The organism is [Clostridium] symbiosum ATCC 14940, from assembly GCF_000466485.1.
Lineage (GTDB): Bacteria > Bacillota > Clostridia > Lachnospirales > Lachnospiraceae > Otoolea > Otoolea symbiosa.
Genome location: NZ_KE992817.1, coordinates 1 through 50,453 on the forward strand (window position 1 = coordinate 1; position 50,453 = coordinate 50,453).

General features: G+C 48.3%; 43 protein-coding genes, 4 pseudogenes and 1 other annotated feature. Of the genes and pseudogenes, 29 read left to right on the forward strand and 18 right to left on the reverse strand.

All coding sequences use genetic code 11. The features are described from left to right. The 14 genes and pseudogenes from CLOSYM_RS02830 to CLOSYM_RS02895 form a co-directional block, all read right to left on the reverse strand. Positions 1 to 935 (reverse strand): annotated as a pseudogene (locus CLOSYM_RS02830) (VirB4-like conjugal transfer ATPase, CD1110 family); the annotation flags it as partial. Beyond that, the gene (locus CLOSYM_RS02835; RefSeq protein WP_009296698.1) at positions 889 to 1,278 is read right to left on the reverse strand and encodes a PrgI family protein; all 390 of its coding nucleotides are present in this window, start codon (positions 1,276 to 1,278) and stop codon (positions 889 to 891) included. The pseudogene CLOSYM_RS02830 and the gene CLOSYM_RS02835, both read right to left, overlap by 47 nt. Positions 1,279 to 1,323: 45 nt before the next feature. Beyond that, positions 1,324 to 1,944 carry a DUF7007 domain-containing protein gene (locus CLOSYM_RS02840; RefSeq protein WP_170321164.1) on the reverse strand — a complete coding sequence of 207 codons (621 nt, stop codon included), beginning with the start codon at positions 1,942 to 1,944 and terminating at the stop codon, positions 1,324 to 1,326. A gap of 45 nt (positions 1,945 to 1,989) precedes the next feature. Continuing rightward, a complete protein-coding gene (locus tag CLOSYM_RS02845; RefSeq protein ID WP_009296696.1) occupies positions 1,990 to 2,655 on the reverse strand; it encodes a septation protein SpoVG family protein in 666 nt (221 codons plus the stop codon). A 51-nt stretch (positions 2,656 to 2,706) separates the two neighbouring features. Then, positions 2,707 to 3,573: a VirB6/TrbL-like conjugal transfer protein, CD1112 family gene (locus CLOSYM_RS02850; protein ID WP_009296695.1), complete on the reverse strand. Its 867-nt coding sequence runs from the start codon at positions 3,571 to 3,573 to the stop codon at positions 2,707 to 2,709. 26 nt (positions 3,574 to 3,599) lie between these two features. Then, complete coding sequence (locus tag CLOSYM_RS02855; protein ID WP_002571582.1) at positions 3,600 to 3,812, reverse strand: Maff2 family mobile element protein; 213 nt, start codon at positions 3,810 to 3,812, stop codon at positions 3,600 to 3,602. A gap of 92 nt (positions 3,813 to 3,904) precedes the next feature. Then, positions 3,905 to 5,728, reverse strand: coding sequence for a VirD4-like conjugal transfer protein, CD1115 family (locus CLOSYM_RS02860; RefSeq protein WP_021638948.1), 1,824 nt, complete (start codon positions 5,726 to 5,728; stop codon positions 3,905 to 3,907). Then, positions 5,725 to 6,195 (reverse strand): PcfB family protein, encoded by a 471-nt coding sequence (locus tag CLOSYM_RS02865; RefSeq protein WP_009299176.1) that lies wholly within the window; start codon positions 6,193 to 6,195, stop codon positions 5,725 to 5,727. The genes CLOSYM_RS02860 and CLOSYM_RS02865 overlap by 4 nt, the downstream gene beginning before the upstream one ends. A 91-nt stretch (positions 6,196 to 6,286) precedes the next feature. Continuing rightward, on the reverse strand, positions 6,287 to 7,063 hold the full coding sequence (locus tag CLOSYM_RS02870) for a DUF6674 family protein (RefSeq protein WP_021638947.1): 777 nt from the start codon (positions 7,061 to 7,063) through the stop codon (positions 6,287 to 6,289). 39 nt (positions 7,064 to 7,102) lie between these two features. Next, positions 7,103 to 8,149, reverse strand: coding sequence for a hypothetical protein (locus tag CLOSYM_RS02875; RefSeq protein WP_021640872.1), 1,047 nt, complete (start codon positions 8,147 to 8,149; stop codon positions 7,103 to 7,105). Between the two features lie 14 nt (positions 8,150 to 8,163). Continuing rightward, positions 8,164 to 8,874, reverse strand: coding sequence for an antirestriction protein ArdA (locus CLOSYM_RS02880; protein WP_021637823.1), 711 nt, complete (start codon positions 8,872 to 8,874; stop codon positions 8,164 to 8,166). Beyond that, complete coding sequence (locus CLOSYM_RS02885; RefSeq protein WP_021637824.1) at positions 8,864 to 9,217, reverse strand: DUF7768 domain-containing protein; 354 nt, start codon at positions 9,215 to 9,217, stop codon at positions 8,864 to 8,866. The genes CLOSYM_RS02880 and CLOSYM_RS02885 overlap by 11 nt, the downstream gene beginning before the upstream one ends. Before the next feature lie 307 nt (positions 9,218 to 9,524). Then, on the reverse strand, positions 9,525 to 10,895 hold the full coding sequence (locus tag CLOSYM_RS02890) for a ParB/RepB/Spo0J family partition protein (RefSeq protein ID WP_035322783.1): 1,371 nt from the start codon (positions 10,893 to 10,895) through the stop codon (positions 9,525 to 9,527). A 252-nt stretch (positions 10,896 to 11,147) separates the two neighbouring features. After that, positions 11,148 to 11,615, reverse strand: a pseudogene (locus tag CLOSYM_RS02895) (ABC transporter substrate-binding protein); the annotation flags it as partial. Positions 11,616 to 11,817: 202 nt separating this feature from the next. Between CLOSYM_RS02895 and CLOSYM_RS02900 the strand changes: the two are divergent. Both CLOSYM_RS02900 and CLOSYM_RS02905 read left to right on the forward strand, forming a co-directional pair. Continuing rightward, the gene (locus tag CLOSYM_RS02900; RefSeq protein ID WP_242827606.1) at positions 11,818 to 12,630 is read left to right on the forward strand and encodes a Cof-type HAD-IIB family hydrolase; all 813 of its coding nucleotides are present in this window, start codon (positions 11,818 to 11,820) and stop codon (positions 12,628 to 12,630) included. 116 nt (positions 12,631 to 12,746) lie between these two features. Further along, complete coding sequence (locus CLOSYM_RS02905; RefSeq protein ID WP_003500026.1) at positions 12,747 to 13,058, forward strand: YerC/YecD family TrpR-related protein; 312 nt, start codon at positions 12,747 to 12,749, stop codon at positions 13,056 to 13,058. A 208-nt stretch (positions 13,059 to 13,266) separates the two neighbouring features. On the opposite strand, the gene CLOSYM_RS02915 is transcribed toward CLOSYM_RS02905, so the two are convergent. Both CLOSYM_RS02915 and CLOSYM_RS02920 read right to left on the reverse strand, forming a co-directional pair. Then, positions 13,267 to 14,226, reverse strand: a complete 960-nt coding sequence (locus CLOSYM_RS02915) for a bile acid:sodium symporter family protein (RefSeq protein WP_021640875.1) — start codon at positions 14,224 to 14,226, stop codon at positions 13,267 to 13,269. A gap of 101 nt (positions 14,227 to 14,327) precedes the next feature. Beyond that, positions 14,328 to 14,567 (reverse strand) — a binding site (T-box leader). 168 nt (positions 14,568 to 14,735) lie between these two features. Further along, complete coding sequence (locus CLOSYM_RS02920) at positions 14,736 to 15,344, reverse strand: DUF1836 domain-containing protein (RefSeq protein ID WP_003500031.1); 609 nt, start codon at positions 15,342 to 15,344, stop codon at positions 14,736 to 14,738. Positions 15,345 to 15,703: 359 nt separating this feature from the next. Between CLOSYM_RS02920 and CLOSYM_RS02925 the strand changes: the two genes are divergently transcribed. The 5 genes from CLOSYM_RS02925 to CLOSYM_RS02945 all read left to right on the forward strand — a co-directional run bounded on the left by CLOSYM_RS02925 (position 15,704) and on the right by CLOSYM_RS02945 (position 21,618). Further along, positions 15,704 to 16,135, forward strand: coding sequence for a MarR family winged helix-turn-helix transcriptional regulator (locus CLOSYM_RS02925; RefSeq protein ID WP_003500033.1), 432 nt, complete (start codon positions 15,704 to 15,706; stop codon positions 16,133 to 16,135). A 73-nt stretch (positions 16,136 to 16,208) separates the two neighbouring features. Next, positions 16,209 to 17,567 carry an MATE family efflux transporter gene (locus CLOSYM_RS02930; protein WP_021640877.1) on the forward strand — a complete coding sequence of 453 codons (1,359 nt, stop codon included), beginning with the start codon at positions 16,209 to 16,211 and terminating at the stop codon, positions 17,565 to 17,567. Between the two features lies 1 nt (position 17,568). Beyond that, a complete protein-coding gene (locus CLOSYM_RS02935) occupies positions 17,569 to 18,564 on the forward strand; it encodes an MBL fold metallo-hydrolase (protein ID WP_009299167.1) in 996 nt (331 codons plus the stop codon). A gap of 142 nt (positions 18,565 to 18,706) precedes the next feature. After that, positions 18,707 to 21,148, forward strand: coding sequence for an ATP-dependent helicase (locus CLOSYM_RS02940; protein ID WP_021640878.1), 2,442 nt, complete (start codon positions 18,707 to 18,709; stop codon positions 21,146 to 21,148). A gap of 182 nt (positions 21,149 to 21,330) precedes the next feature. Beyond that, a complete protein-coding gene (locus CLOSYM_RS02945) occupies positions 21,331 to 21,618 on the forward strand; it encodes a hypothetical protein (protein ID WP_003500041.1) in 288 nt (95 codons plus the stop codon). Between the two features lie 186 nt (positions 21,619 to 21,804). Here CLOSYM_RS02945 and CLOSYM_RS02950 read toward each other — a convergent pair whose 3' ends face one another. After that, positions 21,805 to 22,902, reverse strand: coding sequence for a slipin family protein (locus CLOSYM_RS02950; protein WP_021640881.1), 1,098 nt, complete (start codon positions 22,900 to 22,902; stop codon positions 21,805 to 21,807). Between the two features lie 866 nt (positions 22,903 to 23,768). On the opposite strand from CLOSYM_RS02950, the gene CLOSYM_RS02955 reads away from it, so the two are divergent. The 12 genes from CLOSYM_RS02955 to CLOSYM_RS03010 all read left to right on the forward strand — a co-directional run bounded on the left by CLOSYM_RS02955 (position 23,769) and on the right by CLOSYM_RS03010 (position 39,212). After that, positions 23,769 to 25,013: a helix-turn-helix transcriptional regulator gene (locus CLOSYM_RS02955; protein ID WP_003500044.1), complete on the forward strand. Its 1,245-nt coding sequence runs from the start codon at positions 23,769 to 23,771 to the stop codon at positions 25,011 to 25,013. After that, a complete protein-coding gene (locus CLOSYM_RS02960; protein WP_044902080.1) occupies positions 25,000 to 25,980 on the forward strand; it encodes a WYL domain-containing protein in 981 nt (326 codons plus the stop codon). The genes CLOSYM_RS02955 and CLOSYM_RS02960 overlap by 14 nt, the downstream gene beginning before the upstream one ends. Before the next feature lie 391 nt (positions 25,981 to 26,371). Next, entirely contained in the window at positions 26,372 to 27,748 is a 1,377-nt protein-coding gene (gene rlmD, locus CLOSYM_RS02965; protein ID WP_009299164.1) for a 23S rRNA (uracil(1939)-C(5))-methyltransferase RlmD, read from the forward strand. Between the two features lie 256 nt (positions 27,749 to 28,004). Continuing rightward, positions 28,005 to 29,048, forward strand: coding sequence for a virulence RhuM family protein (locus tag CLOSYM_RS02970; protein WP_021640885.1), 1,044 nt, complete (start codon positions 28,005 to 28,007; stop codon positions 29,046 to 29,048). Positions 29,049 to 29,188: 140 nt separating this feature from the next. Next, entirely contained in the window at positions 29,189 to 29,449 is a 261-nt protein-coding gene (locus tag CLOSYM_RS02975) for a DUF7695 domain-containing protein (RefSeq protein WP_021640886.1), read from the forward strand. Between the two features lie 894 nt (positions 29,450 to 30,343). Continuing rightward, positions 30,344 to 31,030: a CRISPR system precrRNA processing endoribonuclease RAMP protein Cas6 gene (gene cas6, locus CLOSYM_RS02980; protein WP_242827607.1), complete on the forward strand. Its 687-nt coding sequence runs from the start codon at positions 30,344 to 30,346 to the stop codon at positions 31,028 to 31,030. A 29-nt stretch (positions 31,031 to 31,059) separates the two neighbouring features. Then, a complete protein-coding gene (locus tag CLOSYM_RS02985) occupies positions 31,060 to 32,007 on the forward strand; it encodes a DUF6602 domain-containing protein (RefSeq protein WP_044902081.1) in 948 nt (315 codons plus the stop codon). Continuing rightward, positions 31,997 to 33,556, forward strand: coding sequence for an HD domain-containing protein (locus tag CLOSYM_RS02990; RefSeq protein ID WP_044902082.1), 1,560 nt, complete (start codon positions 31,997 to 31,999; stop codon positions 33,554 to 33,556). The genes CLOSYM_RS02985 and CLOSYM_RS02990 overlap by 11 nt, the downstream gene beginning before the upstream one ends. 10 nt (positions 33,557 to 33,566) lie before the next feature. Then, a complete protein-coding gene (locus CLOSYM_RS02995) occupies positions 33,567 to 35,693 on the forward strand; it encodes an RAMP superfamily CRISPR-associated protein (protein ID WP_021640890.1) in 2,127 nt (708 codons plus the stop codon). After that, a complete protein-coding gene (locus CLOSYM_RS03000) occupies positions 35,686 to 37,155 on the forward strand; it encodes an RAMP superfamily CRISPR-associated protein (RefSeq protein ID WP_021640891.1) in 1,470 nt (489 codons plus the stop codon). Before CLOSYM_RS02995 ends, CLOSYM_RS03000 begins: the two co-directional genes overlap by 8 nt. Positions 37,156 to 37,162: 7 nt before the next feature. Continuing rightward, on the forward strand, positions 37,163 to 37,732 hold the full coding sequence (csx19, locus tag CLOSYM_RS03005; protein ID WP_021640892.1) for a type III-D CRISPR-associated protein Csx19: 570 nt from the start codon (positions 37,163 to 37,165) through the stop codon (positions 37,730 to 37,732). A gap of 1 nt (position 37,733) precedes the next feature. Beyond that, entirely contained in the window at positions 37,734 to 39,212 is a 1,479-nt protein-coding gene (locus CLOSYM_RS03010; RefSeq protein ID WP_044902083.1) for an RAMP superfamily CRISPR-associated protein, read from the forward strand. Between the two features lie 329 nt (positions 39,213 to 39,541). Here CLOSYM_RS03010 and CLOSYM_RS23960 read toward each other — a convergent pair. Beyond that, a pseudogene (locus CLOSYM_RS23960) lies at positions 39,542 to 39,682 on the reverse strand (ISL3 family transposase); the annotation flags it as partial. Positions 39,683 to 40,107: 425 nt separating this feature from the next. On the opposite strand from CLOSYM_RS23960, the pseudogene CLOSYM_RS03020 reads away from it, so the two are divergent. The 10 genes and pseudogenes from CLOSYM_RS03020 to cas2 form a co-directional block, all read left to right on the forward strand. Continuing rightward, positions 40,108 to 40,480: pseudogene (locus CLOSYM_RS03020) on the forward strand (GNAT family N-acetyltransferase); the annotation flags it as partial. A gap of 183 nt (positions 40,481 to 40,663) precedes the next feature. After that, positions 40,664 to 40,954 (forward strand): phosphorylase family protein, encoded by a 291-nt coding sequence (locus CLOSYM_RS03025; RefSeq protein WP_416390659.1) that lies wholly within the window; start codon positions 40,664 to 40,666, stop codon positions 40,952 to 40,954. Between the two features lie 206 nt (positions 40,955 to 41,160). Continuing rightward, positions 41,161 to 41,331: a hypothetical protein gene (locus CLOSYM_RS22690; protein ID WP_003500203.1), complete on the forward strand. Its 171-nt coding sequence runs from the start codon at positions 41,161 to 41,163 to the stop codon at positions 41,329 to 41,331. Positions 41,332 to 41,568: 237 nt separating this feature from the next. Continuing rightward, a complete protein-coding gene (locus tag CLOSYM_RS03030; protein ID WP_272164529.1) occupies positions 41,569 to 43,956 on the forward strand; it encodes a CRISPR-associated endonuclease Cas3'' in 2,388 nt (795 codons plus the stop codon). Positions 43,957 to 43,971: 15 nt separating this feature from the next. Next, on the forward strand, positions 43,972 to 44,757 hold the full coding sequence (gene cas5c / locus CLOSYM_RS03035) for a type I-C CRISPR-associated protein Cas5c (protein WP_009299151.1): 786 nt from the start codon (positions 43,972 to 43,974) through the stop codon (positions 44,755 to 44,757). Further along, complete coding sequence (gene cas8c, locus CLOSYM_RS03040) at positions 44,723 to 47,326, forward strand: type I-C CRISPR-associated protein Cas8c/Csd1 (RefSeq protein WP_044902085.1); 2,604 nt, start codon at positions 44,723 to 44,725, stop codon at positions 47,324 to 47,326. The genes cas5c and cas8c overlap by 35 nt, the downstream gene beginning before the upstream one ends. A gap of 32 nt (positions 47,327 to 47,358) precedes the next feature. Next, complete coding sequence (cas7c, locus tag CLOSYM_RS03045; RefSeq protein ID WP_044902086.1) at positions 47,359 to 48,243, forward strand: type I-C CRISPR-associated protein Cas7/Csd2; 885 nt, start codon at positions 47,359 to 47,361, stop codon at positions 48,241 to 48,243. Beyond that, positions 48,233 to 48,901 carry a CRISPR-associated protein Cas4 gene (cas4, locus tag CLOSYM_RS03050; protein ID WP_021640901.1) on the forward strand — a complete coding sequence of 223 codons (669 nt, stop codon included), beginning with the start codon at positions 48,233 to 48,235 and terminating at the stop codon, positions 48,899 to 48,901. Before cas7c ends, cas4 begins: the two co-directional genes overlap by 11 nt. Then, complete coding sequence (gene cas1c / locus CLOSYM_RS03055) at positions 48,898 to 49,929, forward strand: type I-C CRISPR-associated endonuclease Cas1c (RefSeq protein WP_021640902.1); 1,032 nt, start codon at positions 48,898 to 48,900, stop codon at positions 49,927 to 49,929. The genes cas4 and cas1c overlap by 4 nt, the downstream gene beginning before the upstream one ends. 10 nt (positions 49,930 to 49,939) lie before the next feature. Beyond that, positions 49,940 to 50,230, forward strand: a complete 291-nt coding sequence (gene cas2 / locus CLOSYM_RS03060; protein ID WP_024739681.1) for a CRISPR-associated endonuclease Cas2 — start codon at positions 49,940 to 49,942, stop codon at positions 50,228 to 50,230. Positions 50,231 to 50,453 lie beyond the last annotated feature (223 nt).

The following is a 50,453-nucleotide window of genomic DNA, read 5'->3' on the forward strand; positions in this document are numbered from 1 at the left end:
TCACACAATGCCCTATCTGGGCGCACTTCCTCCACCTTCATCTTGTCGATATCGGAGACTTTGGCCTTGATAGCTTTCACGGCGGCGGCCTGATCGACTGTCTGCACATGGAGGGTGATGGTCATTTCCGCGTCCAGCTCCAACAGCTCCGCCAGCAGTTTATCGGAAAGCTCCGAGGCAAGAATCTGCAAGTAGGAGGAGGCTCCCCATGTGGTGCCCACCCGGAACAGACGGCTGAACCGGAAGTCAAAGCTGGTGGGCGCGATAAAGTCCTTTGTGGAAAGCCCGGTTTTTGGTATCATATCCCATGAAAAACGGAAGGGGTCATTCCCGCCCGGGTGGAGCTGGCCGTGGAGCAGTTCCAGGCGTTCCAGCCCGGAGAGGGCGGCTGATTTTACGCCCAGCTTCTTAAAATTGTTCATGATATCGGCCTCCACCCGTTCCAGCCTCGCCCGGGCCGTGGATAAATCGTCCACGTTCACGCCGAAGGTCAACAGTTTCGTCCGCACGATTCCGTTGTTGCTTTTGGCTATCTGGTTTTCCAGCATTTCCACGTATTCCTGCCGCACCCCGTTATATTCGTCCTCCTGCATGGAGATGTTGACGCTGTAGCGGCTTTCCGGGCGGCTCCGGTGGTTGATGAATGAGAGCTGGAAGGGGAGGGTGCTGTCAAAGTAATTTAAGCAGGCGCTCCACCCGTCAAAAATGGCGGCCTGATCCTCGGCCTGTGCGAGCTGGTAGTTGATGTCCTCGTATTCTATGGTTTTCGTGTAATAATGGTCGGCCACCCGGCACACGCCGTCCCGGTACATTTCCCGGTAGGGAAGGGTCTGCTGGGCGGTGGCGGGAACCTTCCGCTTTCCGCCGGGAAACAGGCCGCCTTTCCGGTCAGGCTTTTTTCCTGCGGGGCTTTTTCTTTTTTTCTGGTTCTGCAATCGGCTTCGCCTCCTTCTTGAAACCGCTCAATAGAGCATAAAAATTTTCTGTCTGATAGGGCCGCACCCTCGGATATAGGAACCGGGTGCGCAGGATATTCCTCAGCACCTTTTCAAGTGGCAGGCCGTCACGCTCATACATGGCGAAAAAGAAAAACGGGAGCATGAGGCCAATCATCAGGAAAAGGGCCGGGCTGTTTCCGATGGTTCCACGGCTGGACAGGTAGGACGGAATCCCCACCGCCGCCGCAAGGGAGAAACAGATAAGCTGGCGCTTCGTCAAGTTTAAGGCCAGCTTCGTCTTGATTTTGTTTAGGTCTTTTGGTACGGGTACATATGCCATGGGCTGTTCACCTCCTTTGGCACTTCGGGCCATGGTGGCCCGAAGCTATCTGGCCGTCTGCTTTGCGGGCAGGGGCCGTTTCCCTTCCACGGCGGCCTCTCGTCCGGCCTGCCTTGCCCGCCAGTAGTCGGGGTTATACTGTCTGATGGACTGGTTGATGTTTTCCTCAAATTTTTCCTTATCCTTGATACGGTCAGGGATTTTCCACAGCTTTTTATCTAAGAGCTCCCGCAGTACCACGCTTTCCTGTGCGTCCTCCTCAAAACAGATGTAACCGTTCCTCTGGAAACCGCATTTTTTAGCCGCAGTAGACAGGACGGCGGCCACTTCCTTTGCTACCATTGTCCCGCCGTGGCTGGCCGTGCTCACAAGGAACACCCCGGGGCAGAGCGTGTCGCAGGTCTGAACCTTGCCCCACGGGGAGCTTTCCGGCTCATGGAACATGCCGCCTGTCCTCTGGCGGTCGGCCTGCATGAGCGCCGCTTTTTCCAGAATGGCTTTCAGCTCCGGGGACAGGTAGGGATATTCCCGCAGGACACGGACGGCCTCGCCGCCGCACTCCTTCATCAGAAGGGAATAGGCTTCACTGTCAGCCACGGTACAGCGGCCCAACAGCTTTCCATCGTAGTAGCAGGCGGCGTCATAGGCTTGTTTTATGTGTGTCATGGGCATACGCCTCCTTCCTTCACTTCGGGCCACCATGGCCCGAAGTTATCTGTCCTGCCCGCGGCTGGCCTTTGCCTTTGCGGGTTTCTCCGCCTGCGCCTGTTCCGCCTGTTTTGCCCCGGCGGTGAGCTGTTCCTTGATGGAGGGCCGTTCCTGGCCTCCCCGTGCGGCTGCTAATCTTGCCTGCAAATGGTCGAGCTCCGTCGTATAGGCTTCCACAACCGCTTCGTTAAGCTGACTGCGGAACTCCTTCGTGATGGGTTTTGCTACGTCACGGTAGCCCCCGTTTCTGTCCGGCTGGCTGGGCATACCTGCATAAATCCCTTTTTCGCCTTGCAGTATCTTGAAATTCTCCACCACAAAACAGTCGTTGAATTTCACACTGGCAAAGCCAATCAGGTTTTTTACGGGGTCAATGAGCCTCACGCTCACGTCCAGCTTCATGGGTTCCTGTGTAGCGGCGGGTGCGCCGCCTGTCTGTTCCTGCATAACTGTCTCCTTTTCTGAAATGGGGATAAGGCCCCCGTTTTTATACTCGTAGCCTTCTGCCCGGAGTGCGGCATGAGTGTCCGCCGACAGAAGCCTGTATAACTGGATATCCGTGTCTGCGAGGAAACGCAGGGTATCCTCTTTTGTAAATTCCTCGGGGAGCTTTCCAAAGTAGGCCGGGTGGGCCTGCCCGTCCGCCCCCAGCTTGTAGCGTCTCGGCATATGTCCTCCTTCCCGCCTCGGGCCAGGGTGGCCCGAAGTCCTTCTGCCGGTTTAACCGGTGCCGAAGATGGATTTTGACAGGCTCCCGGTCTTAAAGAGAGAAAAGCACAGGAGCACCGTATAGCCGACACAGCGCCAGATGGCTCCCATGGGGTCGCCGTCCGTTGCAATACTCTGAATCAGCACGGCGTAGATTGCCACGCATACCATAATCAGGAGCCCCTGAAAGCCGACCGCGCACAGTGACCGGAAATAGTTCTGCCCCATGTGCCCGGTTTCCCGGTTCGCCACGGTGGAGAAGGGGATAGGGGCAAGGCTGGTCAGCAGGTATATCTCAATCATGCGGCCATAGACAATGACAAATATCACGATATTCAGGGCGGTCATGGTGAACTGGACGAGGAATGACTGGAGGAACAGCCCGAACAGCGGGCCCAGCTCCATCGCCTCCAAGTCCGTGCGCAGGCTGTCCATAATGTCCGGCGTGATTTCCGTGCCGCTCTGGATAAGCCCCGCCGACTGTTGTATCACATGCTGGCTCACGTCAAAGACAGCCAGCACGATATTGAAGGTGTTCGTCAGGATCGTCACGGCCACGAAGGTTTTAAATATCCACTTGAAGAACATCCATGTGTCTATGTCATGGAGGTTGTTCCGGTCTATGAGCATCTGAATGAGCTCATAGGTCATGACGAACGTGAGGATAATCCCAGCGATTGGCAGAACGACCGTTTCCGATATCTGCCGTATCATGGAAAAGACCCCGGCGTTAAAATCCGCCGGGGTCGTCCCAACCTGCGAGGCAATCCCTCCGACCTGCTCATTCACGTTGTTGAAAAGGCCGTCCAGATTTCCCATGATACCATCTACAAGCACACCCTTGAGCCATTCCACGATTGCATTGATGATAGTATCCATATATCACTCCTTTAAATGGGAACGCTTTAGAACAGGCCGGATAAGAGGGGGATAAGCTGTGTGCCAATCAGGACAACACCGCCTCCGGCCATGAGCTGTTTAATTCCCTGTGATTTTGCCGCCGGGTTGTCCGAGCCGTATCCTTCTAACAGGTTGATGACTCCCCACACCGCAAGCCCGGCCCCCAGGGCGATAACGAGAACCTTTAATATGTCGATAGCAGAGTTGAAAAATTCCATGTGGTTTCCTCCATTTTCTTAGATTGAATCGGTTTTCGGGTAACAAAATAGCCGCCCATAACGGCGGCGCTTCGGGCCAATGTGGCCCGAGGTCACGCAAAGTCGTCACTGTCCATGTCGTCAAAGTTGAGAATGTCAGCTTCTTCCTCTGCGTCTGTTTCCTCTATCTCGTAGACCGTGTATTCGTCCTCCGGTTTTAGTCTCAATGGCCGGTGGCGGAACAGGGTTTCCGAGCGGAAGGCGTTTTTCTTTTTGTCGTACTCGGCTGTCTGATTATAGCTGGGGTGCTTTTTCAAGTCATACTTCGGGCTGTAAAAAGGCGGGAGGCCCCGGAGCTGGCAGATACACATATTTCCGGGCATGGTGGTGATTTCGCTTGTGGTGAGAAGCTCCCGGCCCAGACGTTGCATATTCTGCCCGTAGCTTTCGGACTGTCCCCGGGTGCGGCTTTCTGTCTGCATGGAGATGGTGGCCTTGCCCAGCCAATTTTCAGAAATTTCCTTGATTGTGGAGCTTTCCCGGCCTCCGAGGAAGACGATGGAATCCATATTCCCCATGATTGTCTCGGCGTTGTCCTTATAGAGCGCCTTGCACTGGCTCATGGCCTGATAGAACAGCGTCAGGCTGATTTCGCGGGAACGAATGACGGCCACGATTTTTTCCAGTCCCGGCACCTGTCCCGTGTTGGCTGCCTCGTCCCACAGCACCCGCACATGATGGGGGAGCCTCCCGCCGTACTTGTTGTCGGCCCGCTCACAGAGCATGTTGAACATAGTGGAGAAGGCAAGGGCAACGAGGAAGTTGTAGGTGGTATTTGTGTCGGATATCAGGAAAAACAGGGCTGTTTTTTCATCTCCCAGCATATCAAGCCCCAGCTCGTCATAGGTCATAATTTCCCGGAGCTCCCCAATATCGAAGGGCGCGAGACGTGCTCCACAGCTAATCAATATACTTTTTGCGGTCTTGCCGCTGGCTAATTTATACTTTTTATACTGCCTCACGGCAAAGTGGTTGGGGTTCCTCCGTTCCAACCCGTCAAACATATAGTCAACGGCATTTTTGAAGCTCTCATCATCTTCCCGGACTTCCATGCTGTTAATCATTTCCACAAGGGTATTCATGTTCCGTTCTTCCTCCGGCCCCTCAAAGACGATATAGGCAATCAACGCACAGTAAAGAAGGGTTTCCGCTTTTGTCCAGAACTCGTCCCCGTCTTTGCCGTCCCCTTTGGTGTTGGCAATCAGGGCGGTCACAAATTTCAGCACGTCACTTTCCGTCTTGATGTAGGCCAGTGGATTGTAATGCATGGATTTGGTAAAGTCGATAGTGTTGAACACCCGGAGCCGGTAGCCCTGTCGTTGCAGGAAACGCCCGCATTGTTCGAGGGTGCCGCCTTTTGGATCTACGACCACATAGGACGAATGGGCCTGAAGGAGCTGCGGGGTCAGCCAGAATCTTGTTTTTCCGGAGCCGGACGAGCCGATCACACAGGCGTTTAGGTTCCGGGCGTTGGCCGGGATTTTGGGCCGGGTGTTCAGTGTCAGGAACTCCGTACCTGTGAGAATGACGTTGTTTTTAAATACCGGGTCTACAAAGGGCTTGATATCCTTTGCCGTACCCCAGCGGGCCGAGCCATATTCTTCCTCACGGCGGAACTTTTTTCCCTTCCTGATTTTGGACTGCACAAGCAGGTACATTCCCACGGCCCCGGTAAGCCCCACCAGAAGGTCTAGCCCGCCAAGGCCCGGAAGGTAGTTTTCAAAGGCCGTAGGGAAAGTTTTCATCATGCCTACGAGCTTCGTGCCGAAATCGGCTCCGGCGGCCATGCGGTAAGCCGTCCCCACCTTTGAGAAGAACCAGAATACAAAGAGGTAGGGGAGGTTGGGAAGCACATATTTTCGGATTTTGTCACTCACCGTTCTTCCTTCACCGCCTCTCTGGTTTTCTGGCGCTCCTTCGGCCGGGACTTGATATGCTCTGAAAGGTTCCGTAGCTGGCCGAGGATAGAAGCCTTGTCTTTCCCCTTATTCAGCACCTTGTCACTGTATTTCTGGAACGCCGCCGTCATGGCGTCCGCCTGTCCCGCTTTGAAAAACAGCAGGTAGTGGCCGGGGCTGACCTTATGGAACGCATAGTCTACATGAAATTCCTTTGCTATGCGGTCAAACTGCCGGGGCGCTCCCACGAGGGGCATGGAGTTTTTGGCCCCGTAATGGTTCATCAGCTTTTTCACGCTTTGGCGGCCTTGCGGGGTCAGCGCTTTCTGGTGACGCTTTTTCCCTTCCTCTAAAATCTTCCATATTGCGGAGGCCAGCACCCGGCCTGTGAGCTTTGTTGCCCGGATTGAGAGGGCAACCGTTTTTTGGTTTACTTCGTCCTGCATAATACCTCCTTCCTGTCAGGCTCCCATAAACTCCGGGGGGCCTCTTATCTTTACGGGAGACGGAAAATCTCGGGCCAATGTGGCCCGAGGTCTACCGCTCGGCATATTTGGAGGGCGGGGCCTCTTTTGCCGGTTCCGCCCGTATCTTTTCATTCTGCGTCCGCATGGTGTCTAAGATGGACGGCTTTTTTTCTGCCGCCTGTTCCAGCCGTTCTATCCGGGCGAGGGCTTTTTCCACGCTTTTCTGCATGGAGAGCAGGCTGGAGCGTTCAGCCCGGTAAGGTGCCGCAACTGTTTTTGCCAGCTTGCCCGGGCCTTTTGCCTTTGATACGGCCTCCTTCCCCATCAGGGCCCGGCCTACATATTTCAAATGCCTGCCCGCCTCGTGGTATTCGGCTGAAACGGCTTCGATTTTCGCAAGGGCCTTTTCGTCTGTGGCAATCCCCGCCTGAATGGTTTCCTTTACCCCTTCCAGACCTTCCCGCAGATGGAAGAAGCGGGCCACGCCGTCTAAGGCCGCCGTTCCTCGCTGCTTAAAATCGGCAAGGGCCTGTTTACAGCCCTCTATGATGATTTCTTTCAGCGCGTCAATCTGCACCCTCAACTGGGAAACTTTCGCCTCCAAGGTCTGAACCGACCTTTGCAGGGCGGCCTTTAACGGCGATTGCTTCATTTCCTGCAATTCCTGCCGCATGGCGGTAAGCTCCTGAACCGCACTGGAAAGCTGTTCCTCCAAGTCTGACACATGGCCGATGGCGGCCATGAGATCCTTTGCGCTGGAAAAATTGTTTTCCTTCAGCACGGCCAGCAGTTCCTTTACTTCCTTCTGCTCCGCCAGCCGCTTTTGTCTGGTCTTACTGATAATCAATCACTCCCTTCATAACCTCGGGCCAGCATGGCCCGAAGCCTACCGTTCGGCCTCCTTCTTAGGCGTAAGCGGTTTTTCCTGTCCCGGCTCCTTTGGATATTCCTGCATGGTTTTCAGGATAGACGGCTTTTCCCGTGCCTTTTTTTGAAGCTGGGAAGGACGTTCACCGGAAAGCGGCCGGATACAAGCCAGACGGTCGGCGGCCCAGATCGCGTTATCGGTAAGCTGTCGCTGCCACGCGCCCACGCTGGGGGCCCACCGGAATCCGTTCCCTTTGAGCTCCGTGCGGGTATCGGCGTCCGGTTTCCCGTCAAAAAAGATTTGCAGACGGTTTTCCTGCCGGTTCATCTCCACATGGCCGCCCTCAAACTCCCAGCCGAAAAATTCCGTTTCGGCCCGTTTGCTTAAATCTTCGATTCGTTCCTTTATCCTGCGGATTTCCGCGCTGGTGTTCGTAAGGTCAAAGGGCTTTCTCAGCCAACTGCACCGGGCCATATCCGCCTTTAGCTTTTCTATCTGGTCAGGGGAGAGAAGGGCACAGCCGTCAAGCGTTCCGTGTTTGCGGTAATAGACGTTTACTTCCTTCATAATCAGTTGGGAGCGTTCCAGCCCTTCCAGTTTCTCTTTCAGCTTCGGGACAGCTTCCGGGTCGTCCGCACTGATTCCGCCCATGCCCGTACTGCGGATTTTATCAAGGAGGCCCTGAATATGCCGCCATTCCTCCATGTTGCTGTCACGGGCCCGGTTCTGGTTTTCCTTCTTCCTGATAGGGAAGTTGGCAGGCCCCGCTATCATGACGGACGGAACCCGCGCGTCAATCGCAAACTGCTGGTTCATGTTTTCCGCCAGTTTGCGGGAATAGGTATCAAGCAGATGGTCGATTTTTTCATGGAACATGGGGTCAACCCTTGCTTTCTGTTTTTCCGCCACAGCAGCGGCCTTATCTACAAGGTTGCGGTATTCTGTGGTTGCGCTCCCTTCCTGATAATCATAAAAGCTGTTCATCTCTTTGGCGCGGCGGGCCGCTGTCTCGTTGATTGGATAGTAGTTGATGTTGCCTGCACCTCCTTTGCGGCCTCGGGCCATGCTGGCCCGAAGTCTTACCGTTCCTCATGGGAAGGCCCCGTCTTTTCCTTTTTCGGGGCAGGCGGGGCTTCTTTTAACTGTTTCAGGGTTTCCAGAATGGAATGTGGCGTCTCGTTCGGATAGGCAAATACACGGTGCTCTGCGGGGATATCCTCTGTCCCGTGGTAATACTCGGTGAATCCAAGGGGAGCGGCGGACACATAACCAGCCGGCGCAAAACAGCCGCCTTCGTTGATGGCGATATCGCGGCCGTATGCCTCATAGTCAAAATAGGCCCGTATATCGGAAGGAATATGGATTGTCATGAGCTCGTCCGCATAATAACAGCCTAAAGCCTCCCAAGTCTCTATACCCGGCTGAAAATTGTAAATATTAAGATTTTGAGCGAGATTGATTAAATCTTTCACGCTTGCCGTATGTTTTCCTAAGACAAGGGCGGCTTCATACTTTTCCAGTTCGCCATTATCCCGTACTTCCTCCAGAACATGCGCCAGATGGTTCAGCTCGTCAATATCCTCATATTCATCAAGGTAATCGTACAGCCCCAGCACGTCACTCTCAAAGTTCGTGATGAAGATTTCTGAATATTTCTTCCCGTCTATTTCTATCCGGGAAAGAAGCGCCTGTATTTCCTCCGTGGTGGCTGGGAATTTTAAATATTCCCCGACCTCAACGCCTCTGATGGCATATAAGGCTACATTCGTCAGATAGGCTTCAAATATCATTGGCGTTCCGGCCCTGCTGGTTGACCGTCACAATCCCGTCCAGGGTGGTTGCCGTAATGTTCAGCCGCTGGGCCACGGCAATATCATTCTTCACATCTTCGTCCACAGCGCCGCCGCAGACAACAAGCACCCGGGCCCGCCGGAGCATATCCCGGCGCATGTCAATCCCGTCCTTATGTTCCTCGGGGATAGCGTCATTGATAAACAGCGGCAGATATAGGAGCGGGCAGATAGGTGAAAATCCCGCTTCGTAAGTAATCCGGCAGTATTGGACAGCAAGGGCGGTGTCAATATCCGGCTCCCCGTTCCATGCCGCAGTAATATAAGCTAAAGGTCGTTTCACTGTTTTTACCTCCGTTTCTTCTATAAAAGAGCAGTAGCAGGATAAAGCCCAACCCCTCCGCCCCTTCCCGTGGGAAGGGGAACGGCTCAAAGGAATTTATATCCCCGTCGCTTGACCGCCTTAAAGCATAACCGGGAGAAATCTGTCAAGGGTGCGAAGCACCGCCTACGGCGGCAGGCCCTTGACAGATTTTCCCGGCTATGCTATCCAACAAACGGCGACGGGGAATTATATATCCTTCGAGCTTCGGGGCGTGGGGCTGCGCCCCACGGTCTTAGTCTCGGGTCACACTGGCCCGAAGCCCTGCTTATTTCTCCTTGTCAGCTTTTTTCTCCGGCTTGACCTGTTCCTTCTGCTGTCCCTTCCAATCGTCCAGCAGTTTGATGATCTGGTCTTTCATTTCCCTCGGGGTGGCCTCCGCGCCAAAATATTTCCCCAGCTCTGCACCTGTTAAAATCACTTTGTCTACCTCCTTCTTGTCCTCCATCATAATTCCGTCAATCACGTCACCATTGAGCAGTTTCTTTTCGTCAAGCTCCCTCATGCGTTTGGCCTGTGCCTGTGTGGGGGAAGCCTGCTGGCTGTCAATGGAGACAGCGATATAGTTTTGGTTCTTCTTATTGATATAGGAGAGCTCCACGGCTGTCGTGAAGCCGATTTTCTTATCGTCCACCAGCTTCATTAAGTCGGGAACCAGCTCATTGAGCCGGATAAACCGCTGAACCTGTTTGACCGCCATCTTGTTGCGCTCTGCCACAATCTCATTGGAGCGTTTCCCGGCCTCCTTCGGGTCAACATGGCCCGAAGTCCGGGTTCCCTGATGTTTGATGGCCTCCAACTGCATTTTCAGGGCCTTTGCCTTTTCACTGGGGAGAATTTCCTCACGCTGGTTTAAGTTATCCTCCACCATCTGCGTGATGGCTTCATCATCGGTCAGGTTGCGGACGATACAGGGCATGTCCGTGTAGCCTGCCAGTTCGCTGGCCTTCTGGCGGCGGTGGCCGGATACAATCTCATAGCCGCCGCCCTCCAAGGGCCGGACGATAGCAGGCTGTGTCACGCCCTTGTCCTTGACGCTGGAAACCATGGCCCGCATTTCTTCATCGTCACGCACACCGAAGGGGTGGTTTTTGAAGGCGTGGAGCTCATTCAGTTTCAAATAGACAATCTGTTCCTCTCCCCTGCGGGGTGCCTCCTTTGGCGGCTCCGGGGGCGTGGGTGCCGCCTGTGCCGGGGCGCTGGCACAGGGAGCTCCTTTGGAAACCGGAGCTGTACTTTTGGATTTTCCCGATTTTACGGGCTGTACGGGCTTTTCCATTGTCTCTTTTTTGGGAGCGGCAGTCTTTTTTGTGGGCTCCGGTTTCTCGGCTTTCTTTTGTCCGGTCTTTGGCAAATCAGATATCTTAGTAATAGAAGCGGACTGTTTTTTGCCGGGAGCGGCGGGGCTGGCCTCGGTCTGTTTCTGCTGGGCTTCTTTGACTTGCTTTACAATATCGTCCAGCTTTTTAGAACCAGCGGCTTCTGTTTCCTTCACTTCAACCGCTTTTGTGTCAGCCGCCTTGTCCTTTTCCTTGTCCGGTTGAGCTACAGCCGGAGCCGTGTCCTTGACCTCCTGACTGACAGGCGGGCCGGTGGGAGAGGACTGTTCCTGTAAAGTTTTAGGCTTTTCATCAGCCATGTGTGCATTACCTCCTTTTCGTGGCATGAAAAAAGGCCCAACCATTACGGTCAGGCCCGGTTAAGGGGTTATTTCCTTGCGACAATTTTCGCCTCCTTCCTTTTAGGATAGTAAAAAGGACAGGGCGGGCCTGTCCTCTTTAAGCAAACTAAATATATTCAATCAATGCTATGAAGCAGATATAATCTTTTCATCATACTTGAAAACCGCCAAATCTAAGGCTTTTTGGCTTGTCCACTCGTAAATCTCCCTGATGTTCTCAAATGTTACATCATGCTTAGGTCGGCCGCCTGCGCGGCCGCCCAACACTTTCTTACCCTTCAAATCCTGCCAGGAGAAGTTTTCCTGGGCAGTTCTTCCGACGAGGAAGTTGCCGGCCCGCTGAGTGAGCTGGGCGAAGTTTACGGCGTAATCGTCGGAGCCTTCCTGATACACATAGATGCTGGCTTCCGAACCCATGAAACCGATGTCGGCATCGCCTGAAATCAGTGCGGTCATAACTTTGTCGGCCCCGGCGCCGTTAACCAGCGTAAGCTCGATCCCTTCGTCTTTAAAATATCCCAGTTCGATGGCAGCATACTGGGGAGCATAGAAAATGGAGTGGGCCACTTCATTTAATGTAACCGGGGTAAGGGCATCGGAGGAGCCCCCGCTCTGACAGCCGGTAAGGGAGGCGGCCGCCATGGCGGCTGTCAGAAAAACTGAAACAAATTTTTTCATAATACTCTCCTGTGGATTATGTCTATATGATTTAGGATATTGGAAAAACGGTGGGTTGGTGCCTGTTTTCCCCGTGTTTTATGGAAACAGGATTGTTTTAATTGAATTTTCCCGTTACTTCCTTTATAATAGCGGCTGGGGAAGAATAGCAGAATGCCGGGAGTTTAATTAATTTGCAGGAATGCGGGAGAATGACAGACGGATGGAGAATTATGAAATTATCGTTCTGGATTTGGACGGAACGCTTACAAACCGTGATAAGGTAATTACACCGAAGACTAAAAAGGCTCTGATGGAGATTCAGGAGCGGGGAAAGAAGATTGTCCTGGCCTCGGGCCGTCCGACCGACGGGGTGATGCCCCTGGCGCGGGAGCTTAAGCTGGAGAAATATGGAAGTTATATTCTTTCATTTAACGGAGGAATGATTACGAACTGCCGGACAGGGGAAGTAGTATTCAGCCGTCTTCTGCCGGTGGAAGCGAATGCAAAGATTATCGGGCTGGCAGAGGAAGAGCGGGTGACCATACTCACCTACGACGGCCACACTCTCATAACAAATGACGCTGAAAGTCCCTATTCCAAGCTGGAAAATAAGATTAACAGCATGGAGGTCCGCCAGATTGATGATTTGAAGTCTTATGTGACGTATCCGGTTCCCAAATTTCTGATGATGGATGACGGTGATTATCTTGCCATGGTTGAGCCGAGGGTAAAAGCGGCTATGGGGAAGAATTTCAGCATTTACCGTTCGGAACCGTTTTTCCTTGAGATACTGCCCAGAGGCATCGATAAGGCCCAGTCACTGGCCAGGCTTTTAGAGATACTGGGACTTGACAAGGAGCGTATGATTGCCTGCGGGGACGGCTATAATGATTTGACGATGATCAAATTTGCAGGTCTCGGCGTCGCGATGGAAAATGCGGTGCTTCCGGTGAGGAAAGCGGCCGATTATATTACCATGTCCAATAACGACGACGGAATTGCCCATGTTGTGGAGAAATTCATGCTCCACTGACGAACAGGTAAAAATAAATCAATAAATATATGGACTTTACGACTTTAGTATGTTAAAATTGTAAGGTACTGGTGGTTTACGGAAAGCAAAAATATATAATGAAGAGGTGCTTTTACATGAATAAAAAACTCAAGACAGAAGCGGTTGACCATTTATTTCAGGCGATTCTGACCCTTAAGAGTACGGAAGAGTGCTACAGCTTTTTTGAGGATGTCTGCACAGTCAATGAGCTGCTGTCTTTCTCGCAACGCTATGAAGTGGCCAAGATGCTCAGAGAAAAGAGGACTTATCTGGAAATTGCCGATAAGACCGGGGCATCTACAGCAACAATCAGCCGTGTAAACCGTTCACTCAATTATGGAAATGACGGTTATGATATGGTATTCAAGCGGCTGGAGGATCAGGCTGCGGAGGACAACGAAGCGTAACAATTATATAAATGTAAAAATGAGCGAAAAAGGATCACGGCTTTTAGGGAAAAGCAGTGATCCTTTTTCGTTGACCGGATACAGGGCACGTACTGCGTGCGTTTACCGTATTATACAGCCGTACCGCGTTTGTGCCGGCGGGAACAGCCTTCCGTCTGAAGGAGTATGTGGATGCGGGAAAGACGGAGGGAACAGGCAGCTGTATTTTCTACCGAGCGGCGCTGCTTTCTGATTTTTCCGCTGAGCGCGCATAGAAGTTAGCCAGCACCGCGCCGGAAATATTGTGCCAGACACTGAACACGGCGCCCGGAATCGTGGCAAGAGGGTACTGGGCAAAGTGGGTGGCGGCCAGGGAGGTTGCAAGGCCGGAGTTCTGCATGCCGACTTCAATGGAGATAGCCCGGCATTTGCTTCCGTCCAGCTTAAGCACTTTGCCGATCGAGAAACCGAGCAGGTAGCCCAGCACGTTATGGCAGATGACCACAGCGACAATCAGCAGGCCGCTTGTCAGTATCTTTGATGCGTTAGACGAGACAACGGCGGCGACGATGGCAACAATGGCCGTGGTGGAAATCAGCGGAAGAATTTCTACAATCTGCCGGGTGACTGCAAAGAAAAAGTGATTGATGATGAAACCTGCGGCAATCGGCACGATGACAACCTTGACGATGGACAGGAACATACTTGCCATATTGACGTCGACTCTCGCTCCGGCATAGACATAGGTCAGAACCGGGGTAAGGAAGGGAGCCAGTACAGTGGAGACAGCCGTCATGCCGACCGACAGGGCCACATCGCCTTTAGAGAGATAGGTCATAACATTGGAGGAAGTGCCGCCGGGGCAGGTTCCCACCAGAATTACGCCGATGGCAAGCTCCGGCGGGAGGTTAAAAGCTTTAGTCAGTCCGAAAGCCAGCAGCGGCATCACGGTGAACTGGGCGATACATCCTATGATGACGTCCTTCGGACGGGAAAAAACCACCTTAAAGTCACCCGGCTTCAGCGTGAGGCCCATTCCAAACATGACAATGCCGAGCAGGGTATTGACGTAGGAAGTTTTGATAAAGCTTACGCTCTGAGGCGCAAACAGGGCCAGGGCGGCTACTGCGATGACGATGACAGCCATATTCTGGCCGAAGAAGTTACTGAGTTTTTTCAATGTGTTCATAATAAATCCCCTTTCAAATTTGTTGGAATGGGCAGAGAAGAATTAAGAAAGAATTCCGCGGGCGGGATTCTCCGCCTGCAACAAAAAAACCTCTGTCTCTATTAAGAGACAAAGGTTATAATCCTCTGCGGTACCACTCTTGTTGCCGTTAAACGGCCACTCGTCCACATCTGTCAATGTGTAACAGGATAACGGCTGTTAACCGTTCAGTCTTACTGGTAAAGCTGTTCAGTCTGAAAGCTCAGAGGTGATTTTCTTCCGGTGTTCCTGCTGACTCGCACCTGCCGTCAGCTCTCTGAAAGGATACGGGACGGAATACTTTTCCTCGTCAAAGCTTGTTGTTGCTGGCTATTTAATTAAGAGTGATTCTACCGCGTTAAAGCAGATATGTCAATAGCCGGATTTGCCTTTTAAGAAAATCCGCTTGATTGATGACGGTGACCTGTGCGCGGAGCGTGCAGTTTATCGTTTTATTTGTCCTCCCTTCAAAAAGAGGGGGCTTACCGGAGTTACTTTTTCTTCTTCGGCGGATTCTCCTGCCTCAGTTGTTCGGCCAGTAGTTCTATCATCTGTTTTTTCAGATAAACGTCGAATGCCAGCTCACAGATGAAGGAAAAGAGTCTCAGGTATTCCTGATCGTCACCCTCAGCGTCCTGGAAGGTTCCGGAAGCTGCCTTAAATTTCGCCATTACATCGTCTTTCAGTCTTTTGCGCTGCTCACGCTCCAGTGAAAAAATCTCCGTGTACAGCTCTGCCAGTTCAGGATTAGAACCGTCCGCAAAATGATTTTCGCTGATGGGAGAAAAAAGCTGCTCAATATCGTTGAAAGATAGTACATTTTTAAAATAATAGATAAAAATCAACAGCAATATATGGTTTTTAGAATATTTCTTTTTCTCCGGCGGCGGAAGCAGGTTATTCTTTGCATAGTTATTAATCATGGTTTTCGTCAGAATCTTATCTTCACCAAACCGCTTGGAAGCAGATAAATGTGTATCCATGAAAGTGGTAACCTGATCCATATATAAATCAATGGCGGGGATATCAGACGGATTGATTCTGGTCACACTGTCCAGATAAGCCATCAGATCCTGCAGTCGTTCTTCATTCGTTTTCATAAAATTCACCTCAAATCTTATTATATAGTAATGAATACTAGATGACAAGACCTAAAAGCTGTTTATTTTATAATGTTGTCAGAGTTTTGTTACTGTCCGCACTGCGGCGTTTGCTACTGTCCGCATGCCATTTCCCTGATGCTGTATCGAGGAAGCAATACAGGGAATTTACCTGCTCTTTTGGAAAACAGAGTTGACAAAGAATATATGTTCGTTTAGAATGTTAGTGTGCTTACATTTTTGGACAAAGCCAGGAGCGGAAAAGCTGATTCAGATTAATTTAAGAGGCAGGCGTCCGCTCCCGAAGCCAGCTTGATATTTTTAAATATAGGGAAAAAGCATTCAGGAAGGAAATAAAGATGACAGTTAACACCCATGTCGGATTTGAAATCCGTGTATTATCTAATCTTATTTACCGCAGAATCAATCAGATGTCGGCCCAGGAAGGGGAGACGCTGACCGCGAACCAGGACTGGGTTCTGCATTTTTTGATTCAGTCGCAGGGGAGAGATATCATGCAGAGGGACATTGAAAAGGAATTTTCAATCCGCCGTTCTACGGCCAGCCGGACTCTGCAGCTGATGGAGCGCAACGGATATATCCGCCGGGAGCCGGTTTCCTATGATGCCAGGATGAAGAAGCTGGTAGTGACGGAAAAGGGAGCCGAGGCACGGGAGAGGATGATAGACCGCCTGAACCGGTTTGAGGCAGAGCTTCAGTCTGGAATTTCCCGGGATGAGCTTAATCAGCTTACGCGCACGATAAGAAAGCTGGAAGAAAATATCAAGTAGACCATGATATGGCACATATTTTAACACAATATGAAATAGTTATTGCAGGCAATGAAAAAGGAGAATTATTTACATGAACACAAACAGAGAATTATTTGAGGAGGCGCCGGTCCCCAAAGCGGTGGCCCTCATGGCTGTCCCCACCATGATTTCCATGCTGGTGGTGGTTATTTATAACATGGCCGACACATTTTTTATCGGCCAGACCGGAGATCCCCTTCAGGTGGCGGCCGTTTCGCTGGCTACACCGATCTTTATGATTTACATGGCGCTGGGCAACCTGTTCGGGATCGGCGGAAGCTCCGCCATATCGCGTGCGCTGGGAGAGAAGCGGATGGACCGTGCCAGAAACCTGTCGTCCTTTTGCTGCTACGGCTCTATCGGCCTGGGCATAATAGTTGCGGCGCTCTTTATAGCCGGAATGGATTTGATTCTGAAGCTGATAGGAGCCAGCGCGAATACAATTGAGTATGCCAGACAGTATCTGACCTACATATCCTTCGGAGGCCCATTTATCATCTTTGCCACTGCCTTCGGCAACATTCTCCGGGGCGAGGGGGCAGCCCGGGAGTCAATGATAGGAAATCTGATTGGAACCGTGGTCAATATCGTACTGGATCCCGTTATGATTCTGGGGCTGGGCTGGGGGGTAACCGGCGCGGCGATCGCTACCGTCATCGGTAATATTGCGGCCAGCGCCTTTTATCTTGTCTATTTTCTCAGGAAAAAATCTTCCCTCTCCATTAAGCTTAAGGACTTTAAGATGGGGGAACGGATCGCATCCGGTGTTGCTTCGATTGGGATTCCGGCATCCCTGAATAACATTTTGATGAGCTTTGCCAATATTATTTTAAATCTGGCATTGGTTGGATACGGTGACACTCCGGTAGCCGCCATGGGCGTGGCGATGAAATCGAATATGCTGGTGGTGCTTCTGCAGATTGGCCTCTGCGCAGGCATCCAGCCGCTGATTGGTTATAATTACGGAGCCAGGAATAAAAAACGGCTGATGCAGGTCTTCCGATTTACCGGTATATGCGCCGTGATCATGGGTACGGTGCTGACGATTATCATGATGATTGCACGCCGGACGCTGATTCAGATATTTATAAACGATACCGAGGTTATTGCCTATGGAATCCAGATGGTCATTGCCCTTCAGCTTTCCGGCCCGTTTATCGGCATTCTGTTTCTCTGCATTAACACAATTCAGGGAATGGGAAAGGCGCTCCCGTCATTGGTACTTACGGTCTGTCGCCAGGGCCTGATTTTTATCCCTCTTGTATTTATTCTGGATCGGATGTTCGGACTGGACGGCGTAATTTATGCGCAGCCTGCGGCCGATTATTTGTCAATTGTATTGGGCATTATCATTTGTTTCTGGCTGTTTAAGGCAATGGCGCACCGAAACGGCGCAGAGGAGGAATTCTGATATGGGAGAATCTGTGGTGGAACAGGTAAAAGAAAATATATACAGGCTGGGCGTAACGCTGCCCCAGAATCCTTTAAGGGAACTGAACAGCTATCTGATCCGGGGCGGGGAGCGGGATCTTCTGATTGATACGGGATTCCGCCGTCCGGAGTGCCGGGAGGCGCTGATGGCAGGTATAACGGAAGCCGGCAGCAGTACAAGCCGGATCGATGTGCTTCTCACGCACCTCCACTCCGATCACACCGGGCTTGCCAGGGAGGCGGCGGCCCCAGACGGCCGGATTTATATCAGTGAGACGGATTTTAAGGTATTACAGGAGGGTTTTCTTCCGCAGCGAAGCCTGCTCCGTCACCGCCAGTTTTTGGAGGCCGGTTTTCCTGAGGAACTGTTAAATGTAACAGAGACGGTTAATCCGGCGTCCCGCTATAAGCTGGATGCGCTGGACGGACGCTTTTGCCCGCTGCGTGAAGGTGATAAGATCCAGGCCGGCCCATACAGTCTTACGATGATTTCCGTGCCGGGACATACGCCCGGCAATGCAATGTTCTGGGAAGAGAAGCATCGGTTTATGTTTACAGGAGATCATATCCTGTTTGACATTTCTCCCAATATTACATCATGGCTGGGCGTGGAGGACTCTCTGGGCGATTATCTGGACAGCTTGAAAAAAGCAAAGAAGTACCCTGTGGTTTTTGCACTCCCCGGGCACAGAAAGACGGGAAATTATGAGGAGAGGATTGAACAGCTTCTGCTTCATCATGAAAAACGGCTGGAGGAGGTCATAAAACTTCTCGAGGAAAAACCGGATATGACACTTTATGAGCTGACCGGAAAGATGCGGTGGAAGATCCGGGCGGCCAGTTGGGAGGATTTCCCGGCGGCCCAGAAGTGGTTTGCGGTAGGGGAATGTATGGCTCATGCGGATCATCTGGAGAAGCTTGGGAAGGTCAGCCGTTATTTTGAGGACGGTGTCTGGAGGTACCGGGCGGAGGTATGATATATCAAGGATATCTACTCAGTGTATGAATAAATGCACAGGCTTTTTGTCTAAGAGTTTTTCGTGACATACACAGGAAAATATATTATAATAAATTTCACGTTACCCTGAATATGGAATCAGATAAAAGGCGGTAGAAAATATGAACAAATACGAATTACTCAATCCGATGCAGCAGGAAGCGGTATATCATACGGAAGGTCCGCTTCTCGTACTGGCGGGAGCAGGATCGGGCAAGACCCGGGTTCTGACCCACAGGATTGCGTACCTGATAGAAGAAAAACAGGTGAACCCATGGAATATCATGGCTATCACTTTTACCAATAAGGCAGCGGCTGAGATGAGGGAGAGGGTAGACAAGATTGTCGGCTTCGGCGCCGAGAGCATCTGGGTCAGCACGTTCCATTCCTCCTGCGTCCGGATCCTGCGCAGGCATATTGAGTACCTGGGATACAGCACTAATTTTACGATTTATGACGGGGATGATCAGAGAACCCTGATGAAGCAGATATTCAAGCGCCTGGATGTTGACACAAAGCAGTTTAAAGAGCGGGCGGTCCTCAGCAGAATCTCTTCTGCGAAGGACGATATGATCACGCCGGAGGAATTTGAACTGAACGCCGGAGGCGATTTCCGGGAGAAGAAGGTTGCCCAGATTTATAAGGAATACCAGAAGGAGTTAAAGAAGAATAACGCCCTTGATTTTGACGACCTGATTGTAAAAACGGTGGAACTGTTCCAGAATGTTCCGGATGTGCTGAATTATTATCAGGAGCGTTTCCGTTACATAATGGTGGACGAGTACCAGGATACCAATATGGTGCAGTTCAAGCTCGTCGATTTGCTGGCCGGAAAATACCGGAATATCTGCGTGGTAGGTGATGATGATCAGTCCATTTACAAATTCAGAGGCGCCAATATCGAGAACATCCTGAGCTTTGAGAAGGCATTTCCGGGGGCTAAGGTAATTAAGCTGGAGCAGAACTACCGTTCCACCCAGAATATCCTGAACGCAGCCAACGGAGTGATACGCAATAACCGGGGCAGGAAGGATAAGACGCTTTGGACAGCCAACGACGAGGGGAATCTGGTCCGGTTCCTGCAGTTTGATACGGCCTATGAGGAGGCTGAGGCGATTGTAAAAGACATACGACGGGAAAAGGAAGAGACAGGCAGGGAATATTCCGACTTTGCCGTGCTTTACAGGACAAACGCCCAGTCCCGTCTGCTGGAGGAGAAATGTATCCTGTACAGCATTCCCTATCGTCTGGTGGGCGGCGTGAACTTCTATCAGAGAAAAGAAATCAAAGATATTCTCTGCTATTTGAAGACGATTGCCAACGGGCAGGATGATCTGGCGGTACAGCGTATCATCAATGTTCCGAAGAGGGGGATCGGAGCCACCTCTGTCGGCAAGGTGACGATATTTGCGTCTGCCAATGGGATGAGCTTTTATGACGCCCTTCTGCGCGTAAGGGGAATACCGACCCTTGGCAAGGCGGCTGACAAGATCGGTGTTTTTACAGAGCAGATTGAAGATTTTAAAGCACGCCTTCCGGAGATGAGCATCAAGGAGCTGATCGAAGAAGTGCTGGAGAATACCGGATACAAGAAGGAAATCGAGTCGGAGGGCGAGATCGAGTCGGAAACACGTCTCCAAAATATCGAGGAGCTGATTAACAAAGCGGTCAGCTACAGTGAAAATGAGGATAATCCGACTCTGGACGGTTTTCTGGAGGAAGTTGCCCTGGTGGCCGACGTGGACAATATGGATGAATCGGAGAACCGTATCGTGTTGATGACCCTTCACAGCGCAAAGGGACTTGAATTTCCCTATGTATATTTAAGCGGTCTGGAGGACGGCCTGTTCCCCAGCAGCATGTCGATTATGTCGGACGACAAGGATGCGGTTGAGGAGGAGCGCAGGCTCTGCTATGTGGGAATTACTAGGGCCAGGGAAAAACTGACTTTGACCATGGCAAGACAGCGTATGACGAACGGGGAAACGAGGTATTCCAGGGCCAGCCGCTTCGTGGAAGAGATACCGGCATGGCTTCTGGAGCAGGAAGAACAGCCGTCTGTATTTGGCAGGGCCGCTGGCAGGTCATGGGGAGGCAGCCCATCCGCTTCCTCTTCGGACAGAGGCTTTGGAGAAGCGGCTTCGTCCGGCTGGGGCGGAGCCGGCTCCGGCGTCCAGGGTTCATCCGCCAATCGTTCATGGGGACGTTCCGGCGGCATTACGACCGGATGGGGAGCTGCGTCGGGAGGCGGCGCAACCGCCTCCGGCTTTGGAAGTACGGCAGGGAACCGGCAGGGAGAGGGAGTCAGCACATTTGGCGTGAAACCCAATGCGTATGCCTCAAAGACAGCGCCGGCTGCCCCCTCCTTCGGCAAAGCATTTTCCGTACAAAAAGCGGATCATCTGCCATACTCTGAGGGCGAACGGGTAAAACATGTTAAATTTGGCGAGGGTACGGTTAAAAAGATAGAAGATGGCGGCAAAGATTTTGAGGTCACAGTGGAGTTTGACCGGGTAGGCGTTAAAAAAATGTTTGCATCATTTGCCAAATTATTGAAGGTTTAGAAAAGGATGCGCACTGCGGCGGAAGGATTGGCGGCGCTTACGTGAAATTTTTCTTATTTGATCGCCATATTGTGTAAAATTTGAAAAAGGACAAAAATAGGATAGTAAAAACATGATATTGGTGATATAATATAAAGGAAAAAACATCGGTGCAGGATCACGGAAGAAAGGATGTGGAACCTATGAATAAATTTGATATGATGGGTAAGGATGCATTGTCAAAAGTAGAAGAAATCATGAATGCAACAAAGCTGAATGAATTTTTACACAGAAAAGAAGAGGAAGAGAAGAAAAAAACATGTATTCTTTGGATTCTCGCTATTATCGGTGTTGTAGCGGCAGTCGCAGCGATTGCGTATGGTGTATACAGATTCTTCACACCGGATTATCTGGAAGATTTCGAAGACGATTTTGAAGATGACTTCGATGACGACTTCTTCGAGGATGATGCAGAAGACGACAAAGAATAAAACGCTGTGTGATGCGATAAAATGTATCTTTTTAAGTACAATAAGATAAGAGGATGAGAGAGGCGCCGGAACAGGCGGCCGTATGATACGGTCGTTCCGGCGCCTTATTGATTGATTGAGGGCGGTGACCTGTGCGCAGAGCGAGCAGATTCTGCGCGTCTGTCCGCAGCTATTTGATGTCATTTGTTACAGTCCTGTCAGTTCGGAAAGCTGCTCCAGAATTCCTTTTCCGCCGCTCACGGAGATATTGCCCACTTTATCGCAGATTTTCTCTAAATATTCCATTTCTTTGAGCTTCAATAAAGTTTTATTTTCATCCATCAGCTTTGCCGTATTTAACAGGCTCCTAGTGGATGCCACCTCCTCACGGCGCATGATTACGTTAGCCTGGGCCTTTTTTTCAGCGACCAGTACGGTATTCATGATGTCACGGATTTCGCCGGGCAGGATGATATCTTTGATTCCGGCATTTAAGATTTCCACGCAGTAGTCATCCTGCTCCGCTTTTAACTGCTCACAGACGGAGCGGCCGATCTCATCTTTCTGGACAAGCAGTTCATCGAGGCGGAAGCGGCCCACATATTTCCTGATACATAATTGGGCGGCAGTATAGAGCTGCGCGGAAGCTCCCTCGATTGTCCTGACCAGCTTTTCCGGGTCAGTGATCCGGAAGCTGCATACCACATTTAACCGGACGCTTACCTTATCGGCGGTCAGGATATCCTGGCCGGAGATATCTAACTGCTGTGCCTTCATATTGAAAATTTTGCAGGTAACCTCTTTGCCGTAGTTCCAGAAATACCAGTTGCCCTGCTCCAGCCTTTTTTCAAACTTGCCGTCAAAATAGAGCAGGCCGATCTCACCGTCTTTGATGGTGATTTTTTTATAGAATTTGACCGGGATCAGATCTATGTAATATCTTGGCAGGGTCTGATCCATATACGGATTCGTGATATCTACCAGGCGGATCTCCACATCTTCAAATACGTTCCAGTATAAAGCCTCGGGACCTGTCAGGACCTCCTTGAATGCTTTGTTGACAAAGCGGATAGCCAGACATTCGTCCGGGATATTTACACGGATTACACGCTCGGAAAATTCTTTGTTTTTCATCAGAACCTCAACCGGAATCCCGCAGGTGTTGACGGCTCCGGTCATCGGGACAATTTTCAGCTCATAGCCCATAGCTTTTATGTAATGGCAGGAGCCGGCGGCGAGAAAGTTTTGAAATCTTCCGTTTTTTAACAAATAACCGCATTCTTGTTCTTTGATTATATATTTCATAAATGTTTACCTCCATTTAAATTTGATTCTCTGTGATTTTTTTGAAAAGCAGTTTTAGAGCAGTTACGTCCCTTCTTCACCAAAAGTCTGCGGACCTTTTTTTCAGTACCGGTTTTGCCCTGCGGCTGAGAGGCGCTGTATCAGCCGCCTGCTCTGGCACAGAGTCTGCCGGAACGGTATCCAAATCGGTTCTGGCAGTTTTTTGGCTGCTTCTTAATGCGCAATCTTTGGGGAAGGCGGCACGGCCGTTCGGCGGTGCGCACCCTGACCACGCAGATTCGCAGAAGGAAACGGAAGAAGGGGCGTCTTTAACTCTGTGATGGTTTGGCCAACATCTTATCAGGATGTTCCAAAGTTTAATGATTGCTATAACCACTTAGCTACATGCTTTCGCAAGGAAGGATTCGAACCTTCGACACATCATGTTATGCTGACTGGCCGGAATACCTGTCGATCAGGGACGGAGGCACCGCGGGGGCTCTCCTGGAGATAACCCCTCGCCTGTGAGACAGCCTGCAATGTTTTGAGAGTTATGTTTCTCATGAATTTATCATAAAGGATTGTGGGAGAAATATCATTTAAAAAAAGTTGCGAACTTGTTACTGTTTGCAGAACCGCGTTTTTTACGGGGCTGAGAATAGTAACGCGAACTTCCTGAAGAGGGTAAGAACCATATTAACCGGGATACGGGCAGAGGGAGGATAAATGATAGAATCGGTTTGACAAGGCGAAAGACAGACGGTAGACTGGTCTTAAGGAAGAAAAAATCGGTTTGAGCCGGGAGTGATGGACTTGAGCCGGGTGAAGAGATAAGCCTTGATGAATGTGATATTACATAATTAAGATAAATATAAGGATGTGGGAAGATGGCGGAATTTCAGGAGCTGATTAAGAATTTTGACCGTATTCGCGACTATATGCGGCAGTTTTATGTCTACGGGTTCAAGGTGAGGGGCGATTATGATGTTAAAAGCGCCAGGACCTATGATAACGAGAAGCGCAGGATTGAGAGCTGGCTTTCTGAGTATATGGTGTCGGAATATACTTCAAAGGGAAAACAGGTCTATATCAACGTGGACAGCAGGACAATCAGGCAGAACCCTCTCTATGCGGCATGGAAGGCAAAGAGTTTTACCGGCAATGATATCATGCTTCATTTTTTTATCCCGGCTCAGCTTTATGAGAAGCGGGAGGGACTGAGTGCAGGGGAATTGGGGGATCGGATAGCGGAATGCTACGGTGTGGTTTTCGACAGCCAGACGGTGCGGCTGAAGCTGAAGGAATATGAAGAGATGGGAATTCTGGGCACGGTAAAAAAGGGAAAAACGCTGTTGTATCATTTGAAGCCGGGTTTGCAGGAAGACAGCTTCCTGCCTCTTTTAACGGCAGTAAAGTTTTATCAGGAAGGGGCGCCCTTTGGTTTTATCGGCAGCACGATTCTGGACCGTGAGAATTCTGAAAATGACAGATTCCAGTTTAAGCATCATTTTATTGTACATACCCTGGAGGACGGAATCTTATTTGAGATTCTGGAAGCGATGAGGGAACACCGGAGGATTGAGTTTGTCAATAAAAGCAGCCGCAGCGGCAACGAGTCTTCCATGAAGGGGCTGCCCCTTAAGATATTCGTCAGTACCAGGACCGGACGCCGTTACATATGCTGCTATCTGGAGAACCGGCGCCGGTTTATGAATTTTCGTCTGGACTGTATCAGTAAGGTTAAGATGACATCAGTATGTGAGGATTATGCTCAATGGAAGGCAGCGCTTCAAAAAAATCTGGGGTTGTGCTGGGGCGTATCTTTTGGGGGCACCGGACGGGGGGAAGAGATATCGGTGAAATTCTATATCGATGTGGAGAAGGAGTCCTATATCCTGAAGAGGATTTACCGGGAGGGACGCGGGGCTTTGGTCAGAAAGACGGGAGAACACGAATATCTCTACACCGGAACATTTTTTGATACCAACGAGATGCTTTCCTGGCTGAAAACGTTTACCGGACGGATTCTAGATATTCAGTGTAGAAACCGTGCGGTGGTTGCGAAGGTAAAACGGGATCTGGAACGAATGTATGAGATGTACTGCGGAGATGAAAAAGATGGAGTTATTTGAAAAGATATATAGCTGCTATTATCAGGTGGTTGGGCAGATTTTGAGGGAGTCAGAGAGGCATCCGGTTACAGTAAAAGAGATGGAAGGCATCATCCGGAAATATGGTTTTCAAGAAAGCGTCCTTACGATTCTTCCAAATCTGACCGGCGGGGAATGGGCCTTCATGAAAAAAGGTAGGGACGGCACGTATACTCCGGCTGTTTCGCATCTGCCGAAGCTGCCGCTTACCGGACTGCAGCAGAGATGGCTGAAATCCATAATTGCGGACAGGAGGATAAGCCTGTTTCTAAGCGACAGCGATCTGGCGTGGGCCGGGGAGCTGCTGAAGGATACGGAGCCGCTGTTCGACGAGGAAGATTTTTATTATTTTGACAGATTCAAGGATGGGGATGACTATAACTCTAAACAATACCGGGAAAATTTCAGAAGCATTCTTCAGGCGCTTGAAAAGAAACAGGCGTTATTTGTCGCCTATGAAGGAAAAACGTGTGATACGGTTACGTATGAGACGCTGCCCTATCAGCTTCAGTATTCTTCAAAAGACGACAAGTTCCGGCTTTGCAGCCTGGAATACAGCCGGGGGAATTTCAGACGGGAATTGACACTGAACCTGTCTAAAATCAGGGCATGCCATCCTTCAAAGCGCGAGGTTTCCATAGAACCGGCAGAGTATAGATTTTGCAACAGAGGAAAATCACAGGAGCCGGTAGTTCTGGAAATCAGCGGGGAGCGCAATTCATTGGAACGGTGCATGCTGCAATTTGCCAACTATGAAAAACATACGGAATTTGACGAGGAGAGAAAATGCTGGATTTGTTCCATTTATTATGATAAGGCCGATGAGACGGAACTGTTAATCGATATCCTGTCCTTCGGTCCGGTGGTGCGGGTGCTGGGTCCGGAGCCGTTTCTGGGACTTATTAAGGCCAGAGTCAGGAGGCAGTACAGGTTATTTCAGCAGGTATGAGCAGACTACTGTTCACACGGTTGTGTCCCGCGAGGTATTTTCATGCGCATTCTGCACGAAAACACCTCGCGGAACACGGCGGGAAACAGCGGTTTTTGCCGTTTCTATGCATCGCGGAGCATGTTACAGCTTGCAGGACCATCTTTTTGCGGGGCTGTGAACTGTAACATGGGCAGGGGACGGGAATGAGCCGGATTTTGCTTTTCATCAGCTGTTTTTTCGTGTATACTGGTAAAGCCAGAAGAAAGAAAAACGGAGCAGGCCGCGGAAACAGGGTACGGTATTACGGCGGCGGATGAAAAGATGCGCGTCAGCAAAAGTGCTGTGGTTTCAAGGTCTGACGAATTTATAAGAAAGTATAAGAAAGCTGATAAAAGGAGTTTATATTAATATGAAAAAAGGTGAGATTTATGAAGGAATTGTTGAAAAGATTGAATTTCCGAACAAAGGAATTCTTCATATAGAGGATGAGAAGGTCATTGTGAAAAATGCTCTTCCGGGGCAGAAAATCCAATTTCTTGTGAACAAAAAGAGAAAAGGCAAGTGCGAGGGACGCCTGATGCAGGTCCTGGAGCGGTCCGAAATCGAGACAGCGGAGACAGTATGTCCTCATTTTGGGATATGCGGAGGCTGTCTCTATCAGACGATTCCCTATGAAACACAGCTGGAAATAAAAAAAGAGCAGGTGAAAGAGCTGCTTGACGGTGTCTGCGAAGAGTATGAATTTGAAGGAATCAAGGGAAGCCCTCTGGCGGACTGCTACCGCAATAAAATGGAATTTTCTTTTGGCGATGAGGTGAAAGACGGCCCTCTGGCTCTTGGCATGCATAAACGGGGCAGCTTTTATGATGTTGTGACTACCGGCGAATGCAGGATCGTTCACAAGGATTTCTGTGATATCCTGCTTTGTACGAAAGCGTATTTCGAGGAGAAAGAAGTTGGCTTTTATAAGAAGATGCAGCATACCGGATACCTCCGCCACCTTCTGGTGAGACGGGCTGTCAAGACCGGGGAGATACTACTGGATTTGATTACGACAACACAGATTGGAGTGGAAGAGGAGAAGGAACTCCTGGCCGGATGGCTGGAGCGCCTTCTGGCACTGCCGTTAGAAGGGAAAATGGCTGGGATTCTCCATACAAAGAATGACTCCCTGGCAGATGCGGTGAAGGATGAGGGGACAGAGGTTCTTTACGGAAAGGATTATTTCTTTGAAGAGCTGCTGGGGCTTAAATTCAGAATCTCTCCATTCTCATTTTTCCAGACGAATTCCCTGGGGGCTGAAGTATTATATGAAAAGACGAGGGAATATGTGGGAGAGACAAAGGGAAAGGTGGTATTTGACCTTTACAGCGGAACGGGTACAATTGCCCAGATTCTCGCCCCGGTGGCAGAAAAGGTAGTGGGAGTGGAGATTGTTAAAGAGGCCGTGGAGGCAGCGAAAGAGAACGCCAGGCTGAACGGGCTTGACAACTGCGAATTTATTGCCGGCGATGTGCTGAAGGTTGTGGATGAACTGACTGATAAGCCGGAACTGATTGTGCTCGATCCGCCCAGGGACGGGATTCATCCGAAGGCGATTGAGAAGATTATCGGCTTTGGCGTGGAGCGGATGGTGTATGTGTCGTGTAAGCCGACCAGTTTGGCGAGGGATCTGGTGATTTTGCAGGAGAATGGGTATCGGGTGGAGAAGGGGTGTTGTGTGGATATGTTTCCGGGGACGGCGAATGTGGAAAGTATTGTACGGTTGAAGAAAAGTGTAAAATAGTGAAACAATAAACAGATTTAATGGGCTGGTTGGGATTTGTAGGAATATATATTTGCAGAATTTTTAATAACTGGAAATTAGAGCGGAAGGTAACTACTTAAGAATTTCGAGTAGTCCAAAAAGAAGGTGTCTGGTCCGTGAATCGTGAGATTGAATATGTTAATTTGGATGTAATACGATATAAGGATAATTAATGGACTAGGGAATATTTAAACCTATAATTTTTTGAGGAAATAAAGATTGAGGAAAAGAAATTATGACAAACAAGAAGAAAGAGATTACAATCCATAGTTCAGCCGCTGAGTATTTAACATATGTAGCATCTACAGGTCGTAACTCAGATAGTTTTGAGATGCGCTATGAGGACGAGAACATCTGGCTGACGCAGAAAATGATGGCAACCTTATATGATGTTTCTGTATCGGCAATCAATCAGCACCTTAAAAGGATATTTGAAGATGATGAGCTGGTAGAAGAATCAGTTATTAAGAAATACTTAATAACTGCCTCGGATGGTAAATCCTACAGTACGAAACATTATAACTTACAGGCAATCATTGCCGTTGGCTTTAAAGTGAACAACGACCGTGCCGTAAGATTCCGCAAATGGGCCGGTCAGATTGTCAAGGATTATACAATTCAAGGATGGACGATGGACAAAGAGCGCCTGAAAAAAGGGCATATGTTCACTGATGAATATTTTGAACGCCAGCTTGAAAATATTCGTGAGATTCGTCTGTCCGAGCGAAAATTTTATCAGAAGGTTACAGATCTCTATGCCACAGCGTTTGATTACGACAAAGATGCCAAGACTACCCGGCAGTTTTTCAAAATGGTACAGAACAAGATGCATTGGGCCGTACATCGTCATACGGCAGCAGAATTGATTGTAGAGCGTGCAAATGCCGAAAAAGAACATATGGGTTTGACAACATGGGAATCAGCGCCGGATGGGAAAATTGTCAAAGCAGATGTTACTGTTGCTAAGAATTATCTTAGCGAAAAGGAAATGTCCTATTTACAGAGAATCGTTTCACTCTATCTCGACTATGCGGAGTTACAGGCGGAACGAAGAATACCGATGAGTATGGAGGACTGGGCAAAGCGACTTGATGGTTTTTTGGAGTTTAACGGGAACGAACTGCTGATGGGACTGGGAAAAGTCAGTGCGGAACAGGCTAAGCTTCATGCAGAGACTGAGTTTGAAAAATATCGTATTGTTCAGGATCGATTATTTATGTCAGACTATGATAAATATTTAATAGAATTAGAACATCAAGCGGATCAAAGTGACGTGTAAAGATAATTATACCGTTTCCGCTTGGGGAGGAGTATACCTTCTCGCCATCATTATTATCTACTCAACAAACTGCGAGACAATTGTCGAATTATGTCGAAAATAGAAATGCATGAATCCAATAAAGGACAGGAGAAGCAGCCATGAAAATTATAAAGAATTGTATTCAATGCAAAGCATGTGGTGAGGTGATTGAATCAAATTCCATATATGATTTCGTGTCCTGTTCTTGTGGGAAATGCAGTGTTGATGGGGGATTAGAGTATTTCCAGCGAGTAGCAGAAACAAGGGATATTTTTGTAGAAATGTCGCAGTTTGAAGAGGATTGGTTTTTTGCTGGCTGTGTTAAAATCGGTACCAGATGCTCCAGAGTAGGAGCAGGAAGCGAAGAATCTGGAAAATAAAATATGGGAATCTAAAAAGCAGAACTATATCTTGCAGAAAGTCCTATTGGATGGAGATATTAGTTCTGCTATTTTTATAAAGTAACGTACTTGGAATGATGGCGAACTGGATTCGACATGCCATAGGCGGTATGAACAGGAATGGAGATGGCTTAGGTATCAGCAGAAGTTGATCAGAGGTTGAGAGGTTGATTTCTGCTGGCGAAGGGGATATCACTACCAATAATTGTGTTCTCAGACAGAAAGTTGAGGATTTAATTGTTGGTTGTAATTAAATTGGGAGAATATATAGCAACTTTATTATTGGTGTAATATCCTTTATAGTGTATAATATGATTAATATATTCCTTATCAAAACGGTTGTTTTGCCTACGCTTTTCTGAGGGGTAGGAAAGACGCTCATCCCTATATTGAAAACGTATGGGGGCATGGCGGTTTGAATTTCCCTGTCTTCCAGGTACTCAATGATGGTTTTTGGCTGGGCTCCTTTTTCTGCAAAAATGGTTCCATGCGTATTGGGGAGATAATAGCTGTGAAATAATGGATTGCCCAGTTCTTCGGGTATGACCTTTGCACAGTTTTTTGAAAGAAATTTAACGTGTAGAGATAATGGTATGTTTGTGTTAAATACCGACTAATTTTGAGTCGGATAGCGGGAGGATCTTATTGTATATGTTTGAGTTTATGAAGATATTAACATTACATGTGAGCTACGAATGTTTAAAGGGCGGGACACTTCCTGCCTACTTAGGCTCAACGATACGTGGACTCATGGGGCATTGCATTCATGAATTCTATTGTCATCATAGAAATGTAAAGTGCTTTTTGTGTGAAGAGAGAGGGACATGCCAGTATGTTCAGTGCTTTAGCAATACCGGTGGCGAGGCAGGGGCAGTGAATCCATATACAATCTATGTATACGGTCAGGGAAAGGAAAAATGGGAGATCGGAGATTACTGTGTCTTTGACATTACCTTATTCGGCAGTGGAACAGAGCATGCAGGAGTCTATCTGGATGCGTTGATTGCAGCAGAACAGAAAGGCTGGGGAGCGGAAAGAATTCCGTTCCGTCTCGTGCATGTTACGGATCAGGATTCCGGAAGATTGATTTATGCCGGCGGAAAAAGCTGGATTCGCAACTTGATTCCCAGAACAGTTTCCGTAAAAGAACGGAACGCCGCATATGCCTGCCTGGTTTTTGACACACCCTTAAGGGTGGTCTCCGGCAACAAATTGTTTCAAAAATTGCCTTTTGACATGGTGATACAGTTTTTGACCCGGAGAATTTCTCTTATGACAGCAAGGTATACGGATTTTAACCTGGAGTGGGATATAGAAGAGATGATGCGGCAGGCCGCGGAGATCAGAACGGTTGGGGAGTCCTGGAAAGAGATTCCTTTTTTCAGATATTCTATGAACCAGAGGGATGGGAAACTGGAACTCGCGTCTAAAATGGGTTGGATTTTGTACGAGGGGGACTTATCCCCGTTTGTGCCTGTTCTAGAACTGGGGAGCCGTCTTCGGCTGGGAAAAGGTGCAACGATTGGGTTTGGGCATTATAATATTTATTACGATAAATAAATTTAACGATAGTGAGCGGAGGGATGAAGATGGCTTGGGTTACTACCTACGATGAGATATTATTGACGATTGCCAAGAACTATAAGGATATTGAGACATCTATAGTAAATCAGCTTTTGTTGGAGGTTCCGAACCATTATCCTACGGAAGGCTCCTACAGAGAAGCCGTGTGGGAATCACTGTTCAAAATGGTTGTTCCAAGAAAATACTGTATTGAGCAGGGCGTATTTATTATTGATGCGTTTGGACATAAGTCAAGGGAAGTCGATCTGGCAATTTTTGATGAACTTTATACGCCGTACATATTTAATTATGGAAAGATAAAATTCATACCGATTGAAGCTGTGGCGGCAGTGGTTCAGTGTAAAGGTGAATTCCCAGATAAGAAAGCAATTGAATCATGGGAAGAATCCATCAGTGCGTTAACCACATCGATGGACTCCGTGGCCAGAATGGCAACTTACATGGCGGATAATTTGGATAATCCTCATGGCAGGAAGAATGATTTAACTCAAACCGCAACCCGCCCAGTGAAAATATTGTGTACACTTGCAGGAAAAAATTTTTTAGACGAATACAAGGACCGTTTCGATATAATCCTGTCAGTAGATAAGGAAAATAAGAAGTTGTATAAAAGTATACCAGGCGAAATGCAAAGTTTAGAGAATTGGAACGATTCAATGAATCATGCGATACATGGGATCAAGGATTTACAGGATAAAGAATACAGAGAAAGCAGAAAAATGAGTTTAACAACGAAGAGGGAGAACCTTCTTCAGGAACTTAAGGTACCGCAGACAGTTAACAATGATGAGGAGGAAGAGAATGTAATCCTCTCTTTGATTTTCCAACTGAACCAGCTTCTTATGGTAATCAACAATCCCATGTTGTTCCCGCATCATGCCTACGCGAAACAATTCAGCGATATTTTAAAGAAGTCTGAGCAAAACAAAGGAGAAAATGGGGATGGGAAATAATAAAAGTGATTATATTTTAGCAAAATTTGACGTCGGAGGCATCCAGGATTACATCTTTGCCACGAACCGCTTGCGGGAAAATGCCGGCGCCTCTTATCAGGTGACAAGAATCATGGAAGAATTTTTGCTTGAGTCATTTCGGGAAGCCGCAGATGAGGAAAACGTGGAGGTGCTCCTGGACTGGAAGCTGGCAGATCGACTGCGCCTGCCGCAAGACGAGAGGATGATGGCTGAAGTCATTTATATAGGCGGCGGGAACGCAGTGGCATTGTTTCGGAATCTGGAATTTTTTTGCAGGGTGGGAGAAAAACTGGGGATTAAGGCCGCGGTAAAATGCCAGGGCGTCTATTTAACGGCCGCATACATCGAGACGGATCTGTCTGATTTTGCAGCAGACAGAAGAAGGCTGGATCAGGAAATGAATGAAAAGAAGAAGCATATGATCCGTCAGCTGGTATACTCTCCGTTTCCGGTTGTGGAACAGGAGGATGGAAGCCACCAGCCGATCACCGCTCAGATCCATTATGAAACGGAATCGGAAAATGTAACCCGGATTCAGCTCCAGAAGCGGAACGCTTATAAAGATATTGTCCATTATAAACGTCTGTTTCCGGTATTGGACAATGGAGTCAGCTATGGATATCCGGAAGAGATGGACCAGCTTTCCAGAGAGTATGGGGAAGACAGCATGGTTGCGGTCGGCCACATTGACGGCAACGGGATGGGCGACCGGATGAATCAACTTCTGGGTGAGCATATGGGCTATCTGGAGGGAGTTCCGATCATACGCAGAGAGTCGAAGAAAATAGCGGGGCTTTTTGAGAAGACGTATCACGAGGTACTTCAGGAGTTGTGGGATTGTCAGGTCTTAATCAGGGGAAACGGGACAGAAGAGGAGCGCAGGATTTTTCCTTTGCGTCCTATCCTGATGGATGGGGATGATTTTACATTTATATGCAGGGCGGAGCTGGCTGTTCCGATTGCGGCGGGCTTCATGATGAAACTGTTGCAGATGCAGGACGGTGAGGAAAAGAAAATAACAGCCTGCGGCGGTATTGCCTTTGTTCACAGCCATTTCCCGTTTCGTGTGGCCTATTCAATCGCCGAGAAGTCCTGCGGACAGGCCAAGAATGCGTGGTATGAAGAAAAAAAACAGAAGAGAAGCGCGATGGCAGTATGTTTCCTGGATTTCCAAGTGATAAAAGACAGTGAGGTGGGATTTTCGCTTAAGAATAGAAACTATCAGAAACGTCCGTATTCTCTGGGGATTGACGAAAATAGAACCAGGGACAATTCTTTAGAGTCATTATATGATGTATTAGTTAAGATGGAGGAGGACTGGCCATCGGGGCGGCTGCATAAAATGTACCGCGCGTTTTTAGAAGGAGGCCATGCGATGGAATTTCTAAAGAAGGAGTTTGTTTCGCGCGGATATAAAATCGACAATCTGGTGTCGGGAAGATGGGAGGATTCGCCCTTATTTGATGCGTTAGAGATACAGGGAATGTGCCGGTTGGATTTGGTGAATAAATTTTTAAATATACAGTGAGGTCAGCCATATGAGAGAATGGAATCTGCGAATTGAATTAAAAAGTGATTTCTGTACCGCTACCGGGGAGAATGCCCCCGGTATGATAAACAGCAAGACTGCGCTGGAATACGGAATTCCAAAGATTCCGGCAAAGCGCATCAAAGGCTGCCTGCTGGAGTCGGGGAGGGAACTGGCCGATAACGGGATGATTGCGGGAGAACTTCTATCCCGCATATTTGGTAGTCCGGGGAGCTTAGGCGGAGAGGGAATCCGTGTGGGAGACGGGCATTTGAGCCTTGTACCTGAATATCTTTTTAATCAGGAGAAAAAGGAAAACTTTATGATCTGCGATTACGAGCAATTTCTAAAGAACGTTAAAGATTGTCAAGATATAGAGGATTCCCTTCTGGAAGATATATTTACCAGAAAAAGGACAAGGACGGCTCTGGAACAAACGGGAACCGCGAGTGCTCATTCCCTTCGCACGGTACAGGTGGTTCCCTCCGGCCTTGTTTTTTGCAGCCGGATTGAGGGAAGCCTGAGTCAGGAGGAGGAACAGGCGCTGCTTTTGTGCGCAAAAGGTCTGCGCCATATGGGAATCGGTATTACCAGAGGAATGGGAGAAGTTCGCTGTACATTAGAAGAAGCGGCGCTTAAAGAGACAGGGATTAAGAAAGAGAGTACTGCGCTGTTTCAGACAATCCATCCGGAGCAGGAGGTTAGCCTGCCCTACGAAATTAAGTTAAAACTGCCAATAATTCTGGAAGGAAACTCCGGTGAGGTGGCGGATCAGATTCAGGGAAGCGCTATTTTAGGCGCGTTTGCGGGAATGTACATAAAAAAGTATTTACTGGGAGCGAATGCGCATAAAGATGCGGATTTCTGTCGGATTTTTTTGCGTGACGGAGTTCAGTTTGGCAATGCGTTTCTCAAAAAAGACGGAAGAGAGTATGTACCCTGCCCCAAAGCGTTTGCCGTTCTGAAGGACGATAGGACGGTATGGTTTAATACAATGAAAGATGAGGAAAACAGAAGAAGAAAAAATATTTCCGAACACATCTGCCTGAAAGACGGCTGCTTATATAAGGCGGCTCCGGACAAAGAGATTCATTTCCATCATGCCAGGCCGGCAGACCGGGCAATCGGGCATGCGCAAAATGACCGGGCGGAGGACAAAAAAAACGCTGCCGGGCAGTTCTTTCAGTACATGGCCTTGTCGGCAGAGCAGGTATTTACGGGTACTTTACGGGGAAAGGCGGGCGATATTCAAAGGCTGGTTGAGTGTCTGGAGGAAAACGGATATTGCCTGATGCTGGGCAAATCCAGAACCGCGGAATATGGAAGCTGTGAATTTCACATTACAAAACCCTCTGCTGTGGAGCGGAAGTATGGAAACTCTGCCTGTGGAAAAGACTGGCTGGTCTGGCTTATAAGTCCGTTTGTTTCTATGAGTCAGGAAAGCGGTCTGTTTGAAACGGAGGCAGGTCCTCTGATGGAAGAGATGAGCAAAGCGTTGAGTTGCTCGATAAAATTAGAGCACTCCATTTGCAGTTGCACCGTTCTCCAGGGGTATAACGGCAGATGGAGACTGCCTTCGGCGCCTAATCCGGCCCTCGCTCCCGGGAGCGCATTCCATATTAAAACGGACAGGGACGTGGAGGCTTGGGAAATCGAGGAGAAGCGCTGGGGAATGATGACCGGAAAAGGCTGCGGACAGGTGAAAGCTATGCCCTGGAAGGATTGCCAGAGGGGAATAATCGTGGAAGGAGAAAACTCAAATCCGGATCAAACCTGGAAGGGAGACGGCCCGGGTGGAGAAAATGGTGGATTACTTGCAGCAATTCTCGAATATCAGAGACGGCGCCTTGGGTGGGAAGCGGATGCCGGGAAAGTCCTGAACAGTATGGACAAGCAGGGACAGGAACTGCCATCCTCGTCGGATATTACTCTCTTGATCCAGCTGCTGAAGGGACGGGATGGAAAACCTGGAACTTATAAAAAATTAGAAGAAGAGGTTGAGCGGATCCGCGGGGAGGAAAAAAAGCAGCGCATTTTGACCTTTATAAAACCGTGTGAGGGCGAGTCTGTGGAATTTATGGAGCGATATTTAGAGGCGGCCAAGTGGAAGGCGAGGAGGGAAGAAAATCATGAGTGATGGCGTAATCAGCTTTAACAAGATATGCGGCCGTCTCTGTGTGGAGATGACGGGGCACTTAGCTTCTCCGCTGTCTATTGGCTCCGGAGAAGAGGAGCATTCGGACTCGGACGTTGTTTTTCGGGCGTCCGGGGAACCCTACATACCGGGTAGTTCTCTGGCGGGGGCGCTGCTTGAATATTCGGCGGCCATAAAGGGGGAAGAGGAGACAAAAAAAATGTTCGGAATGCCCAGAGGCGGAGTGCCCGGCAGCAGGGATGACAGACAGAGTAGAATTTTTGTCTATGATGCACGGATAGGGCAGGCGGAAGTGGGAATTCGTGACGGCGTGAAGTTAAATGAGGATAAAACGGCCAGCCATATGGGCAAATATGAGCTGCAGTTTGTTGAGAGGAATGCCCCGATAAAGATTCGGATTGAGATGATAGAGCGGGAAGATTGTATTGAAAAAGCAAAATCCGAAATTACGGGGAGGGAGAGGACAGAGGAAATTGAGCAGGTCTGGGACAGAGAACGTCAGTGGATTTATCTGTGGCTGAAAGGATTTGAGAGCGGGGAACTACGGTTGGGGGCCAGAAGCCGTAGGGGATTTGGGAAAATAGCGATTGATCACGCCCGTGTTAAGGTATTTGATATGAGGAAAAGTGATTCTTATAAGGAATGGCTGGACTGGGATTGGGAGCAGGCGGATGCCTTTGAAGGAGCCGGGAGTGAGACGATCCGGATAGAAGACCTGGAACAAGCAGGCGGAGCCGGGAGGGAACATTGTCTGGAGGTTTTGCTCCGTATTTCCGGTACGCTGTTGGTCCGCACTTATGCCGTGGCCTTTACAAGGACAGAGGATATTCCGGATTATGGGCAGATGACGGTTGGCGGTCATGGGAAACAAGCGGTGATACCCGGCAGCAGCTGGGCCGGGGCTTTCCGCAGCCACCTGGTGAAGACTGTGCAGGAGCTTTTGCGGCAGCCGGACTGGAAGGAAGCACAGAAGATATTAAACCCATTGTTCGGAACATGGGGTGATACAGAGATGAGAAATCAGGAGCTTCATGCCTCCGGGCTGATATTTGAGGAAACGGTAATTGACGGAGGTCATGGCTTACCTGTTGCCAGAATCGCGGTGGATCGGTTTACCGGTGGGACGGTGCAGGGAGCACTATATGAGGAAATCCCATGGACAGGAGGAGAAATCATTCTGCCGATACGGTGGAGGAAGAATGGGCTAAATCTGACAGACGACGAAATCTGCGGTTTGCTTCTCTGGGCGGTCAAGGATTTGCAGGCGGGGATTCTGGCCGTGGGCGGAGAGACCTCGGTGGGCAGAGGGATTTTTGAACCGGTACACGGGAAAGACAATCTCTTTTTAGATGGAGATGTTTTGACGGATGAGGATCAGAAACGTTGTATGCAGGCCGCGGTTTTGTGGGTGAAAGGGAATCGGAAGAAAGAGAATACGAGGTGATGGAGCAATGGAGAGGTATGAACCGTTTGGTTTGATAACCGAACAGAAAGCAAGAAAGAAGATTGCCGAATGTTTTCCCAATACAGCAACCTTGTATGCAGTTTTGGATTATGCCGTGTGCTTTGGCACTTATAATCAAGGCAGCTTTTCCCTGGGCATAGAGGCGCAGAAAGAGCCGGCGGCATTGGATTGGACTTATCTGCGGGAACTCCGTGTTTTCGACGAGGAGCAGGAATTGCTTCTGGTTCCGTCAGGCGGTAACTGGATCGGGAGAATGAGACGGGATATAGGACAATATAAGAAAATGCAGGATGATGGAGAATATGTCATCGATGAATGTCAGAAACTCTGGGGAAAGACGAAAAAGTCGTATAAAGTAGGGGACACGGTCTGGAGCCTTCTGGTGTCTGGCCGTGGAACCAGAATACAGATACCGATGGATTTGAATGAGCGGGAGGAGGCGGCAATCCGTGTACGCCGCTATATGCGTATTCCTGATGTGAAAAAGGATGGAGCGCTGGTGTTTCAGAATGATATCCGCATGATAGGGCTGTGTCCGTGGGAAGGAGATGAGTGAGATGGCGGGAAAATTTGTAGAGAATTATAAAAAACGATTTGTCAATCCGTACAATTTTATTCCTTTGATGGAATCATGCAGCCGTTCGGTACCGACTGCCGAATTTGAAGATTGTTATACGGGATATTTTGACTGCAGAATAAAACTTCTGACACCGCTGTTTATACCAAATACATCATCTTCTTCAAGACTGCTGAACGAGGAAGAAAAGAGAAATGAAAAGTGCAAGGACGAAAAGTGGAAAGGGTATGATTTCTATTCTTATGATGACTGGTCATCGGAGGAATGGGAAGGAACGGGTCTGCCTTTGCCGCCGCAAAATCCTGCGATTCCGGGAAGTGAGATCAGAGGAGCTTTGCGGAGTGTCTTTGAAGCGGCATTTAACGGGTGTATGTCTTCTGTATCCGCGGGTAGGGTGCTTTCGGAAAGAACCAATAAGGCAAAGAAACTTCCGGCCTGCTTAGGGAGGAAAGTATTTACAAAGACGGTTGAGGCTTTATTAAAAGAAAACGGTGGTTACGATCCATGTGCGGATGAGAAACTTTGCCCTGCGTGCCAGGTATTTGGAATGGTGGGGAAATCCGGGAAGACCTATGCACGCGCCTCAAAAGTTAGGGTGACGGACGCTGTTTTGATTGATCCGGCAAGAGACGGCGGGGCATTGTTTGAAGAACCGGTGGTTCTTCCGGAATTGGGGGAGCCAAAGCCGGGAACGGTGGAGTTTTATACGGAACCGCCTTATGGGCCATCAGAGAAGTGGAAAAAGGGACAGGGATTCTGGACGTATGATTATAAATATAAAGTTCAGAATAATAAGAACCCCCAAAATATGCGGATTTTAAGCGTCAGGGAGCCAAAACTGCGGGGAAGAAAATATTATTGGCACAGTCAAGTGGATTTGGAACAATATAGGGGGAATCAGCTCTCTGCAATGAAACAGAGAATCCGCCCTATGAAAGCGGTGGGACGGGACGAGGAGCCGTTGTTTCGTTTCCGCGTGTATTTTGAACGCCTTAATAGAACGCAGTTGAATCAGCTGAAATGGGCGATTGATTTTGGAAATCCTGCCTGTGCCCATAAGATCGGCAGAGCGAAGCCGCTGGGATTCGGCAGTGTCCGGCTGAGCATCGACAACTTGTATCTGCGCGAAATTGACAAAGGTACGGGAATCTGGGAAATGAAAAGAGAGACGAATATAGAAAACTTTTTTTCACATCCGGTCGAGGCGAGCGAGGCCCTTAAGATAGTACAGAAGATGGCTAACTGGGAAGAACGGCCTTGGAATGTTCAATATCCATCCGTGGATCCGGGATCCCATAGAACCCCGTATAAGAAAAACGAGACAGCATCCCATCAGTGGTTTAAAGAAAATAAAAAGGATGGTTATTTCATGAAAGTACTCCCGAAGGCGGATGAAGATGCAAGGAAAAACCTGGAGAGCGAAAAAGCATTATATACTTATACAAGGAACAAAAATTAACCTCCTGTGCGGTAAAAAGCCTTTAGATCGACTTAGGAAATGAAGGAGGTGGCAAGAATTACATAGGATTCACAGGATTGAAAGAGGGCTGATGTTATGGGAGGAAAAGAGGCATTACGGGGATTTTTATATCAAGGATTTGCTTCCGTCCTTGAGGCTTTATGCCACGAGGGCTGGGATAGGATTTATATTGAGTTAGATTCTAAAAATGATAAGGTCGACATTGCGTTAGAGGCAAATCACGTAATCGTTAAAAGCATTCAAGTTAAGTCAACAATCAATATCTTTAAGAAGATTGAAAGTTTTCCTCCCAACGAAATAAAATCGGAGGAGGAAGCCCCACAGCAGGGACAAGTCTGTTCTACCGGTTGGGACTGGATGAAAATTTTAATGAAAGAGTCTGCCTGAACCACTTTTTTAATAGAAACACCTTCCAAGTTAAGGAAAGCCTTGGTATAATTAGGGTACATCTATAAGGGGTCATCTCCATAACATTAAACTTTGGTCGGGATAATGCGTTAGGAGGCTTCTTATAGATGTATTTTATTACAACGAAAAGAATGTTGGAAGTGTGCTTTTCAGCACACCCCAACATTCAGTATAGAACCGCTGGGGCTGCCGGGCGCCTTGATGGGAACGATAGTAGGATTAATGCTCCAGCTTCTATTTCATCTGTGCACAAAATGCGTGTTGCTGTTTTTCAGAAAGCAGGTATGGTCTGCGTATCTAATGGCTCCATTTCTGGCCATAGGATATGCTGTTGCTTATTATGTTTAGGAGGAGTGAGAAAATGAAGAAAAGGGTTCTTAGTTTATTAGTACTGATTGGCTGTGTAAGTATCTACTGCCTTCGGTTTAGGAAAAAGGCAGACTGTCTGCAATGAGGTAAGGGGAAGTTTATAAAAGCGGAGTATTGGACACAGAACTTTGAGACAGTCCGCTCCGTGATGCCAAATGCAGAAGTGTATGTGTTTGAGGAATACGGGGAGATCCAGGGGTTTTGTCGGAATGGATGCAGAATACATTGCCGGATTATTTGTAGTGGAAGGACATCAGGGGCATGGGACTGGTCATCAACTGATATCAGAGGTAAAGAGGAAAAATCGCCTGTCGCTGCATGCTTATGAAAAGAATGCAGGCGCGGTGGCATTTTATCAGGCAGAAGGATTCCATATTGAAAACAGTATGACAGAGAAAGAGACTGGGGAACAGGAGTACCGGATGGTGTTTCATGAGAGCGATGAATCAAAAGAATCCTGCAGTAAATGATAAAGAAGTCAGAAAGGGGGCGGTTTGAAGATGCTGATTAATTTTAAGGACATGGAAATGCGGGAAGTGCCAGGGGGGGAAGTGTATGCGCAGGTGATGAAGAGTTAGCTCCTTTTTTGCCTGTAATAGATAATTGCAGAATAACTGAAAAAGGTAGAACGTTCAAAAGCCGCTGTCAGAAAAATAGAGCCGGCAGGAAACGTGCACTGGGGACGTATGGTGACAGGGGAGACATTTATAACTGATGAAGGACGGCAGAAGATTAATGATAAATTTGCGCCTTTTACGGTAGATATGGAAACTGCAAGTATATTCCATGTATACAATGTAAACAGGATACCATTTATTTCAATTCGTTGCATTACTGACACCGATGCCTGCAGGGGAATGTGTGATTTTGAAGAAAACTGCGCCAAAGCCTCAAGGGTTGCAAAGAATATTACAGTGGATTTATTAAACGAACTTAGAGGATAAAATCAGAAATTGTTCTGTTGGTGAGGAAACTAAATTAGGCGGATAACGGGAACTTATGAGGAGGATATGGAACAGTATCAATAGATAGATGTGCAATGATTTGACAGCGCAGGTTTCGTGGGCGTAAGACAGATAATAGATATACTGACAGTGGAACCGATTTTTGATATGCTTGTGGATCAGGAAAAGAATAATGAAAGAGGTATATGGAAATAGAAGTATTTCGTAATTGGCAAAATAAATACGGTATGCCTGATCTAAATGATTTAACATTTGCTAATACAGAACAAAAGTGTATTAAATACGATTTCAGAAAAGAATTTGGAATATGTGGAAAAAAACCTTATCTGGAAAATGAATGTCAAATTCTCAGATAAGGGTTTTTTTAAAAATTGCTTTTAAACTCTTTTCAATCCACAAGTGGTATATTGCTACTTGACATTATAAATAATAGCATAGTTAAAGAGCAAAATCAAATTTTACTTTAAATAAATACACTCGAGTTAAAAAGTATATAAAATAAGCCAAAGCGCTTGAAAGCCTGTTACCAATAGAGTATAATAAAAAATATAAGTTAACAGTAAATTTCCTGAACTGCAAAGGGGGGATTAAAGATTCTTGCGCATAGAAAAGAGTCCGATGGAAAGGAGCAGGATTGGGATAAACACAGTTCCAATGTGGCAATCTTATGCTTCCTGACGGCTGAAAAGCTGGGACTGGGTAAACTGGCAAAATTAATGGGGCTGCTGCATGATTTTGGGAAGGGAACTGCAGATTTCCAGAACTATCTTCGTGGAGCAGGCAGCAGGCATCATAATCACGCTGGATTGGGTGCGCTTTATGTTCATCGGCATTGGTGGCAGAGGGAGGCAGCGAAGGAGAGAAGACAGACTGCTCAGCTGATTTCTTTATGTATTTACGGGCATCATGCCGGTTTGCCGGACTGCCTGACTGCTTCGGGAAGATCGCCCTATTTAGACGGCCTGCGGGAACAGCCGGAGAATTACTACATAGAAGCAATGGAAAATTTTTACGCGGAAGTGGCATCCGCAGAGAAACTGGACAAGTTGTTTGATGATGCTTGTAAGGAGTTGAAGGAATTTGGACTGGACAGCCATTCTTTCAACTGGGGAATGCTTGCCAGACTTTTGCTGAGTATTCTTGTCGATGCGGACAGATGGGATTCTGCGTGCTTTGAATATGATGAAGACCCATTTGAAATGGCACAGGAAGCTCAGCCTGATTGGGAAAAACTTCTTATAAAACTTGAAGCTTATGTAGAAAAATTCCCCAGAGAAGGAGAATTGGCCACAATTCGGCGCAATATATCAGCATGGTGCAGAGCTGCGGGAGAATATGGACCGGGGATCTATACCTTGTCGGTTCCCACTGGAGGAGGTAAGACGTTTTCGAGTCTGAGGTTCGCGCTCTCCCAGGCTGAGAAGTATAGGCAGCGAAGGATTTTTTACCTCATTCCCATGAATACAATCTTGGACCAAAATTCAAGAGATATTCGGGACGCGCTTTCCGACTATCCGTCGATTTTGGAGTTTCATTCTAATGTTATTCCGGAGAATGAAGCGGAGGAGGAGAACTATCGCAGGCTGACAGAACGTTTCGATAGTGACATTATTTTGACTAGTCTGGTTCAGTTTTTGGATACATTTTTTCAGAAGGGAAACGGCAAGGTGAGGAGAATGTACCGATTTGCAAACTCCGTTCTGATTTTCGATGAAGTCCAGGCTCTTCCGAAGAAATGCCGGGAGCTTTTTAAGCTGGCGCTTCAATTCCTTGTACGTTTTTGTAACTGCACGGTGCTGCTTTGTACGGCGACGCAGCCGAATCTTGGATTAGAGGCAAAGGAACTTGTACCGGATGTGGATGCGCTATATCAAAAATTAAAGCGGGTGACATATATTTCAGAGATGGGACCACGTAAATATCAGGAGGCTGCCGATGATATTGCGGGATTTATCGGGAAGAAAACTTCTGTGCTGATGATTGTAAATACGAAGGATGCTGCCTGGAATATCTTCCAGGGGATTTCTGAACAGTTGGAGACATTAAATTACAGGCAGGTACAAATACGACAAGATCTTACGGACGAGGAACTGGAAAAATGTGCCGGAGGCTGTGCGGAAGATGAGATTTTGTGTGTGCATCTGAGTACACTTATGTGTCCGATTCACCGGAAAGAGATACTGCGCTGGATCAAGGTCTGGTTGTCAAAGAAAAAGCTGGTCTGCTGCGTTTCCACAGCCTTAATCGAGGCGGGAATCAACGTGAGTTTTCCAACTGTAATTCGCAGCTTAGCAGGTATTCCAAGCCTGATTCAGGCAGCAGGGCGCTGTAACCGCAATTGTGAAGCGGATATGGGAAACGTATACTTATGGAATCTTGCAGAGGAGAGGCTGAGCCGTTTGCCGGATATACAGAAGGGCAAGGAAATCAGCATGAGCCTACTTAGCAATGTGGAAAATCCGGATGAACTGGGAAATCCGGAGATGATAAAAAGATACTTTGCGAAAGAGGAGATATATACACAGGAAGTTGAAAAATATCAATACAAAGAGTGGAACTCGGATTTGGTTACCATGCTGTCAACCAACCGTGAGTGCCGGTGCACAGCCGGGAATTTGCGGGATGAGAATAATCCGCTGCCCGATTTAAGTAAGCGGTTTTATCAGAGTTTTCGAACGGCAGGCACGGTTTTTCAGGTTATAGACCAGAAAACGAAAAGCGTAATCGTTCCCTATGGCAAAGGAAAGGAATTGATAGAAAGATTGGGGGATCGCCATACGCTCAGCGAGGAGATCAGACTTTTAAAAGAGGCTCAACAGTACAGCGTAAATTTATTTGAACATATTTTTAATCGTCTGGCCGGGGAGGGCGCTTTAGTTTCTCTGGGTGAGACAGGAGCAGTTATTTTAAAGGACGAATACTATGATCCGTGGGCTGGAGTTACGATTACGCCGCAGGAAATGAAGGAGCTCATAATGTAAAGGAGGGATGCCGTATTGAAAATCAGAAATCAGATTGAGTATTGCGTGTCAGGAAACTATGCACTGTTCAGCGATCCGATTGCAAGAATGGGAGGAGAAAAGTTCAGCTATATGCTTCCGACCTATCAGGCGCTGAAAGGAATTACGGAGAGTATCTATTGGAAACCGTCGATCATATGGGTTGTGGATGAGATGAGGATTATGAAACCAATCCGCACAGAGTCCAAAAATATCCGGCCAATCAGCTATGTCGCGCCGAAGAATACATTGTCTGTCTATACCTATCTGGCAGATGTATCCTACCAGGTCAGGGCACATTTTATTTTTAATGAGAACCGGCGGGAAGAGCTGGAACAGGATTTTAATGAAAACAAGCACCACAATATTGCGAAACGTATGGTGGAGAAGGGTGGACGCAGAGATATTTTCCTGGGGACGAGGGAGTGCCAGGGATATGTGGAGTCCTGTGTATTTGGCGAGGGAGAAAGCTATTATGACCATTATGGAGAACTGGAATTTGGACTCATGTTTCATGGGTTTGATTATCCGGATGAGACTGGGCAGAATATCCTGGCTGCCAGATTCTGGAAGCCGAAAATGGTAAATGGAGTGGTTCAGTTCCTTCCTCCTGAAGAGTTACCGGAAGAGATGAAGCGGAATATCCGTCCAATGAAAGCGAAGCAATTTGGAGAAAAGTTCGGTAACTTCAGCGGTTTGAAGGAGGAGACACTGCAGCGGGAGTTGGTCTGGGAAGGAGGGGAAACGAATGAGTTGGATGCAGAAATTATGCGAGGCGTATGATGCCGGTATTGTCTGTGATCAGTCGAAAGAATCGGTTCGGCTTGTTCCGCTGGGGTTTGTGCGTAAAAAAGTAAAATACCATGTGGTACTCTCGCGGGACGGTCAGTTCGTATCTGCAGACGAGCTGATGGATGAAAATCAATTTCTGGAAATTCCAAGTACGCCGCAGGCAGAGAGCCGTACAGGTGATAATGGAACTCCGTTTCCCCTGGTGGAACAGCTCAAGTATCTGATTTTTGAAGATGAAAATTCGAAGCGGTTCAGCCAGTATATGGAACAGCTCAGGGCATGGTGCGGACAGCCCGATGCGCCTGACTGCCTGCGTGTGGTATATACATATCTGGATGGTCATACATTGCTTACCGATTTGGAATCACAGCCAAATTTGAAAGTGAAATATTATAAGAATGCAGAAAGGCGGGAAGGCACAGGAGAAGACGCTAAGGCTATGGTCTGTTTTTCAGTCCAGATGCAGGATGAAAGTGCTGACGATCTATGGCTCAGGGCAGATGTCAAACAGTCCTGGGAGCGGTTTCTGGCAGATAAACTGCCGGGCGCCAGAGCGTTTTGCTATGTGGAAGGTAAGATGCTTCCTGCTATGGAGAATCATCCGAAGCTACAGGGAAATGCCAAGCTGATTTCGGCGAAGGATTCTGAATTTCCATTTCAGTACAAGGGACGTTTTGTGGAAGACCGCAGCGCGGCGGTGATTAGCTTTGATGCGTCTGTGCGCGCCCATAATGCTCTGATCTGGCTCATTGCACGTCAGGGGATGCAAAAATACGGTATGACATGGGTGGTGTGGAATACGAACGGGGCGGTCATGAAGGCTCCGATTGATGAAAAAAACGGCTTTATGGATGATGAGGAAGAGGAAGAAGACTCCGAGCCGATTATCGATACATTTGAAAGTTATGCCAGGGAAGTGAGGGCGGCAGCCCGCGGTTATGGCGGCAGACTCCACGATTATAATAAGCAGCGGACTGATTTTGCGGTGATACTAGGACTGGAGGCGGCGACGGACGGAAGAATGTCGGTTACTTATTATCAGGAGTGCTCTGGAAATGAATATGTAAAGCGTTTGGAAGAATGGTATACGGATTGTTGCTGGTGGAGCTATTCCTGGAAAAAGAAGACAAAGGAGATTGCTTCCCCGGGTCCGGAGCAGATTGCCGTTGCCGTTATGGGGCCTGACGCGGTAAATGTGGCAAAACGGGATAAAAAATGTGAGAAGTCCCATACAAAATTGATGCGGAAACTTCACTCCAGAATCCTTGTCTGCATTGCTGACAGGCAGCCATTTCCGATTGATGTTGTCCTCAGTGCATTTTACCGGGTATGTGCGCCTCTTGCGTTTGTCAGCGGGAAGGACCGGCAGTGGTCCAGAACTGCATGGGAAACCAGTGTTGACACTGCTTGTGCGATGATATCTTGTTTTCAAAAACGCAGTCGTGGGGAGATTTGCGAGGTGTTCCCCCCAGAACTGCAGGCCGAGTCGAAAAGAAGAGACTATCTGTATGGCCGACTTTTTGCAGTGGCGGACTTTATGGAGGAGAAATCGACGGATAAGGGGCGGGATTACCCGACAAATGCGATACGGCTGATGTGTCAGTTTGTGAAACGGCCGTTTGAGACGTGGCCTAAGATCCATGAAAAACTAGTTCCCTGTTTTAAAAGCCTTGGCCCTGACAGCAAACGGTACCAGATACTTTTTGCGAAAATTGAGGAACAGTTTACGGAAGAAGACAGATATGAGAGAGGGGAGCTCTCGCTGGAGTTTTTGCAGGGCTTATCCAGTCAGAGACAGATGCTTTTTCAAAAATGGGAACCTACTGAAAAAAAGGAAGATGGGGGAGGCGTTCCATATAAGCTTCCAAGGCGGCGTTCCGAACTGTACGGATGTCTGCTGGCGATAGCGGATGTCGCGGAGCAGGAAGCCAGTGAGGGAGAACGGACGGGAATGACCAATGCGATGCAGATGATGCAGGTATTTGCGGCAAGGCCCTATGAGAGCTGGGGAAGACTTCACGACAAGTTGCAGCCATATTTGGAAAAATTGGGCAAGAAGGCGGATTATTATCAGCGGTTGATTGGATTTGTGGAGATGCAGTTTTCACAAGCAGATCGGGAAACGGCAGTGCCGTTAGACGCCGGCTATCTGCATGGATACTATTGTATGCGGCAGACGTTCTATCAAAAGACACAGTTTTCAAGGGAACCTCAAGAGTGGGAAGAGGCAGGAGACAGAAGGAGCGCCCTGTATGGACGGCAGCTTGGAATCGCGGACCGGATAGAGAGAAGGCGTTTTATCCGTGAGGCGGAGGATATAGACAGACGTTCTACGAATGAGTTGAGATTTATGCCAGTCTTTGCCCGGAAGCCGGCAGCTGCGTGGGAAAATCTAAAAGTCAAGTTAAAGCCATATCTAAGATATGCGGAAAACCTTTCGGGAGAAGACTTGGCCACCCTGGAACAGTTGGAAGCGCAACTACAGCAAAACGGCTGGAATACGGATATTCCTTTGGGAAGTGTTTATCTGCATTATTACTATGAAGAACGAAATAGATAAAACGAAATATAGGATGAAAAGGAGAAATGATTATGGCAGCTTTGAAGGAGAAAATTGATTTTGCACTGGTTTTTACCGCTAAAAACGCAAACCCGAATGGGGATCCCCTGGATGGAAATCGCCCGAGAACTACATACAATGGGTTGGGAGAAGTGTCAGATGTTTGCCTGAAGCGTAAACTTCGCAACCGGTTGCTGGACGAAGGGCAGAATATTTTTGTTCAGTCTGATGAGCGCCGCAGGGAAGGGGATACGTTTCGATCTTTAAAGGATAGAGCAGACAATGAACCTGCGTTGGCAGCGTGTGTGAAAGAGATGAAGGCAGGGAAGAAGACACGGGAGGATTATGCCAGACAGGCGTGCGAAACATGGTATGATGTGAGAGCATTTGGACAGGTTTTTGCATTTAAAAAAGGGAAAAAAGAGGAAGAGGAATCGGATGCCGTATCAATCGGTATTCGCGGTCCTGTCAGCATTCAGCCTGCTTTCAGCAAAGGACCGGTTAATATTACCAGCTCCCAAATTACGAAATCGGTGAATCTTGAGACTGGGAAGGATCCGGATAAAAAGGGGCCGGACACCATGGGAATGAAACACCGCGTAGATTTTGGCGTTTATGTTACCTACGGTGCGGTCAATGTCCAGCTTGCGGATAAGACCGGTTTCAGCGAAGAAGATGGGGAGGCTTTAAAGGAGGCGCTTAGAACTTTATTCCGTAACGATGAGACTTCAGCCCGTCCGGCCGGCAGTATGGAGGTAGTGAAGCTGATATGGTGGAAACATAACTGCGCCAGTGGCCAGTATTCATCGGCTAAGGTGCATCGGACGCTGCGGGTTTCCTGTGACGAAGAGGGCAATGTTTCGGTAAATACAGAGGATTTGGAGGGCCTGGTTCCGGAGGTTTTGGATGGCGAATGATGATTCGGATTTTTTGATGATTTCAGGATTAAAACATTTTCAGTTTTGCCGCAGGCGCTGGGCTCTGGTTCATATTGAACAGCTATGGGAAGAAAATGCGCTCACGTTAGAGGGACATTATATGCATGAACGGGTGCATGATGACGGTTTTACGGAAGCGAGAGGCTCCGTTCTTTTGTCCCGCGGGATGCCTGTCCGCTCCCAGGAGCTGAGAATTACCGGTGTATGTGACATGGTGGAATTATATAAGGATGAGGGAGGAGTCACGATTCAGGGAAGGAATGGCCGTTGGAGGCTGTATCCTGTAGAATACAAGCTGGGACAGCCGGATTTGCAGGGAGCGGATGCGCTGCAGCTATGTGCACAGGCGATGTGTCTGGAAGAAATGTTTGTCACGGATATTCCGGAGGCTGCGTTGTACTATGGAAAGATAAAACGCCGGCAGCGCCTTATCTTAACAGGGGAATTGCGGCAAAGAGTGAAGGAGTCTGTGGCGGAGATGCATAAGTTGATGTTAGATGGCCGCACGCCCAAGGCAAAGATGGGAAAAGCCTGCAAAAGTTGTTCTCTTGTGGAAATTTGCCAGCCCAAACTGATGAAACAGGTTTCGGCATCGGAATATATCCGCAGGGCGTTCCACGGGGAGGATGAGGAATGAAGAAGTTACTGAATACTTTATATGTCACGACGCCGGATGTATATCTGTCGCTGGACGGAGAGAATATCATACTGCTGCAGGAACAAAGTGAGCTGGGCCGGGTTCCTCTGCATAATCTTGAAAGTGTGGTCTGCTTCGGTTACAGAGGCGCTAGTCCCGCGTTGATGGGAGCTTGTGCAGAAAGGGGGATCGGCCTTTGCTTTCTGACGCAGCATGGCCGGTTCCTTTCCAGAATTTCCGGACCAGTGAGCGGTAATGTGCTGCTTCGGGAGACACAGTATTTTAGAGCGGCAGATGAAATGCAGTCTCTTGCAATTGCTAAATCATTCTTGCTTGGGAAAATTTACAATGGTCGGTGGAGCCTTGAGAGGGTGAAACGTGATCATCCCATGCGGATTGAGCAAGAGAAGATCAATAGTGCCATAACTCAGATGTGCAGTTCTCTGAGTGATTTGGAGAAAGGCAAAAACCGGAGTGAACTGATGGGAATTGAAGGGATTGCGGCGAAAGCATATTTCGGAGTCTTTTCGCAGATGATTCTGCGGAATGAGGATGTATTTATTTTTGATGGCAGAACCCGTCGTCCGCCGCTGGATCCGGTGAATGCGATGCTTTCCTTTTCGTACACTTTGCTGGGAAACGAGATTGCAGGTGCTCTGGAAACGGTCGGGTTAGATCCGGCGGTAGGATTTCTCCATACAGTGCGTCCGGGGCGTGCGTCCTTAGCACTTGATTTGCTTGAAGAATTGCGGGCGCCGTTGGCAGATCGATTTGTAATTACGCAGATCAATCTCGGCATTTTTACGGAAAAAGATTTTCAAAGGAAAGAGAATGGTGCTGTTTTTATGACAGATGATGCGAGAAAAACCTTCCTGTCGGCCTGGCAAAAACGCAAGCAGGAGACGATCATGCATCCTTACCTGAAAGAAAAGATTCAATGGGGTATGGTTGCTTTTTCACAGGCCATGCTCTTGTCTAGGCATCTGCGGGGAGATTTGGACGCCTATCCCCCGTTCTTATGGAAATGAGGTGATGGATTTGCTTGTTCTTATAACCTATGATATTAACATTACAGAAGCCGCAGGGGCCCGCCGTTTAAGGCGCGTAGCCAAGCAATGCGTAAATTATGGCACACGGGTACAGAACTCTGTTTTTGAATGTCAGGTGGATGCAACGCAATATGTGAAGCTAAAACATCTTCTGATGAAAGAAATTGACGAAGAAAAAGACAGTCTGCGTTTTTACTCTCTAGGTAATCATTATAGCGGTAAGGTTGAGCATTTTGGCGTGCGGCGCGGGATACAGGTGGATGAACCTTTAATTTTATAAAAGAACCGCAGGGAAGATGTCTTGCCTTATCAGTGCGAACCCGAAGTGAACATGAATTCTGTGGGAGGTTCGCACCTGGATTTTGGTGTAAATTGGCGGGGATTCTGGTTTAGAGATAAAATTAAATATCATATTTGGATGATTTGAATAAAAAGTAATGTAAAAAATACTCTAAAACCATGAATTTTTGCTGGTCAGGCTCGTAAGAGCCTGTGGATCGAAA

What these genes read in the sequence shown, in the direction of transcription:
- CLOSYM_RS02835 (WP_009296698.1), bottom strand. Translation starts at nt 1,278, where the DNA reads ATGGCATATGTACCCGTACCAAAAGACCTAAACAAAATCAAGACGAAG.
- CLOSYM_RS02845 (WP_009296696.1), bottom strand. Translation starts at nt 2,655, where the DNA reads ATGCCGAGACGCTACAAGCTGGGGGCGGACGGGCAGGCCCACCCGGCC.
- CLOSYM_RS02950 (WP_021640881.1), bottom strand. Translation starts at nt 22,902, where the DNA reads ATGAAATATATAATCAAAGAACAAGAATGCGGTTATTTGTTAAAAAAC.
- CLOSYM_RS02985 (WP_044902081.1), top strand. Translation starts at nt 31,060, where the DNA reads ATGGCTTGGGTTACTACCTACGATGAGATATTATTGACGATTGCCAAG.
- CLOSYM_RS02900 (WP_242827606.1), top strand. Translation starts at nt 11,818, where the DNA reads ATGGAGAATTATGAAATTATCGTTCTGGATTTGGACGGAACGCTTACA.
- csx19 (WP_021640892.1), top strand. Translation starts at nt 37,163, where the DNA reads ATGGAGAGGTATGAACCGTTTGGTTTGATAACCGAACAGAAAGCAAGA.
- CLOSYM_RS02945 (WP_003500041.1), top strand. Translation starts at nt 21,331, where the DNA reads ATGAATAAATTTGATATGATGGGTAAGGATGCATTGTCAAAAGTAGAA.
- cas4 (WP_021640901.1), top strand. Translation starts at nt 48,233, where the DNA reads ATGGCGAATGATGATTCGGATTTTTTGATGATTTCAGGATTAAAACAT.
- CLOSYM_RS02940 (WP_021640878.1), top strand. Translation starts at nt 18,707, where the DNA reads ATGAACAAATACGAATTACTCAATCCGATGCAGCAGGAAGCGGTATAT.
- CLOSYM_RS02840 (WP_170321164.1), bottom strand. Translation starts at nt 1,944, where the DNA reads ATGACACACATAAAACAAGCCTATGACGCCGCCTGCTACTACGATGGA.
- CLOSYM_RS02855 (WP_002571582.1), bottom strand. Translation starts at nt 3,812, where the DNA reads ATGGAATTTTTCAACTCTGCTATCGACATATTAAAGGTTCTCGTTATC.
- CLOSYM_RS02935 (WP_009299167.1), top strand. Translation starts at nt 17,569, where the DNA reads ATGGGAGAATCTGTGGTGGAACAGGTAAAAGAAAATATATACAGGCTG.
- CLOSYM_RS03010 (WP_044902083.1), top strand. Translation starts at nt 37,734, where the DNA reads ATGGCGGGAAAATTTGTAGAGAATTATAAAAAACGATTTGTCAATCCG.
- cas1c (WP_021640902.1), top strand. Translation starts at nt 48,898, where the DNA reads ATGAAGAAGTTACTGAATACTTTATATGTCACGACGCCGGATGTATAT.
- CLOSYM_RS02920 (WP_003500031.1), bottom strand. Translation starts at nt 15,344, where the DNA reads ATGAAAACGAATGAAGAACGACTGCAGGATCTGATGGCTTATCTGGAC.
- CLOSYM_RS02975 (WP_021640886.1), top strand. Translation starts at nt 29,189, where the DNA reads ATGAAAATTATAAAGAATTGTATTCAATGCAAAGCATGTGGTGAGGTG.
- rlmD (WP_009299164.1), top strand. Translation starts at nt 26,372, where the DNA reads ATGAAAAAAGGTGAGATTTATGAAGGAATTGTTGAAAAGATTGAATTT.
- CLOSYM_RS02880 (WP_021637823.1), bottom strand. Translation starts at nt 8,874, where the DNA reads ATGATATTTGAAGCCTATCTGACGAATGTAGCCTTATATGCCATCAGA.
- CLOSYM_RS02970 (WP_021640885.1), top strand. Translation starts at nt 28,005, where the DNA reads ATGACAAACAAGAAGAAAGAGATTACAATCCATAGTTCAGCCGCTGAG.
- CLOSYM_RS02925 (WP_003500033.1), top strand. Translation starts at nt 15,704, where the DNA reads ATGACAGTTAACACCCATGTCGGATTTGAAATCCGTGTATTATCTAAT.
- cas7c (WP_044902086.1), top strand. Translation starts at nt 47,359, where the DNA reads ATGGCAGCTTTGAAGGAGAAAATTGATTTTGCACTGGTTTTTACCGCT.
- CLOSYM_RS22690 (WP_003500203.1), top strand. Translation starts at nt 41,161, where the DNA reads ATGGAAATAGAAGTATTTCGTAATTGGCAAAATAAATACGGTATGCCT.
- CLOSYM_RS02850 (WP_009296695.1), bottom strand. Translation starts at nt 3,573, where the DNA reads ATGGATACTATCATCAATGCAATCGTGGAATGGCTCAAGGGTGTGCTT.
- CLOSYM_RS02875 (WP_021640872.1), bottom strand. Translation starts at nt 8,149, where the DNA reads ATGGCCCGAGGCCGCAAAGGAGGTGCAGGCAACATCAACTACTATCCA.
- cas8c (WP_044902085.1), top strand. Translation starts at nt 44,723, where the DNA reads ATGAGTTGGATGCAGAAATTATGCGAGGCGTATGATGCCGGTATTGTC.
- CLOSYM_RS02905 (WP_003500026.1), top strand. Translation starts at nt 12,747, where the DNA reads ATGAATAAAAAACTCAAGACAGAAGCGGTTGACCATTTATTTCAGGCG.
- CLOSYM_RS02930 (WP_021640877.1), top strand. Translation starts at nt 16,209, where the DNA reads ATGAACACAAACAGAGAATTATTTGAGGAGGCGCCGGTCCCCAAAGCG.
- CLOSYM_RS02990 (WP_044902082.1), top strand. Translation starts at nt 31,997, where the DNA reads ATGGGAAATAATAAAAGTGATTATATTTTAGCAAAATTTGACGTCGGA.
- CLOSYM_RS03000 (WP_021640891.1), top strand. Translation starts at nt 35,686, where the DNA reads ATGAGTGATGGCGTAATCAGCTTTAACAAGATATGCGGCCGTCTCTGT.
- CLOSYM_RS02915 (WP_021640875.1), bottom strand. Translation starts at nt 14,226, where the DNA reads ATGAACACATTGAAAAAACTCAGTAACTTCTTCGGCCAGAATATGGCT.
- CLOSYM_RS02995 (WP_021640890.1), top strand. Translation starts at nt 33,567, where the DNA reads ATGAGAGAATGGAATCTGCGAATTGAATTAAAAAGTGATTTCTGTACC.
- CLOSYM_RS02960 (WP_044902080.1), top strand. Translation starts at nt 25,000, where the DNA reads ATGGAGTTATTTGAAAAGATATATAGCTGCTATTATCAGGTGGTTGGG.
- CLOSYM_RS02955 (WP_003500044.1), top strand. Translation starts at nt 23,769, where the DNA reads ATGGCGGAATTTCAGGAGCTGATTAAGAATTTTGACCGTATTCGCGAC.
- CLOSYM_RS02890 (WP_035322783.1), bottom strand. Translation starts at nt 10,895, where the DNA reads ATGGCTGATGAAAAGCCTAAAACTTTACAGGAACAGTCCTCTCCCACC.
- CLOSYM_RS02865 (WP_009299176.1), bottom strand. Translation starts at nt 6,195, where the DNA reads ATGCAGGACGAAGTAAACCAAAAAACGGTTGCCCTCTCAATCCGGGCA.